Origin of the sequence: Actinomadura rudentiformis, from assembly GCF_008923185.1 — a bacterium.
GTDB classification, from domain to species: Bacteria; Actinomycetota; Actinomycetes; order Streptosporangiales; family Streptosporangiaceae; genus Spirillospora; species Spirillospora rudentiformis.
The window spans coordinates 456,516-514,186 of the sequence record NZ_WBMT01000003.1 but is presented as its reverse complement, the minus strand read 5'-3'; the positions used below and the strand labels follow the sequence as shown (position 1 = coordinate 514,186).

Sequence of the window (57,671 nt, the reverse complement as noted above, 5' to 3'; positions counted from 1 at the left end):
GAAGGCGGTGGCGCGGACCGGACGGCCGGGCGCACCCCCAGCCGCCGCGCGCGGACTGGACGGCCGGACGTGATCCCCGACCACCGGTGACGGACGGGACGGCCGGGCGCACCCCAAACGGCCTGGCGTGGGCTAGACGGCCGGGGCGTGATCCCCGATCACCGGGCGCGGACGGGACGGCGGGCGCACTCCCGACCGTCGGGCGCGGGCTGGACGGCCGGGTGCAGCCCTGATCACCGGGCACGGACGGGACGGCCGGGCGTGTTCCGAGGGGGCTGGGCGCGGATCAGTCGGAGGCGGTGGCGCGCGGCGTCCTGGGACGGTGGCGCCGCGCGCTGCGTTAAGGCCTGTGCCGTGCCTGCGGCCTACTTGGAGCGCTTGCGGAGGCGGTCGATGTCGAGGATGACGACGGCGCGGGCCTCGATGCGCAGCCAGTTGCGCTGGGCGAAGTCGGCCAGGGCCTTGTTGACGGTCTCGCGCGAGGCGCCGACCAGCTGGGCCAGCTCCTCCTGCGTGAGGTCGTGGTGAACGTGCAGTCCGTTCTCGGACGGCTGGCCGAAACGCTCCGCCAGGTCCAGCAGGGCCTTGGCCACACGGCCCGGCACGTCGGTGAAGACAAGGTCGGCCATGATGTCGTTGGTCTTGCGCAGCCGCTGGGCCAGGGCGCGCAGCAGCTGCACGCCGACCTCCGGGTGCCCGGTCAGCCAAGGCCGCAGGTCATCGTGACCCAGTCCGGCCAGGCGGCACTCGGTGACGGCGATCGCGCTGGCCGTGCGGGGGCGCGGGTCGAACAGCGAGAGCTCGCCGAACATCTCGCTCGGGCCCAGCACGCTCAGCAGGTTCTCGCGGCCGTCCGGCGCGGTCCTGGTCAGCTTGATCTTGCCCTCGAGGACGACGTACAGGCGGTCGCCCGTCTCACCCTCGTTGAAGAGCGTCTGACCGCGGGCCAGTCGCACCTCGGTCACGTTGGCGCGCAGCGCCTTGGCCCCCTGCTCGTCGAGGGCCTCGAAGAGCGGAGCTCTGCTCAGAACGTCCACGTCGCGGTCGGTCACGCTTCTCCTCCTCGAACACCTACATGACTAGTGTGACGTACGTCCCACCGCGTACGTGAAGGCGGGGGTCGCGGCGCGCCGAAACCGAGGACGTGCGCTTGCCTCGTCCTCATGCCTCGAAACGGTGATCCCGCCTCGCTCCGGCGAGCCACCAGGCCCGTACGAGACCGCGTCCGGACGAGTTCACCGGCCCCCGGGCGGGTCGCCGCCGATCCGTCCCGCGGTTTCGTTTGACCTGCTGGTCACCGAAGTTCTGCCTGACCAGTGTACGGACCATTGGGTGAAGGCCGTCACATCGGATCTCTCCGTCCCTTATCGGACGGACAGGAACCTGGTCATCGGCCTGTCCGGCCAGTGAACCGCACCTTCCCGCTCGGCGCTCTACCCTTGCGGGTATGGCGACGACTGAGGCGGGTGCGAAGAGCCCCCGGCCACGCTCCAAGGCCCCCGAATCCAGGCTCGCGCTCGTCCGCCGGGCTCGGCGGATGAACCGGATCCTGGCCGAGACCTACCCGGACGCCCACTGCGAGCTGGATTTCCAGAACGCGTTCCAGCTGCTGGTGGCGACCGTGCTGTCGGCGCAGACCACGGATGTACGGGTCAACCTGACGACTCCTGCGCTCTTCGCCAAGTACCCGGATGCTGCGGAGATGGCGGCCGCCAACCCCGAAGAGCTCGAGACGTTGATCAAGCCGACGGGGTTCTACCGCAACAAGGCCAAGTCCCTGCTGGGGCTGTCGAGCGCGCTGCGTGACAACTTCGGCGGCGAGGTCCCCCGGACCATGGACGAGCTGGTCACCCTGCCTGGCGTCGGCCGCAAGACCGCCAATGTCGTGCTGGGCAATGCCTTCGACGTTCCGGGGATCACCGTCGACACCCATTTCGGCCGCCTGGTGCGCCGGTTCGGCTGGTCGACCGAGACCGACCCGATCAAGGTCGAGCACGAGGTGGGCGAGCTCATCCCGCGCAAGGACTGGACGATCTTGTCCCACCGGCTCATCTGGCATGGCCGCCGAATGTGCCATTCGCGCCGTCCCGCCTGCGGTGTCTGCCCGCTGGCGCGGCTCTGCCCGTCCTTCGGCGAGGGCCCCGTCGACGAAGAGACCGCCCGCAAGCTGGTCAAGAACGGCCCACCCAACTGATTCTCGCCCCGCGGCGAAGGACGAGGGTCAGTCGGGTGGGCCTTGGCCGCGGGGACGAGAAGGCTCGACGACGGGAATGGGAAGGATCGAGGACGTGATCGGGTTGGGAGTGGCGTGACGGAAAAGGCGGCCTCGTGTCCCGAGTGGCTCAACGACTTCATCGCTGCGGCGCCGCAGATGACGGTTCCGCCGTTCCTGCGCCCTACGCGGAACGCGCGTCCCGCAGCCGTCCTGATCCTCTTTGGTGAGGGGCCCGACGGGCCGGACATCCTGCTGACCGAACGGGCCGCCACGCTCAACAAGCACGCCGGCCAGCCCGCCTTCCCAGGCGGCCGGATCGATCCCGAGGACGACGGGCCGGTGGGCGCGGCCCTGCGTGAGGCCTGGGAGGAGGCCGGCGTCCGGGCTACCGGATGCGACGTCCTCGCCGTACTGCCGGAGCTCTACCTGTCACGCAGCGACTACCGGGTCACGCCGGTGGCCGCCTGGTGGCGGGAACCGTCGGAGGTCTCGCCTGGGCACCCCGGCGAGGTCGCCACTGTGGCCCGCGTGCCGATCGCCGAGCTGGTGGATCCGGCCAACCGCCTGACCGTGCGGCATCCGTCCGGAATGACCCTGGGGCCGGCGTTCAAGGCCCGCGGGATGCTCGTCTGGGGGTTCACGGCGGGCCTGCTCACCCAGATCCTGGAGGCCGGCGGCTGGGACCGGCCGTGGGATCCTGATCACATCGAGGATCTGCCGCCCGAGGTCCTCAACCTCGCTGCTCGGGGCTGATCATGGCACCGCGGCGTCAGCTCTCGCGGGTATGGCGGTGGGGTGGCGTCGTTCCCCGCGCGTATGCCGGGTCGGTGAAACTGGTCCGCAGAGGGGACGTGAACATCGGCCGTGGCGCTATACGGTGAAGCCGTGCTGGGCGACCACGTTCTCGATCTGATCCTGCTTGTGCTCATTGTGCTGTTCGCAGTTTCTGGCTACAGGCAGGGCTTCATCGTGAGCCTGCTGAGCTTCGTCGGCTTCGTCGGCGGCGGCGTGGTCGGAGTTCTGGTGGCGCCGCCGATCGCAGAGGCGGTGGTGGAGGGAACGGCTCAGCAGGCGCTGCTGGCCATCGTGATCGCCTTCTTGGCGGCGACCCTCGGGCAGCTCATCGCCTCCTCCGCCGGCGCCGTGCTGCGCAACCGGGTGACCGGCATCAACGCCCGTACCGTGGACGCGGCGGGCGGTGCCGTGGTGAGCGCCCTGTCGCTGGTGCTCGTGGCCTGGTTCTTCGGCAGCCTGGTGTCCCAGTCGCCGTTCTCGCCCGTCCGAACGCAGGTCGGCAGCTCGTCGATCATCAAGGGCGTCGACACGATGATGCCGCAGCAGGCGCAGACGTGGTTCTCGTCGTTCAAGAAGTTCGTCAAGGAGGACAGCGGCTTCCCGCAGGTCTTCAACGGCCTCGGCGGCGAGGCGATCACCGACGTGCCCCCGCCCGACGACTCGCTCCTCAACACACCAGGACTGCAGAACGCCAAGCGCAGCATCGTCAAGATCGTCAGTGTCGCGCCGCAGTGCCAGCGACGCATCGAGGGCACCGGTTTCGTCTACGCGCCCGAACGCGTCATGACCAACGCGCACGTGGTGGCCGGTGCCCGTGGCGAATCGCAGGTACGGCCGCTGGGCGCTGCGAGCGCGTCGAACGCACGCGTCGTGCTGTACGACCCGCGCCGCGACATCGCCGTGCTGCACGTGCCGGGACTGGACGTCCGTCCGCTGAAGTTCTCCGGCCCCGCCCGCAACCAGGACGACGCGATCATCGCCGGCTTCCCCAAGAACCACCCGTTCACCCCCACCGCCGCCCGCATCCGTGCCCGGCAGACCGCACGCGGCCAGGACATCTACCACTCGGGCCAGGTCAGCCGTGAGATCTACGCCATCCGCGGCAAGGTCGAGCCTGGCAACTCCGGCGGCCCCCTCCTCGCCAAGGACGGCACCGTCTACGGCGTGATCTTCGCGGCCGCCCTCGACACCGAGACCCCCACCGGCTACGCCCTCACCGCGGAGGAGGTGGCCGCCGACGCCCGCGCCGGAGCCACCGCCACCCTCCCCGCCTCCACCGGCAACTGCTCCGACTAGGCGCGGGTACGGGTGAGGTTCAGGTGGATTGGATCCGTGGTGGCTTCGGGGCGCTCCGCTAGGGCGCGGGCAGTGCGAATGATGCCTGGGGCGTCGATCTCGTAGGGCGGTTGTGCGGCGTACGGTTCCAGACGGTCGGCTGCTCGGGACAGGAGAGCCTTGGCGCCGCGGGGGTTGCCGCGACGGAGATGGGTGATGCCGACCGCGACCTGGGCCAGACCGCGCCAAAGTTCGCGTTCGGGGTCTGGTGCGGCCTTCCAGACGGCTTCGAGGACTTCGTGGGCGTGGAAGGGACGATCGGCGTCCAGAAGCCGCTGAGCTTCGTCCAGAGCCTCTGGCGGAGGGAGCTCTAGATCGTCGGGCATGGTGGGCTCGCCAGGCGCTCCGTGGGGCAATGGGCGGCCGTACGCATCCCGTGGCCGTGCGTTCCGTGCCCGTCCTGTCTCATCCCGGTCCCGCATGGGCCCACGGTACGCCCCGTTCAACCTGGGTGTTCAACGGCCAGGCTGGGGGCAGCGACCGGCCTGGTGGTCAGTGGCCCGGGCGGTGATCAGTGGCCGGGCGGTCAGCCGCCAGGGCGGGGTCAGTGGGCAGGCGGGGTGAGCGGCCGGGGCGGTCAGTGGCCAAGGCGGGGTCAGCGGCCAGGCTGGGGGTTCAGCGGTCGGATGGGGGTTCAGTAGTCGGGCTGGGGGTCAGCGGTCGGGCCTGGGGTTTTAGTGGTCGGGCTGTGGGTTTAGTGGTCGGGTTCGGGGTCCTTGAGCCAGCCGAGGAGTTGGGTGTCGAACGAACGGGGGCGTTCCTGGTGCGGGAAGTGGCCCGTGCCTTCGATGAGCTTCCAGCGGTAGGGGGCGGCGACGTACCTGCCAGAGCCCTGGGCACTGCTGGGGAGCGTGCAGGGGTCCAGCGCACCGTGCAGCTGCAGGGTCGGCACCTGGATGGGCGTACGCATCCGGCGTGTGTAGCGGATCCCGTCGGGGCGGGGGAGGGAGCGGACGAGCCACCGGTGGTATTCCAGGGCGCAGTGGGCCACCCCAGGGATCTGCACTGCCCGCCGTACGAGCCGTTCTGTACGTTCGTCGGGCCACCCTGGCCGGGACCAGTCGTGCAGGAGGCGGCCTACGAGAGCGGCGTTGTCGCGTACGAGACGACGTTCCGGCCACATGGGGACTTGGAATCCGAGCGTGTGCCGGGTCGCCCAGGCCTGTCCACGGACGTCCGCCCGTATGGCTTGCCGCAGCCGCAGGGGATGCGGGGCGCTGACAATTGCCAGGCGCTGTACGACCTTGGGGTGGTAGACCGCCATTGTCCACGCCAACAGGCCGCCCAGGTCATGGCCGACGATGATCGCGTTGGCCTCTCCAAGCGCGCGCACGAGACCGGCGGCGTCCCCGGCGAGGGTGACCAGGTCGTAGCCACGCGGTGGTTTGTCGCTGCCGCCGTACCCGCGCAGGTCTACGGCGGCCGCGCGGTAGCCAGCGGCTGACAGCGACACCAGTTGGTTGTGCCACGACCACCAGAACTCGGGGAAGCCGTGGAGGAGGAGCACCAGCGGCCCCTCTCCCATCTCCGCCACGTGGAAGCGGGTGCCGCCGGCGCTGACCGCCCGGTGGGTCCAGGGTCCCTCGATCTCGATGACCGAGTCGTCGCGCGCGGCCATGCGCGGTCAGTCCGTCAGGGCGGGAGTCTCCGCGCCCTTTTGGCCGAGTTCCCGGTCATCACCGCGCTTGCGCAACATCGTCAGATCGTCCTTCAGCGTGCGGCGGGTGCGCTTGGCGCCATCGATCTTCTTCATCCGCAGGTAGCCGATGCCGATCAGGACCGCCGCCAGCACTGCGTACACCGCCGCCACGATGAGGAACGCGGCCCAGTGCCAGATGCCGAGCGCGACCAGGCCGTACGCCAGCGCGATCGACAGCAGGATCACGATCATGCCGCCACAGAGCCCGGCGATGGCGAACATCACACTGCCCAGCGCGGCCTTCTTGGCATCGCCCTTGAGCTCCATCTTGGCCAGGTCCATCTCCGCCCTGACCAGATTGGAGACGTTGCTCGACGCCAGTGCGACCAGCTCACCGAGGGATTTTTCCTCGATGCGCTCGCCCGGCAGTGCCTCGGTCATGTCGCTCTCTCCTTCCAGGCCCCGGTGCGGGCCTCCGGTTGCGGGGGCCCACAGTCTCATGGGGCCACCGATCCTGCCGGGGCCACCGGTCGTGGGGGCGGCCACAGCCTGACAGCCGGGCGTTCCGACATGCAGGCCGGGGGTCGTCCACCCTTGGCCAGGTGGGCCCACCCCTGGCCCGAGGCGGGTCCGCCCCGGCCCGAGGCGGGATGCGCACCTGGCCTGAGGCGGGGTCCGCCCCTAGCCTGAGGCGGGGTCCGCCCTGGCCCGGCGGTCGTCCGCCGTGGTCTGGGCTGGTCCGCCCCGGCCTGACGGTCGGTCCGCCGTGCCGCGGCTGGTCCGCCCTGGCCCTGCGGTCGGTCCGCCAAGCCGGGGCTGGTCCGCCCTCGCCGAGGTCGGCCCGCCCTAACCGGGTGGGCTCTCCCCCGCCGGGGTCGGTCCGCCTGCCCAGAGGCCGGTCCGCCTTGGCCTGGGATCGCTCCGCCCCTGCCGGGGTGGGCCGCCCTGCCCGGGTGGGTTCACCCTGGTCGAGGTCGGTCCGCCCTGCCCGGATCGGTCCGCCCTGGCCGGGGGTCATCCGCCCTCGTCGGAGACCACCGAACGCGCGCGCTGCCGGACCCGGTGCCGGAAAACCAAGCTGGCGGCCGCTGACGCGAGCAGGCTCGCGATCAGGACCGCTGTTGTCACTCTCTCGAATTGTGCCGGGTCGGGATAGGCCAAACCGCCGATCAGCAGTGAAACGGTGAAGCCGACACCGGCCAACAGGGCCACTCCCGCGATCTCCCGCCAGTACAGCGAGTCCCCGAGTGTGGCGAGTCCGAGCCGTACGGCCATCCACGCCCCGCCGAAGACTCCCACGAACTTACCGATCACCAGCCCGGCGATTACACCGAGGGCCACCCGATCCCCGAAAACGTCCCCCAGCGCGGAGCCGCCCAGTGCGACGCCGGCCGACAGGAACGCGAACACCGGCACGCAGAACCCGGCCGAAAACGGCCGCAGCACGTGATCCGCTCGCTCGGCGTTGGTGGGCTGGCCGTCCGGGGTCTCGCGGCTGCTGGTAAGCATGCCGAGGGCCACTCCGGCCACGGTGGCGTGGACACCGCTCCGCTGCATGAAGTACCAGGCGAGAACGGCGATCGGCACGTACATCCAGGGTGAGCGGAGCCCCTTCGCCTGCGCCGCCCCGTACACCGCGATCAGCAGCGCGCTGGTCACCAGCGGCGCCAACGCGAGCCTGTCGGTGTAGAAGACCGCGATGATCGTGATCGCGATGAGGTCGTCCACGACCGCGAGCGTCAGCAGGAACGCGCGCAACGGTGCCGGGCATTGCGTGAACGTCACCGCCAGCACGGCCAGCGCGAACGCGATGTCGGTGGCCGTCGGCACGGCCCACCCGCGCCCCGCACCCGGCTCACCCGCACTGATCGCCAGGAAGACCAACGCAGGCACCGCTACTCCGCCGACCGCCGCGATCACCGGCAGCGCGGCGTCTCGCGGATCGCGCAGTTCGCCGTGGGTGAGCTCCTCGCGCAGTTCGAGGCCCGCGATGAAGAAGAAGATCGCCAAAAGGCCGCTGGACGCCCAATGCTGGAGGTCCATGTGGTCGAGGCCGAGCCAGGACGGGCTGATCTCGTACGTCCGCAGATCGTCGTAGAAGCGAGACCATGGCGTGTTGGCCAAGACGAGTGCGACGATCGTGGCCGCCAGCATGATGACGCCACCGATGGTCTCGGTACGTAGTGCCTCGGCGAGATTGCGACTGTATCTGGCGGTCGGTTGGAACGGCCATCGGGCAGCGACACGACGCGGCATGGGTCTCCTGGGAAGCGGCAGTGGACGGTTCGTACGAGGCGGCCCGACCCGTTGCGAAACGGGACGGAACGACCCACTGCCGACCAGACTTCCCGGCACACCTGCGAGGGAGCCTACCCGCGGCGATCGTCGATCAGGCCACACGAAAGCGGCGGTATGCGGCGTGACTCTGCCCTATCGAGGTAGCCCTCAGCGCCCAGCAGCCCCACATTCAACGGCTCGCAAGCGCGCACCAACGTTCCGCAGGGCCCACTTTCATGATTCCGCAAGTTCGCGCTCAGGCCCCCGTCAGCTCGCTCTCGGAACTCCGCGCAGACCCGCGCTCGGCAGTCCGCAAGCTTGCTCACAGCACCCGACAGGCTCAGCCTCGGGCCACGCAAGCTCACCCAACATCCGCAAGCTCCCCTCATGCCCGAAAGGGGTCCCCTCAGCCCGGCGAAAGATCCACTCAGCATGGCGAAACATCTGGTCAGCACGCCGAAAGTCCCCGGCGCACCGAAAGCCCTCAGCGCGCCGAAAACTCCTGCAGCGCGCCGCATGCTCGGCCTCAGCGCCCCGTCCCACGCATGCTCGCCCTCAGCGTCCAGCAAGCCCACACTCCAGCTGCGACTCGACCCGGGCTCGCAGCGCCTACTAGGGACGGGTCCCAGAAGTGTGGGTGGGACGGGAGGGCAGCACGACGCCCCGGGCCCTTGGGGAGGGCGTCCGGGGCGTCAATGGTGCGGTGATCAGTCTTCGGACTTTGCGGCGATCATTCGTCGCTCTTGGCGCTGGGGAGTTTTTCGGAGATGAGGTCCATCACCGTGCTGTCCGCCAGCGTGGTGACGTCGCCGATGCTGCGGTTCTCGGCGACGTCGCGGAGGAGACGACGCATGATCTTGCCGGAACGGGTCTTGGGCAGCTCCGGAACGATCATGATCTGGCGGGGCTTGGCGATCGGGCCCAGCGTCTTGGAGACGTGGTCGCGCAACTCCTTGATGAAGTCCTCGCCCTCGACCTCCTCACCGGCGCTCCCGCGCGGGATGACGAACGCGACGATGGCCTGTCCCGTGACCGGGTCGGTGGCGCCGACGACCGCCGACTCGGCCACCTTCGGGTGCGAGACCAGCGCCGATTCGACCTCCGTGGTGGAGATGTTGTGCCCGGACACGAGCATGACGTCGTCGACCCGGCCGAGCAGCCACAGGTCGCCGTCCTCGTCCTTCTTGGCGCCGTCACCGGCGAAGTAGAGCCCGTCGAAGCGCGACCAGTACGTCTTCACGTACCGCTCGTCATCGCCCCAGATCGTCCGCAGCATCGACGGCCACGGCTCCTTGACCACCAGGAACCCGCCGCCGCCGTTCGGCACGGCCTGCGCCTGGTCGTCCACCACGTCCGCCACGATGCCCGGCAGCGGCTTCATGGCCGCTCCGGGCTTGCCGGCCGTCACTCCCGGCAGCGGGCTGATCATGATGGCGCCGGTCTCGGTCTGCCACCAGGTGTCGACGACCGGGGTCTTGTTCGCGCCGATGTGCTCGCGGTACCAGACATACGCCTCGGGGTTGATCGGCTCGCCGACGCTGCCCAGGACGCGCAGCGACGACAGGTCGAACTGCGCCGGGATGTCGTCGCCCCACTTCATGAACGTGCGGATCGCGGTCGGCGCGGTGTAGAAGATCGAGACCTTGTACTTCTGGATGATCTCCCACCAGCGACCGCGGTGCGGGGTGTCGGGGGTGCCCTCGTACATCACGCTGGTCGCTCCGTTGGCGAGCGGGCCGTACACGATGTAGGAGTGGCCGGTCACCCAGCCGATGTCGGCCGAGCACCAGTAGACGTCGGTCTCCGGCTTGAGGTCGAAGACCGCGTGGTGGGTGTAGGCGACCTGGGTCAGGTAGCCGCCGGTGGTGTGCAGGATGCCCTTCGGCTTACCCGTCGTACCGGACGTGTAGAGGATGTAGAGCGGATGCTCGGCATCATGCGGCTCGGCGGTGTGCTGGTCGGTCTGGCGGTCGACGATGTCGTGCCACCAGACGTCCCGCTCGTGCTCCGCGACCTCTTCGCCCGTTCGCCGTACGACCAGTACGTGCTCGACGCAGTCGGCCGCGGCGGCCGCCTCGTCCACGGTCGGCTTGAGCGAGGACGGCTTGCCGCGCCGGTAGCCGCCGTCAGCAGTGATCACGAGCTTCGCCTGGGCGTCCTCGATGCGGGTCTTGAGCGCGTCCGCCGAGAACCCGCCGAACACCACCGAGTGCGTGGCGCCGATACGCGCGCACGCGAGCATCGAGATCGGCAGCTCCGGGATCATCGGCATGTAGATGGCGACGCGGTCGCCCTTCTGCACACCGAGCTCCAGCAGCGCGTTCGCGGCCTTGTTGACCTCGCGCTGCAGGTCGGCATAGGTCAGCGTGCGGGTGTCACCCTCCGGCTCGCCTTCCCAGTGGAACGCGATCTTGGCGCCCTTGCCCGCCTCGACATGGCGGTCGACGCAGTTGTACGCGACGTTCAGCTCGCCGCCGACGAACCACTTGGCGAACGGGGGGTTGTTCCAGTCGAGCACTGTGTCCCAGCGCTTGGCCCATGTCAGCCGGTCGGCCTGCCGTTCCCAGAAGCCGAGCCGGTCGGTAGCCGCCTCGTCGTACGCATCCGCCTTCACATTGGCGGCTTCGGCGAGCTCGGCGGGCGGGTCGAAGCGCCGCGTCTCCTGCAGCAGGTTCGAAAGTGTCTCTTGACTCTGGCTCAACGCGTACTCCTTGCTAGCGAAAGAGGAAGGCGCCCGGGAGCCCACTTCACCAGGGATGGGACCTGAGTCACAAGCCCTCTCCGGCCTGGACTTGTCACATCCAGCGCTGGTGGCTCCGCAAGGATGGTATGTGATGCTCGACACAGCCGGACCTGCACGTTCCTCATTGTCTCCGCCAGCCCATCACCCGCCCTTGCCGCCAGGCGTATGTGGCTGTGTGTGGGAACGTCCGGTCGGGTTGTTCGGGGAACGTACGGTCCGGACGTACGGCCAGTCTTAGGGCTTGCCTGGCAGTGCTCTGCGGGGCTGGGGTGGCGATGAGGGCGATACCTGGGACCGCATAAAGTCAGGCGCGTGACCGATGCCTTTGCCCAAGTAGCCGCCCTCCCTGGAGTGGACGCGGCAGTCACCGATGCACGCAAGGCGGTGGACCGGCTGCTGGGCCATCGCATTCTGCGTCGTCGCAGTGCGGAAGTCTCCACTGAATCCGCGCTTCGAGGTGCCAGGGCTTCGGCGGCTCTGGAGGGCGTCCCGGTGACCTTGGACGACTTGCGTGGCGGGGACAGCCCTACCGATCCAGTGGTTCAGGGAGCTCTGCGAGTTTCCGCCGAACTGGGTTCTTTGGCGGAGACGTGGCGTCAGGCCCCTCGCCAGGTATTGGCGCGTCTCCACGTACTGGTTGCGGCTGATGCAGTGGATGATGCGGAACTCGGCCGTCCACGGGGTGAGGGCCAAGGCGTTAAGGACGTTCTCGACCTGGGCGAGCCGCCGTCTCCCGAAGAAGTGGCGAGCCGTCTCGACATGCTCAGCGGCCTGCTGACCGGCCCCACGAAGGCGCCTGCCATCATCGTGGCCGCGGTCGTCCATGGCGAGCTGCTCACGTTGCGCCCGTTCGGCTGGGGTGACGGAATCGTGGCGCGCGCAGCTCAGCGCCTGACCTTGGTCGCACGGGGCCTCGACCCGAAGTCGCTGACGGCACCGGAAGTCGGCCACGCCGAACTCGCCGACCAGTACGCCGATTCCGTCCGGGCTTATGCGACCGGGACGCCGGAGGGCGTCGCCACGTGGGTCCGCCACTGCGCCGAGGCCACGGCGGCTGCGGCGCGCGACTCCCAGGCGATCTGCGAAGCCTTCATGCGGGGCTGATCGTTCATGGCCGGCCGCTAAGGAAGGCCGGCCGGCGCCGCCCACCGCCACGACGATCCGGTCAGAAGCCCTCAGATGGCGGCCTCCGAGTAACGGGCCACATTGCGGGGGCACACATGGCCGCCTCACAGAACAGCCCCCGCATAGCGAACGGCGCCCCACCTAAGGGCGCCGCCGCCAGTCACGTCACACCGGGTTACCAAGCGTGCACCTCATATTCGTCGGACGGGTCAAGCCCGTCTCGACGCGCCTCCCGCGGCTGGTCGCGCGTGGGTGCCCGGCTGCCGTGCTCGGACACTTGGTCCGTAGCACCCTGTCTACGCCTCATTCGCCCAGTTGACAAGCCCCTATTCGTAAAGCGACGCCTCGGAGCGGGGAAGCGCCCCCGGAACGGCAAGGCGCGTTCCATGGCGCCGCGCCATTGTTGGACGTAGTCGATCACCGTCCATGCGGTCCCCGGATTCGATCACACAGTGTGATCGATTCTTTTTAGCCACTGATCTCGGACCCGGCAGAACGATCATTAGATCTGCTGTACGCTCCGACTTCCAGGCTGGGTGCTTACGGGTGGGAAACCTCGATGGGAGCGCGCATCCGTGCCCCTGCGGAGCCGCTCGGCTCCTCCGGGTAGGGATCATCTCAACCAGGAAGAAAAAACGACACCCGAGGGCGACTTTGCCGCTCGACGTAAGTCTCGACGATCGGGCAGCATATGTTGTATCTGCCTAGACTGGAGACGGCGACATTGCTTCTCCTATAGATCAAACTGGCGTACTGCCTTAGTGCGATCTCGCCCGAGGCTTTCTTGGGAAAACGGGCCGGCTCTACCCCCCCGGAGCCGGACCGTTGGGCGACCCCCGCTCTCCCCCCCGGCGGGGGTCGCCCTATACGTGGGGCCGCCGCGCGCCTCCACCGCGCGCCTCCACCGCGCGCCTCCACCGCGCGCCTCCACCGCGCGCCTCCACCGCGCGCCTCCACCGCGCGCCTCCACCGCGCGCCTCCACCGCGCGCCTCCACCGCGCGCCTCCACCGCGCGCCTGCTCTGCGCGCCTGCTCTGCGCGCCTGCTCTGCGCGCCTGCTCTGCGCGCCTGCTCTGCGCGCCTGCTCTGCGCGCCTGCTCTGCGCGCCTGCTCTGCGCGCCTGCTCTGCGCGCCTGCGCCGGCGCTTCCACCGGCGTTCCCGCTGCCCGCCCGCGCTGGGCGGGGAGGTTGCTGATCGGAGGTCGGCCGCCGAGCGGTTATCCACAAGTTGGGGAAGGTCTTCCGATCATTGGGCTCGGGGCCGCATGGTGATGGTCTTCGCGAGACGAGGAGCCCCCCATGGCCAGTCCGGCAATGATCGTTTCAGCCGATCCAGCGATCGTCGATGACCTGCTACGACTCGCCGCCGCTGCGGCAGCCCCGGTCGAGGTCGCCCGTGAGGTCGACCATGCCCGGCCGACCTGGCACACCACATCGTTGGTGCTGGTCGGCACCGACTTGGCGAAGGACCTTGCGGAGACACCGCTCCAGCGGCGTTCCGGCGTCGTCCTTGTGGCGCCCTGCACGGACACCGAGGAGGTCTACAAACTGGCCGTACAGATCGGTGCCCAGGACCTCGCGGAGCTGCCGCGTGACGAAGCGTGGCTGATCGACGCGCTGGCCACTGCGGCGGAGCCAACCAACGGCTATGGCACGACGATCTGCGTGACGGGCTCGGTCGGTGGTGCGGGAGTCAGCGTCCTGTCCGCTGGTCTCGGCCTGAACGCCGCGCGCCAGGGCCTACGGACGCTACTCATCGACGGCGATCCACTCGGAGGCGGCCTCGACCTGGTGCTGGGGCTGGAACATCACGACGGCGCCCGCTGGCCGGACTTCGCCGACCGCCGCGGCAGACTGAGCGTGGCCACCCTCCGCGAGGCGCTTCCCAGTCTCGGTGATCTGTCCGTTCTCTCCTGGCAGCGCAAGGAACCGGTGCCGGTTTCCGAGGAAGCGGTCGGCTCCCTGATCGACGCGGCGGTACGCGGCTACGACCTGGTCGTCGTCGACGTTCCGCGGTATGTGGGCGAGCTCGGCCGGACGGCCCTTCGCGCCGCCGACGCCACCTTTCTCCTCGTACCCGCCGAAGTACGGGCCACGATGGCCGCCGAGCTGTTCGCGTCCATGCTGCGCAAGGACACCGCCGACCTACGCCTGATCGTCCGCAGCCCAGCCCCGGGCGGGCTCACGCCCGGAGTGATCGCAGAAGCGCTGGACCTGCCGCTGGCGGGTCTGCTCGAACGTGACCGCCGCCTACCCGCCGCCCTGGACCAGGGCGATTTCGTACGGGCCACCCGCCGCGGCCCCTTATCCGAATTCTGCTCCGGCCTCGTCTACGACCTGGGCCTCCAACCAAGCGAGCGGACAACCGAAGAGGCCGCATGACCCAGCGTCCATGACCATTGACGAAAGCGGGGTAGCGGTGTGCGAAGGCTTTCTGACGCCGTACGAGATCGGCTTGCGGATGCGGGTGGGGAGCCCACTGCCGGGCAGGTCGCGGCGGCCTTGCGCGCGGAGGAACGGTTGCTAGGCGATCGTGAGGTTTTGGCGTTATCGGATGAGTTGCGTGCGGAGTTCGTCGGAGCCGGCCCTCTCGAACCCCTACTGCGTGATCCAGAGATCACCGACGTTCTCGTGAACGGGCCCGACGAGGTTTGGGTTGACGCCGGCGAGGGGCTGGTCCGCACGTCGATGCGCTTTCCGGACGAGGCCACGCTTCGTCGGCTTGCCCAGCGGCTCACGGCCGCCGCAGGACGACGACTCGACGACGCCTCCCCGTACGCGGACGCTCGTTTACCGGGCGGCGTGCGCCTGCACGCCGTTCTGCCACCCGTTTCCGCCAATGGCACCTGCCTGTCGCTGCGTCTACCACGCCGGCGTGCCTTCACCTTGGACGAGCTTGTCGCCGCAGGGGCCTTCCCGCCTGAGGGCGCCCAGTTGCTGGCCGCGTTGATCGCCGCCCGCGCCGCGTTCCTCGTCACAGGTGGAACGGGTACCGGCAAGACGACACTCCTCAGCTGCCTGCTCTCCAGGGCAGGCCCTGGTGAACGGCTGCTCCTGGTCGAGGACTCCGCCGAGCTGAGGCCCGACCACCCTCATGTCGTACGGCTGGAAGCGCGCCCTCCGAACGTCGAAGGGGCCGGAGGCGTCACGCTCCACGAGCTCGTCCGCCAGGCCCTGCGCATGCGTCCCGACAGGCTCGTGGTCGGAGAGGTTCGAGGCGCCGAAGTAGTGGATCTTCTGGCTGCGTTGAACACCGGACATGAGGGTGGTTGCGGGACCCTGCATGCCAATGCGGCTGCGGACGTCCCGGCCCGCCTTGAAGCTCTCGGCTGTGCGGCCGGCCTGAGCCGCGAAGCACTGCATAGTCAGCTCGCGGCGGCGCTGGACGTCGTCGTGCATCTCGTACGCGAGCCGGGGCGTCGCCGTCGAGTGGCCGAGATCTGCCTCCTGCGCCGACGCGCCGAGGGCCTGGTCGGTGTCGTCCCCGCGGTGTCGTTCACCCCGCAAGGTGCTCTCGTGGCGGCGACGGGTGCCGCCGCCCTCGCCACCCGCCTTGATCACCGCTGGACGCCCGATCCCGTTCGAACGGAGAGATCATGATCGGAGCGGCCGAGGCAGCGGCCCTCTTGGCTGCCGCTGCCGTCTGGATCCTGACCGGGCCGCCTCTGGCGGTCCTAAGGCTCGGGCTAGCCCGAAGGACACAAGGCGATTCCCTGCCGAGGCACAGCCTTGCGGGCGCCGCCAAGACCTGGGCAGCCGACATCAGAGCGCGCCGCCGGCTAGAACAGCTCTGGCGAACGAGTGTCATCGAGCTGTGCGACGGAATGGCCGCCGAACTCGCGGCGGGCCGTACGCCAGGAGAAGCGTTCACAGCGTCCGCCGCTGTTTTGGATCGTCGAGTCGCGGCCGAGCTGCTTTCGCCCGACTCAGGTGTCACGACTGCCAAGAGATTCCACGACAGCCCAGCCGACGAGCCATCCACCACCGATCGACTCGAACGCCTGGCCACAAGGCCAGGGGCAGGGGGCTTACGACTGCTTGCCGCCTGCTGGAGGATCGGCGCCGAGCGCGGAGGCACGCTCGCGACGGTTCTTGATGGGCTGGCGTCGGCCTTGCGCGATGAGGAAGCACAGCGCCAAGACGTGACCGCCCAACTGGCCGGTCCGCGAGCGACCGCACGTCTACTTGCCGGCCTTCCGCTGCTCGGCCTTGGAATGGCAGCCGCGCTGGGTGCCAATCCTCTGGCCTTCCTCTTTGGGACGCTCCCGGGCGCATGCTGTCTCGCCGTAGGCGTCGGCCTCGATGCGACAGGCCTCTGGTGGACCCAGCGCCTGGCTAAGGCCGCGGAGACATCCCGATGAAACAGCCAACCCAAACCCTGCGAGTGCCCGCGTGCTGATGCTCGCCGCAGCGCTGTGCATGGCTGCCTGCGGCTTCCTCCTTCCACGTCCGCCCCGACCGGCAGCCCGCAGGCTCAGCAGCCTGGTGCAGACATCCAGGCCCCACCCGGCGAACGAAGGCGCAGCACGCGCAACCAGCCACGACCTGAGAACCCGCCGGGTCGCAGCCGCCCTAGCCGGAATCGTCTGCGCGATCACCTTCGGCGGACCGGTGGGCCTGGTCGCCGGGATCCTCGTTGCCCTTATGGTCGACCGTTCGTTCGGCCGTTCGGAACGAAGCGAGCGCCGCCGCAGAACAGCCAGGATGGTCGTGGACCTCCCAGTGGCGGTCGATCTTCTGGCCGCGTGCCTGCGCGGTGGCTCGCCTTGGGGAGAAGCCGTAGAAGCTGTGGGGACGACCGTCGGCGGCCCCCTCGGCGAAGAGCTTCTAAGCGTCGTAGTCCAGATCAGATTGGGAGTGGACCCAGCTGTCGCATGGCTGGCCCTTGCCAAGGAACCCGCACTGGCCCCCTTGGCCCGTACCGCCGTTCGCGCAGCCAGCAGCGGCACCGCACTGGCACCCTCTCTGGCACGACTGGCAAGCGATCAGAGACGTGTGGCCCGGACCGCGGCGGCAGCCCGAGCCAGAGCGGCAGGTGTACGCGCCGTCGCCCCTCTGGGCCTGTGCTTCCTACCCGCCTTCATGCTGCTGGGCGTGGTGCCCGCCATAGCCGGGATCGCCTCCACGATCCTCCTGCCTTGGTGAAGCGCACGTCCGCGAAACACTCGACATCTCACGTCGCCCAAGTTGTCCACAGAAAAACGCTCACCTAGGCGAGGCGGTTACGTTGCATGCTCGGGCCAGGCGCGGAAGTCGCCGTCCGTACGCGGACGCGCTTTCACCTGGTCTCGCGGCAACGGATCTTCGAAGACGCGCGTCTCACCTGCATGGGAAAAAGTAGACGGGGGCGCACGGCGCAAATCATCGGGTACCTTCTCGGTGCTGTACTGCTCGGGGTCCTGGCCTTAGTCAACTTCGCGAGCGAGTTCGGCCTGCAACGGAGCGGGATCGATGTTTCCGCCAAGGTCATCAGCGTCGACCGCAGCAAGTACGGCCACCTCGAAGTCCAATTCACCACCCGGACCGAACGGACCATACGCGCGAAGATCAGCAACAATCAGTGGAACGGTCGACTCCCCGGCGCCGGTGAGACCATCAAGGTCCGCTACAGCCCCGCCGACCCCGGCGGCTCCGTACTCCAGGCCAACCGCAATGCGTTCGACAGGTACTGGTTGGTCGTCATATTCGGTGGCGGCAGCCTCGTCTTCTTTTACGTCGCGAGTCGCTCCATCCGCCGCACACGGCCCATTGCGATCCCTGCCGAGTTCGCCGTTCTGCCGGACGGGGACGCCACTGCCACCTGGCCGGACGGCCGCAAGGGCTCGGCTGGCCTCTGAGCTGGCGCAGCGTCCCTATGACCTGCGGCACGGCAACGCCTCCCTCCTGCTCAACAGCGGAGTCCCGGCCACCGAGGTAGCCCCGGCGGCTCGGTCACTCCGTCGCGATGCTCCACACCACCTATGCGCACTGGTTCGAGGGGCTCGAAGCACTCGGCAACCAACGCGTAGACGCTGGCCTGTCCGAACACCGGGCCGCTGACCAGCCAAAACCCAAACGGTGGGCCAGCCGCGGGCCAAAACGGCGACCAGCAAAGCGCCTGACCGTGTTCGCCCTGGTCACAGCGCCAGACAGGCGGGGCGAACGTTATCCACAGAATCACGTTCACTTGTTGGTCCGAAGCGAGTTGCCGCAGCCTGGAGATGGGCGCGATCGAGCGCCCTCACCAACGAAGGAAGGACCTCAGATGGGCGCGATGAAGACAGTGGTGCGGCGATGGCGACGCAGCGCGCGAGACCTGGGGATGTCGACGGCGGAGTACGCCGTCGGCACGGTGGCCGCAGCTGCGTTCGCCGGGCTGCTGTTCAAGATCGTAACGAGTCCGGACGTCAGAACCCTTCTGTTAGGGATCATCAAGCGGGCCCTGCAACTCGGATGACCGGGTCACACCGTGATCGCGGGTCGGTCACGGCGGAGATCGCAGTCGCGCTGCCAGGGCTGGTGCTGATCACGGTGGCCGCTCTCTGGGGCGTCTCGGTCGCCTCCGTTCAGCTCGCGTGCACCGATGCCGCGCGCAGCGGAGCACGGGCAGCCGCTCGCGGGGAACCACCACCGGCCGTACGCCAGTTCGTCGCCCGTGCACTGCCCACAGGAGCGGCAGTCGAGGTGACCCGAAAGGGTGACCAAACCCAGGTCGACGTGACGGTCCAGGTCCGGGCGCCAGCGCCCACTGGCCTTGCCCCGCTCACAGTTCGCGCACGCGCCACCGCCGTAACAGAACCCGGCGTAGTCACCCCATAAACAAGCCGGTCCCACTCAATCAGGGGGCTGGGGCTGAGAGGAGTGTTGAGGTGGCGGAGGGACAGAGGGCGTGGGGGTGGAGCGGGTGGAGGGCAGATCGTGGATCGGGGGTGGTGTGGGTTGTGGGCTTCATGGCGGTGGTCTGGGTGGTTGCCGTTACCGCCATGACGGTGGGGAGCGTGCGGGTGGCTCGGCACCGGGCGGATGCTGCTGCTGATCTCGCGGCGTTAGCGGGTGCGGCCCGGGTGGCGGAGGGGAGCGGCGCCGCGTGCCGGGCGGCGGACGCCGTTGCGGCGAAGTCGGGAGCCCGGCTGTCGGGCTGTCGAGTCCGGGGCAGAGTTGTCGAGATATCGGTGACGGTGGTGCTCAGGGTGCCTATTGGGACTGATGTTCTGCGGGTGTCCTCCCGGGCCAGGGCTGGTCCTGTGGGGCCGGAAGACGTACTCTGATTATTGAACGGGTTGCCAATAGATGGCCTGCTCCCTCTTTGTCACCTTTCCGTTACGTTCGCTACCGGGTAGTACGTTACGCTGCCGTAAGCCCAGAGGTATCACGAGACACGGCGGCTGCACTCGCCCCCCGAGGCCGGCCAGGCTCCTCGGGCACGGCGAAAGCGCGCCGTTCGATGGAGGGATTTGCTCCGTGACCAGGATTCGCAGGGTCGGTGCGGTCGTTCTCGCGACTGGATCTGCCGTCCTGGGCCTGCCCTTGTCCGTGGAGGCCGCGACGACCAGCGTGCTGTCGCCGAGCAACGGCTCGGTGATCCGGAGCGGTTCGTCGGTGACCGCCAGGGCTCACTTCGACTTCGCGATCTCGATGGAGCTCCGCGTCAAGACGCCCGGTGGGGGCGACACGTTCCTCACCAAGAAGGGTGTCACGGGGGACATGTCGGCCCCTATCCATCTGGAGCGCAACGGTCGTTACACCGTCTATCTCGTGGGCCGGCCGAGCAACCACGTGTACGACTCCAACACGTTCACCGTGGCCATCCCGCCGGCGAGGCCCAGCGGAGTGTCGGCTTCGATCTCGGGCAGCAAGCTGAACGTCAGCTGGAACCTGGGTCTTGAGAACGATCTCTCTGGTTATTCGGTCAAGGCGGGCGGCGTCGGCTCCACGTCGGGGTCGGCAGGCAAGTTCTGTTCCGGGACCAGCTGCTCGACAAGCTTCACCCTGCCCAACGGGACCACCGGGAGCGTTCCGGTGAGCGTCACGGCCAAGCGGTCCAGTGGTACGGGCGGCTCGGTCTCCTCGGGTGCGGCCTCGACCAGTGCCAACGCCGGTGGTGGTGGTGGCTCGACGACGCCACCTCCGGGTTCGAGCGTTCCCACGCCTCCTCCGGGAACGGGGCCAAACCCGTCCGGCGCGCCGCTGACCCCGTTCAACAACGAGTCACCGCTCACGCTGCCCTCCGTACAGCCCTATGGGGCGACGCCAGGGTTCACCTATCCGACGCCGCAGGTGCTCGACCAGGGCAACACCAAGGCTCAGCGCGCCTCCGCCACCAGCAGCCTGCAGTGGGGCAAGAGCGTGGGGATCGCGCTGATCCTGCTGGTCATTGCCGCTCATCTCGGTACTTGGACGCGTCGCCTTCGGGTTGCGCAGGCGGGTATGAGCACTAAGGGCATGGCTGCGCGGATGGCTCGCGGTGGTACCGGACGCAAACGGGTCAGCAGGGCGCGGCAGCGGATTGCCCGTGCCGAGGCTGTGGCGAAGACCAGCACGAAGACCAGCACGAAGACCAGCACGATGCCCGTGCCCGGTGGACGTGGAGACACGGCTGTGCTCACGCCGCCAGCGCCCAACGTGGCGAGCGGCAGGTACGCGGTGAAGCGTCGTCCGGCCACGCTCAGCAAGCGGTCTGGCGGCGTCGACGTCCAGATTGCCAAGCCGTCCCCTGAGGCGGGCCCAAATGGGCGTCGCGTCGGCCGTCGGCGTAAGGGCAAGTAGGGAACAGTCTTCGGCGCTTCGCTTGCCTTGTGTGCAGGTGCGGTGAGGCCTGTGTTCCGTGTTGCGAAGAACGGGCGGTCTCGGGCTGGTGGGGTTCGCCGGCGTTCGTTCGGATCCACGATCGGTGAAGTTGTGGCGGCCTTTTTGTTGAAGGTCTAGGCTCCCTAACCAGCTGAGATCTGCCTGATCGCCCGGATTGTCGAGAGGAGATCCTCCGCATGATGTTCCTGGGTCTGGCCTTGGCGGTCGCCGCCATCGTGGTCGCCGCGGCCGTTGTCATGGACAACACCGGAGACGCCCAGATCAGTGCGTTCGGCGACACCGTGCCAGGCATCACGTCCGAATGGCAGGTCTTCTTGGCGGGTGCAGTGGTCGCCATTCTGTTCATGGCGGGCATGACCATAGCGGCGTTCGGATTCAACCGTTCCGTACGGATACGCCGCGAGCTGCGGGACCTGCGCGAGGAGCACGAAGAGTCGATCCACACCCTCGAACTGGAGAAGCGCCAACTCCAGCGCGAGCTGGCCCGGGTCCGGCAGGCCGCCGCTCCGAACGGGGCCGATCCTGGTCGTTCCGTTCCTTCATCTCGCTAGCCCACTGGGCCTTCTCAGGGTTTTGTATCGAGTCCCTGCCGAGGATGCAGCGTTCGCCACTCGTCATATGCCCAAAAGTGCAGCCCGGGGGCGTTGAAGCCTCTTGGGCTAGGAGGCGCCTGGGCAAGGAGGCGCCTGGGCAAGGAGGGGCTCGGGTTAGGAAGCGCCCTGGGCTAGCGGGCTCGGGTTAGGAAGGGGCTCGGGTTAGGAAGGGGCTCGGGTTAGGAAGGGGCTGGATTACGAGGGGGCTCGGATTAGGAGGGGGCCTGGGTTAGGAGGGGGCTTGGCGGAGGAGTTCGGCTAGGAGGATTAGGGCGCCGGTCTTGTCCAGGGGGTCGTTGCCGTTACCGCACTTGGGTGACTGGATGCACGACGGGCAGCCGGAGTCGCACTCGCAGGATTCGATCGCGTTGCGGGTGGCGCGGAGCCATTCGGTAGCGTCGGAGTAGCCGCGTTCGGCGAAGCCTGCGCCGCCCTCGTGGCCGTCGTACACGAAGACCGTCAGCAGTCCCGTGTCGGGATGGACGGCGGTGGAGACGCCGCCGATGTCCCAGCGGTCGCAGGTCGCGAACAAGGGGAGCAGGCCGATCGAGGCGTGCTCGGCCGCGTGGGCCGCGCCGGCCAGGTCCAGGTCCCCGAACGAATCGATCTGCTCCTCGGAGAGCGTCCACCACACCGCGCGTGTGCGAAGGGTGCGCGGTGGAAGATCGAGGGGCTTTTCGCCGAGCATCTCGCCGGTCTGCGTCCGGCGCATTTGGTACGCGACGACTTGGCGAGTGACGTCGACTGTGCCGAAGCAAAGTGTCGCTTCGCCCCAGGCGGTCGTACGGAGGCGTTCGACGATGGTGATGTCGGTGATGTCGCGCGCGGTGGTCGAGTAGTCCGGCTCTGCGGGTTCGACGAGGGCGACCGAATCGTCGAGGTCCAGGGTCTGGACGATGAACGATTCGCCCTGATGGATGTAGACGGCGCCCTCGTGGACCGTGGTGTGCGCCGACGCCTCGTCCACGGTGCCGAGCAGCCGCCCGGTGGCGGCCTCGACGACCTGGATGGGGGCGCCGCCGGCGCCGCGGATATCGGCCAGGTCGGCGGCCCTGTCCCGGCGCGTCCAATACCAGCCGGCCGGTCGGCGCCGCAGAAAGCCCCGGCGCACGAGGTCGGAGAGGAGATCGGCGGTGGACGGGCCGAAGAGCTCGGTGTCCGCTTCAGTGAGGGGAAGTTCGGACGCGGCCGCGCAAAGGTGCGGTTCGAGGACGTACGGGTTGTCGGGGTCGAGCACGGTGGCTTCGACCGGCGTACCGAAGATCGCCTCGGGGTGGTGGACGAGGAAGGTGTCGAGCGGATCGTCCCGGGCCACCAGGATGGCGAGCGCTGACTGGCCGGACCGCCCGGCTCGCCCGGCCTGCTGCCAGAGCGAGGCGCGTGTGCCCGGCCAACCGCAGACCAGGACCGCGTCCAGGCCGGAGACGTCCACTCCGAGTTCGAGGGCGTTGGTGCTGGCGAGCCCCACGACCGATCGTGCACGGAGGGCGGCTTCGAGCGCGCGACGTTCCTCAGGGAGATATCCGGCGCGGTAGGCCGCGACTTGGTCGGACAGTTGCGGGGCCACCTCGCCAAGCGCGCGCTTGGCACTGAGGGCGACCGATTCCGCGCCACGTCTGGACCGTACAAAGGCAAGCGTCTGAACGTCCTCAACCACCAGATCGGCGAGGAGATCAGCTGTCTCTGCGGTGGCCGTGCGCCGTACGGGAGCGCCGTGTTCGCCGCGCAGGTCGGTGAGCGGTGGTTCCCAGAGGGCGAACGTGGCGGGGCCGCGAGGCGAGGCGTCATCGGCGACGGCGACCACGTCCAGTCCGGTCAGGTGGGAAGCGGTGGTCGCGGGCTCGGAGGTGGTCGCCGAGGCGAGGATGAAAACGGGCGACGATCCGTACCGCGCGCAGATCCGCCGCAGCCGGCGCAGCACCTGCGCCACGTGCGACCCGAAGACACCCCGGTAGCCGTGCGCCTCGTCGATGATCACGTACTGCAGGCGCCGGAAGAACGCGGTCCAGCGGGAGTGGGACGGCAGCATCGAACGGTGCAGCATGTCGGGGTTGGTGAGCACGTAGTTGGCGTGCTGCCGTACCCAGGTGCGCTCGTCCGGTGGGGTGTCCCCGTCGTATGTCGCCGCACGTACGCGAGTCAGGCGCAACGCCCGCAACGCTCGCAGCTGGTCGGCGGCAAGCGCCTTTGTCGGGGAGAGATAGAGCACCGTGCCCTCGGGCGGGCGCCTTATGGCTTGGTTCCCGGATCTGGTCGCGGCACCGGAAGGTGCGTTGGCGCCTAGGCCCGCTGCTTTGCCTCCAGCGCCCGCTGGGGATCGGGAAGATGCGTCGGCGCCTTTGTCTTCTGCTTTGGCGGCTGCACCCGCTGCGGATCCGGAAGACGCGTTGGTGCCCTGGCCAGTTGCTGTGCCTGCTGCTTCCGTGTGAGCGGCTGCGTCCGCCGCTTTGGTTTCTGGGTCCGCTGGCGCGTTGGCTGGAGCGGTCGCGCCCGCTGCTGTGCTCGCTTGAGCCAGTGGGTCCGGCGTTGCGGCCCCGGAGGATTCGGAATCGGACCTGCTGTTGGGGGCGGACAGCTCTTCGCCGGACGTTGCCGGCGGGACGATTCGTTCGCCGTGCGTGGATTTGGCGCTGGTCCCAGAGCCTGTTTGTGCCGAAAGCTGTTCGCCTGTGGCTGAATGAGCGGCCGAGATATTGGCGACAGAAGCCTCTTCGCCGTAGATCGCGGCGATGGCCGGGAGCAGATAGGCCAGCGATTTTCCGGATGCGGTGCCTGTGGCGATGATCACAGAACGGCCGGCGTGGGCGTGCTCCGCCGCGGTGGCCTGGTGCTCCCAGGGAGCCTCGATGCCCGCGGCGGTCAACCTGTCGACCAGCAGTTGCGGGGCCCAGCTCGGCCATGCCGCGCGACGTCCCTGACGTGCGGGAACACGCTCGACATGGGTGATGCGATCGCGACGCGTGGGGTCGGCGAGAAGCCGTTCGAGAGCGGTGCGAGATCTTTGAGGGGACATCAGGTTTTCAGTCTGCCAGTCTGGGCAGAAACCCGGGAACGCCCCGGCGTTGGAGCTCCCCTGCCCCCCTGCCCTGAAAGGCAGACCAGCAGGTCAGATGGGATCGCGCGAACTTTCGCCCGAGTGGGCGATAACGCGCGTACGCGGCGCCGGAGCGTGATTGAAGCACGGCGGAGTCTCGTTGCCCCCGAACCGCCGGGGGATATGGGATCAGAGTTTTGCAGTGCGGCGCTGGAGGATCTGTGGACCTGAAGGTGAACGACTACACCACTGACGATGGCCTCACGGTCATCAATGTGGAGGGCGAGATCGACGTCTACACGGCGCCGAAGCTTCGCGAGAAGCTCATCGACCTGGTCAACAAGGGCAAGTTCCACCTCCTTGTGGACATGGAGAAGGTCGAGTTCCTCGACTCCACCGGCCTCGGTGTGCTCGTGGGCGGTCTCAAGCGGGTGCGCGCGCACGACGGCTCGCTGGAGTTGGTGTGCACGCAGGAGCGCATCCTCAAGATCTTCCGGATCACGGGGTTGACCAAGGTCTTCGGCATTCACGACTCGATCGCCGAAGCGCAGGAGAAGCGCAAGGGCGCCAAGTAGCGGTCGGCAGATGGCGACCGTTGAGCTCTCTTTCAGCGCGCTGCCGGTACACGTCCGGACGGCTCGGCTGATCGTCACGGCTGTGGCTCGCCGCAGCGGCGTGGCCGAGGCCCTTCTCGACGAGGTACGGCTCGCGGTAGGCGAGGCCTGCTCCCGTGCCGTTGAGGCACATCGCAGGCACTGCCCGGACGAGCCGGTGCGGTTGGAGTTGAACGGTGCGGGGAGCCGGTTCGAGGTCGTGGTGAGCGACACCGTTCCGGGTGATGACGCCGCGGGCGGCCTTCCCCCGGCCGCGGCGTCCGACGAAACCGACTTCCTTCTCGATGACGGCGCCGCGGAGCTCGGCTTGGCCGTCATCGCCGGCCTGGCCGACGATGTGGAGATCGAGTCGACCCCCAAGGGCGTTCAGATCCGGATGAGCTGGCCCGCCCAGGCAGCCGCTCCGGCCTGAGCCGGAACAGACCCGAAACCAGAGGCCCCGCCACCAGCGGGGCCTCTGCCATGTCCAGCCCTCCGCCTACCTGAGAGCAGCGACAGGCCAGCTGAACGGGCCGTCCGGCTCGGCCTGGTGGTGGTGCGGTCAGACCGGTGCCCACGTACCAGCGCATGAACGACGACCGCCCCTGGACCTGCCACGCGCCGGCCCCAGCCCCGCCTCGTCAGCTCTGCGGCCACGTCTTGTGGGTTTGCGGCCCCGCCATACGGCTTGGTGCAACACCTGGCTCCGAGGGGTGTTGCTGTGACCAAGGCGCGTAGCCCGTCTGGGAATCGTGGGCCCGCGCGGCTTGCGGACAGACGTGATCAATACCTTCGGCTCATGGCGCAGGAATGAGCAACTCTGCTGCATGCCGCGAGGTGGGATCAACCGCAGAATGCGGCACTCGCTGAAGGTATGGACGCAAGGAGGGCGACTCAACCGCAGGCGAGCGTGTCCATGCACCGATCTGAGAGCAGCACCACACCAGCGCCATCTCGGCGCGGTTCCCGTCCGAGGACGAGCGGATCGTCATCGCCGACATGCCCCGGGCGGCCTGCTGGCGCACCTGCCGCGTCGCCCGCGGGCATGCGCTCTTGATGGCTGTCCGGCCGCCCGGCGAGGAGGAGGACGCGGCCTGGCCGACGGAGGCCTGGTTGCCGCCGCTTGGGTGAGCCGCAGTGTCCGCATCGGCACAGGCGGGTGGTGGGAGCCGCTGGGGTACTCGGTCGCGCGTCCAGGCGGATGCGGCTGCCGGGGTGTTCGGTCGTGTGTCCAGGCGGGGGCGGCTGCCGGGGTGTTCGGTCGTGTGTCCAGGCGGGGGCGGCTGCCGGGGTGTTCGGTCACGTGTCCAGGCGGATGCGGCTGCCGTGGTGTTCGGTGTGTTCGGGCGGGTGCGGGGATCGATCGAGTGGGGTTGATGTGCGGCCGCGCGGGTGGAAGGAGGCTCAGCTTGTCTGGTAGGTCCCGCTGTGTTCGGCGGTTGGGCGTGGGCTCAGGGATTTCTCGCGTGGGGAGCGTGCGGTTCTTGTGGGGAGGCCGGGCGCCATTCTGTTGAACGCACTCGCGCGCCGTCCGTCAGGTGCCTTGGCAGGGATCAAGTAGGTGGCCGCGGTTGGGGCGAGGTTGGTCTGACCGCCGTTCAGCCGATCTCCCGGCGAGCGGCTCGGCCGGGCCTCATGCATCGACTCCGGCTGGCCGTTCCTCTGCGTCAGGCGGAACAGGTCGACTCCGGCTGGCCGTTCCTCTGTGTCAGGCGGAACAGGTCGACCACGGCTGGTTCTGAGGACGGCAAGTCCGAGTGCGGGTGGCAGGTCTGTGAGTCTGCCTGCCGACGTACGGCCGGTCTTGCTGCCGGGGAGCCTGGCCGCCATTTGCCGCCCGCCCTGTAAGGGGCACGGCGTGTGGGTGCGGAGCCGGGGAGTCAGAGGCGGGTTGGGGTTGGGCGTCAGGGGTTCGGGGCTGTGGCGTGGGTCGGTTACGGAGGAGCGAAGTGGGGGCGGTGTGACGATTGTGACTAAAGGGGCCCCGATGATCTATCGGGAAAGGGGTTATGGGATCGTCTTCCGAGTCGATCTTCAAACTTGATTTGGGTCAGTAGGTAATTACTGTTATCGGCTGGCTGAAACCGGGATCGGGCGGTATGCGGGGTGTGCGCCTGGTTGTGGGTGGGGCATCCGGATCATGTCAAGATCGTTGGAGATAGAGTTGGCTGCCCGTGGGTGACCTGCGGAGACTCTGTTTCTCGGCACTTTCAGGTCAAATCGCGGCGTAAAGTCGATTGCTTTTTCATTTCGGCCTCATTAAGGAACCGACAGGCTTCTAATCCAGACGTGGCGTGCGTAGACTCCCGGCACCCGCGTTGCCGTAGTGAGGCCTAAATCGCCCTCCGCGGGGTACGCGGTAGAGATCGTCTTTTCGGCGATCGAAGATCGCACACCCCTGTCGAGGAGGACGGATGTCTGGGCTTTCCCTGTCAAGCCCGGCCAGCGCAGAAGTGGATCTTGGCGGCGGCGACCTCACGTTGGTCGTCGTCGTCGGAGTGGTCGCGCTGCTGGCACTGGCCGTCGCCGGAGGTCTGGTACGAGAGGTGCTGGCCGCCGGCCAGGGCACCGAGAAGATGCAGGACATCGCTCGGGCCGTCCAAGAAGGCGCAAGCGCCTATCTGAAACGCCAGTTCCGCACCGTCGCCATCTTCGTGGTGCTGATTCCGCTCGTACTGCTCCTGCTTCCTGCCGATTCGACCGGTGAACGGATCGGACGGTCGGTCTTCTTCGTCATCGGCGCCGCGTTCTCGGCCATCACCGGGTTCGCCGGCATGTGGCTCGCCGTGCGCGGCAACGTCCGGGTCGCCGCGGCCGCCCGCGAAGAAGGCGGCGAGAAGAAGGCGATGCGCATCGCCTTCCGTACCGGCGGCGTCGCCGGGATGTTCACGGTGGGCCTCGGGCTCTTCGGTGCCGCCGTGGTCGTGCTCGCCTACAAGGGCGACGCCCCGAAGGTCCTGGAGGGCTTCGGCTTCGGTGCCGCGCTGCTTGCGATGTTCATGCGAGTCGGCGGCGGCATCTTCACCAAGGCCGCGGACGTGGGCGCCGACCTCGTGGGGAAGGTCGAGCAGGGGATCCCGGAGGACGACCCCCGCAACGCCGCGACGATCGCCGACAACGTGGGCGACAACGTCGGTGACTGCGCCGGCATGGCGGCCGACCTGTTCGAGTCGTACGCGGTCATGCTCGTCGCCGCGCTCATCCTCGGCACGGCGGCGTTCGGCACCGAGGGGCTCGTGTTCCCCCTGATCGTGCCGATGATCGGTGTGATCACCGCCGTGATCGGGATCTTCGCGGTGGCGCCCCGGGACAAGGACCGCTCGGGCATGTCGGCGATCAACCGCGGCTTCTTCATCTCCGCGATCATCTCCGCGCTGCTCGTGGCCGTGGCCGCGTTCACCTACCTGCCGTCCTCGTTCGACGAGCTGAGCGGTGTCACCGACCAGGAGATCCTCGGCCTGGACGCCAACCCGCAGGTCGTCGCGCTCGGCGCGGTGATCATCGGCATCGTGCTGGCCAGCGCCATCCAGCTGCTGACCGGCTACTTCACCGAGACCAACCGCAAGCCCGTGAAGGAGGTCACCGACAGCGCCCGCACCGGTCCCGCGACGGTGATCCTCTCCGGCATCTCGCTCGGCCTGGAGTCCGCGGTCTACACCGCGCTCGTGATCGCCGGTGCGGTGTACGGGGCGTTCCTGCTGGGCTTCGGCAACACCACGGTCGCCCTGTTCGCGGTCGCGATGGCGGGCACCGGCCTGCTGACCACGGTCGGTGTGATCGTGTCCATGGACACCTTCGGCCCGGTCTCCGACAACGCGCAGGGCATCGCCGAGATGTCCGGCGACGTGGAGGGCGAGGGCGCCGCGGTGCTCGAACGCCTCGACGCGGTCGGCAACACCACCAAGGCGATCACCAAGGGCATCGCGATCGCGACGGCCGTGCTGGCGGCGACCGCGCTGTTCGGCTCGTTCCGTACGACCGTCGTCAGCGCGCTGTCCGACGCCTCCGACGACGCCAAGGACGCGCTGGGCGACTTCGCCACGTTCAACCTCTCCATCGACAACCCGAACGTGCTGATCGGGCTGATCATCGGTGCGGCCGTGGTGTTCTTGTTCTCCGGACTGGCCATCATGGCGGTCAGCCGGGCGGCGGGCCGGGTCGTGGTCGAGGTGCGCGAGCAGTTCCGCACCAAGCCCGGGATCATGGACTACACCGAGAAGCCCGACTACGACCGCGTCGTCGACATCTGCACCCGGGACGCCCAGCGCGAGCTGGCCACGCCGGGACTGCTGGCCATCATGACCCCGATCGCGGTCGGCTTCGCCCTCGGGTACGCGCCGCTCGGCGCGTTCCTCGGCGGCGCCATCGCGTGCGGCGTGCTCATGGCCGTTTTCCTCGCGAACGCGGGCGGCGCCTGGGACAACGCCAAGAAGCTCGTCGAGGAAGGCCACCTCGGCGGCAAGGGCAGCGAGGCCCATGAGGCCACCGTGATCGGCGACACGGTCGGCGACCCGTTCAAGGACACCGCCGGCCCGGCGATCAACCCGCTGATCAAGGTCATGAACCTGGTCGCCCTGCTCATCGCCGACGCCGTCGTGACGTACGCGGGCAACATCCCGCTGCGCGTCGGCGTCGCCGGGGGCGCGGTGATCGTCGTCATCGGCGCCATCGTGCTCTCCAAGCGCCGTGCCGACCCGATCGGCTCCGGCGAGGGCCAGCCGGCGGTCGTCGGCGGGACCACGACCGGCACCCTCCCCGGAGCCGGGACCGGCGGCGAGGTCGAGGCAGGCACCCCGGAGGCGTCGGCCACCGGGGACGCCGAGGCCGCGGAGACACCGCCCAAGCCGCGTTCCGACTCCGACCGCGAGTCATCCGCCAACAAGGCCTGACCACGGCCTGATCCGCAACGCAACCCGAAAGGGGCCGGTGGCACCCAGCCACCGGCCCCTTTTGCTGCGCCTCTGAGCAGAGGACGAGGGGGTGGTGGGTGGTGTCGGGGGCATGGAGGGGTGGCCGTACGCTGTACGCGGGCCCGGTCGAGCCGATGACGGGCCGGTGAGGCGTGGGCCTCGGTTGACGTTCCAGGACGGGAGGCGTGCGGTGAGCGACGGGAAGCCGACGATGTCGGGGCCCAAGGGGTTCGCCATCGTGCTTGGCGGGATGCTTGGGATCATGCTGGTTCTCTGGATGATCGGTGTGATGGTCGCCCCCTGACGAACCGCCACGGAATGGGCGCGGGGCTAGGGTGGCGGCTATGCCGACGCTCATCGTCCTTCGCCACGCCAAGGCCGTCGCGGGCCTTGGGCTCGCCGACATCGACCGTCCGCTCAACGACCGCGGCCGGCGGGACGCCGCGGCGACCGGTGAGTGGCTCCGGAAGAACGATCTGGTTCCTGATCGGGTCCTGTGCTCCACGGCGGTGCGGACGCGGGAGACCCTTGAAGGGCTCGCGCTCCAGAGCGAGGTGAGCTTCGAGCCCCAGATCTACGACAACGAGCCCGAGACGTTGCTGTCGCTCGTTCGCGAGGCCGGTGACGTACGGACGTTGTTGCTCATCGGGCACAACCCCTCGGTGCACCAGCTCGTGCACGACCTCACCCGCGACGCGCCCGACGCGTTCCCGACCTGCGCGCTCGCCGTCATCGAGTTCACCGTGCCCTGGGCCGAGGTATGGCCCGGGACCGGAACGCTCTCCTTGACCCGTACGCCCAAGGATTGACCTATATCACAAAGGTTGACCCGTGCACCAAGGATTGACCCGTACGCCAAGGATTGACCGCTATCGCGCGGAGGGGCCGGGATGGCCGGCGGCCAGACCCGAGTCGATCAGATCGGTGACGTCGCCGCGGAGGGCGCGCAGCGTGTAGCGGGCGCCGGAGACCTGGAGCAGGGCGTGGCGTAGCGGGGTGAAGGCGTCGGTCTCCACGCCCGCTTCGACCTCCGCGCGGCGCCTGCGTGTGATCTTGGTGAGGTACGTGTCGAGGGCGGCGAACCCCTCGTCGAGGCGGCGGTCGGGTTCCGAGGCGTCCGGCGGGCCGGGTTCGGGGTCGTCCAGTGTGGCGGCGGTCTCTTCGAGCAGGTCGGCGATGCGGTCCAGGATCTCGGGTACGGGGCCGCTTTCGATCTCCTGCTCGCGGGACATGCGGGCCACGGCGATGAGGTGGTCACGCACACGGTGGGCGGCTTCCGCGGTGGTTTGGAGGCGGGCGATGCGTTCGGTGTCGGGAACGTGTTCCTTGCCGAGGCGGTTGCGGGCTTCGGTGATGGCCTCGGTGGCGAGCTCGGCGGCCATGACCTTGTCGTGAGGCAGGCGTTCGTGCTCGTCCTGCACCACGGCGGCCGCCGCCCGCGCGAGGTCGGCGTGAGTGCTGACGAGGTGCCCGAGTTGAACGGGCAGCCGCTCGGCGTACCCCGTCGGCCACAACAGGCGGGACGCCAGCACGGTCAGGAGGGCGCCCGCGATCGTCAGGCCGATCCGTTCGCCGGCCGCGGTCCAGTCCGACGGCACGGAGAAGTCCATCAGCATCATCGCCAGCGGCGTCCCGAAGAGCGCCCAGTAGGTGAAGTTCACCGAGCGCAGGGTGAACGCGAGCAGCCCGAAGACGAAGAGCACCGCCGAGGCCACGACCTGTCCCGGCGCGAGAGCCAGGAGAACGGCGGCGATCGCGGAGCCGATCGCGGTGCCGCCCACTCGCTGCAGGACCAGTTCGACCGTGTCGCCGTACGTGTCGCGCATGGTCAGCAGGACGGTGATCGTCAGCCAGTGCCCGTGCGGCAGCTGGAGCGCCGCGGCGAGCGCCATCGCGACCGCGACCGCGAGGCTGAGCCGCATGACCTGCCTGAACGAGGGGGAGCGCGTCCGTACGGCCGTTCCGGCACGGTCCCAGAGTGAGGCCGGACCCGTGGTGCCGAGTGGCCGAGGCGGGGCGAGGCCCATCCGAAGACCGCCCGCGACGATCCGGCGAGCGGATTCCATGTTCGCCGCGAGGCGGTCGATCGAACGCCGGATCTGGCCGATCAGGGCGGCGGCGACAAGGTCCTCGTCGCCGGCGAGCCCGGCTCGCCGGATCACCTCGCTCTGCCTGCCGAGCCGGCGGATCGCCGCGGATTCGACGCTGCCGAGCGGGGTCTGGCCGGTCGTCTCGGTCGCTCCGGCCAGCAGGCGCAGCCGCGCCGCCAGCGCCGCGATCGCGACGTGCACCTCCATCTCCCACTCGCGTTGGGGCGGCCGCCGCCCTGCGGCCTCCACGAGCGCCCGCAACGCCACGGTCTCGTGCAGGATCCTGGCGAGCGCCTCGATCAGCCGCTCGGGACGGGTCTGCTCCTCGCGGCCGCCGCGGTAGAGCCCGTACGTCGTGCGCGCCGCCGTCAGAGCGCGGGACGCCGCCCGGCGGCGTTGCTCCCAGTCGGGCTTGTGCACGACCGCGGCGAGGTCGGGGTTGGTCAGGTCGACGGCGTTCAGGACGCTGGCGTCCGGTGCGCCGACGTCCTGGGCGACCGCGTCGAGCGCCTCGGCCACGGCCTCGGTCGCCTCCGACAGGGCCGTACGCAGCGGGCGCAACCGGAAGGCTGGCCACGGCACGAGCAGCAGCACGCTCACCAGAACTCCGCCGAGCAACTCCAGGAAGCCGTTGAACACCACGTCCTCGGCGCGTGGCCGGATGGCCGTCAGCAGGACCGCCAACCCGGCCGTGGGGCCGATCCAGCCGACCGCGCTCCCGAGAGCCACGATCGGCGGTATGACGGCGACCGCCAGCCAGATGTGCCCGCTCAGGTGACCGCCGATGGTCGCGCCGATCGCGACCACGATCGTGGCGGCCCCGAGGTTCCGGGCGCGCGCCCCGTACGGTCCCTCCGGCGCCCTCAGCGACACGACAAAGGCCCCGAGCGCGATCATCGAGCCCTGTGCGGCGTGGTCGGTCAGCGCGCCCACGAGGAGCGGTACGGCCATGGCGAGCGACGAGGCGAGCCCGTAGAAGGGCGCCGCCCGACCCTCGATCTTGGCGTACGCCTTGCGGGCACCCCGCAGCACCACTACCACCCCCACGTGAGGTCTCCCATCCCGATCACGATGTACCCGCGTTCTCCCCTACGACCACAAAAGCCCCGCCAACACCACCTTCCCCTCAATCGACATCAACCGGACAGAGCCATCCCGAGCGCCCTGGCGGCCGCTCGACGCCAGGCGTCCACGTGCAGTTGGTGATCGCCATCGACCGTGACCACTCGCCATGCCCAAGAAAGGAGTGCAGCCGGCCGCACGGAGCATCTGCGGCCGCGTACCCGGCAGCGAGGAACGCAGCAGGCCACCTGCCCTGAGATGTGAGGTCGTGGCGGGTGTGGTGGTGTCGTGTGGGCAGGGGCCTGGGCGGCTGTTATCCACGGCACCTCGGTGGTCGCGGCTGCCGCAGCGGCGTGAGCTGCTGGATCAGCGGCTGTTGTGTGGTGCGAGCAGGGTCGGGCGGTGGGACCATCCTGCGGCAGGTGGGGAGGGTTGGTCAGGCGGGGTGGGTGGCGTCGGCGGCGTCGGCTGCTTCTACCTCGTCGCGGGAGATGCCCAGGAGGAAGAGGATCGTGTCCAGGTACGGGACGTTGACGGCGGTGTCGGCGGCCTCGCGTACGACGGGCTTGGCGTTGTAGGCGATGCCCAGCCCGGCGGCCTGGAGCATGTCGAGATCGTTGGCGCCGTCGCCGATCGCGACCGTCTGGTTGATCGGGATTCCGGCCTCGCGGGCGAACCGTTCGAGGGCCGTGGCCTTGCCGGCGCGGTCGATCACGGGGCCGACGACGCGGCCGGTGAGCTTGCCGTTCTCGATCTCAAGGGTGTTGGCGGCGGAGTAGTCGATGCCGAGGTCGGCCACGAGGGCGTCGGTGACCTGCCTGAATCCACCGCTCACGATCGCGAACTTGTAGTCGAGGCGCTTGAGCGTGCGCACCAGTGTGCGGGCTCCGGCGGCCAGTTCGACCTTGTCGCGGACGGCGTCGATCGCGCCCGCGTCGAGACCGGAGAGGAGCGCGACCCGCTCCCGGAGGGAACCCTCGAAGTCCAGCTCGCCGCGCATGGCGGCCTCGGTGACCTTGGCGACCTCTTCCAGGCAGCCCGCGTGCTCGGCGAGGAGCTCGATGACCTCGCCCTGGATGAGGGTGGAGTCGACGTCCATCACGATGAGCCGCTTGGCGCGACGGTGCAGGCCGCCGTGCTGGACGGCCACGTCGACCTGCTGCTGGGTGGCCTCAATGGCCAGCCCGGCGCGCAGTGTCTCGGGGTCGGCGCCCGAGACGTCCATCTCGATGCACGTGACGGGATAGTGCGCGAGCCGTTCGATGCGGTCGATGTTGGCGCCGTTGGCGGCGATCCGGCCCGCGATCCCGGCCATGGCGGCGGGCTTCAGCGGGGCGCCGAGCACGGTCACGTGCAGGCGGCCACGGCGGCGGGGCATGGTCTTGATCTTGCCCGTGGAGAGTTCGACCTCCATGTCGAGGTCGGTCGCGACCCGTTCGGCCGCGGTCCACACCTGGCCGATGTCCGCGCCGTCCTCGTACACGATCAGAACGCCCAGGACGAGCCGGCCGCGGATCACGACCTGCTCGACGTCGGCGACCGTCACCGGGAAGCCGGAGAGCGTGCTGAACAGCCGCGATGTCACCCCGGGGCGGTCGCGGCCGGTGAGTGTGATGAGCAGCGTGCGCTGTTCTTTCCCGTCCATGCTGGTCACCACGGTACCGGCCGAGGGTGAACGGACGCGCGCGCGGTCCAGCATCCGGACAAGCAGGCGGTGAACTCGGGGGAACGGCGAAGGCGACGGGTAGTCCGAGGGGAGTTTGCGCGGGTGGCTTGTCGTGTCGCTTGGTTGACGTCAGCTCGGCAAAAGGAGGTTGAGGTCTCCAAATTCATGCCAAAGATAGGACTCGTCCAAGGCGGCCTGATAGGTGCTCTTGAGGAGGTCGTGGCCGGCGATCGCGGTGAGCATCATCAGGTGCGACGATCTCGGCTCGTGAAGGCCGGTGAGCAGGCCGTCCACCACGCGTACTCCGCCCTCGGGAGTGATGACGTGCTCGGTCCAGCCGCTGGAGGCGTGGACGTGGCCGGTCGGGCCGGCGGCGGTCTCCAGAGCGCGGACGGCGGTGGTGCCGACCGCGATCACGTTGCCGCCGCTGGCCCGTACGTGGTTGACGAGACCGGCGGTCTGCGAGGGTACGTCGTAGCGCTCGGCGTACGGGGGTTCGTGCGCCTCGGGTGAGGCCACGCCGGTGTGCAGGGTGATCGGAGCGAGCAGGACGCCGCGCGACACCAGACGGGTCACGAGCTCCGGCGTGAACGGCCTTGCCGCGCTGGGCATCTCGGCGCTGCCGGTGCTCCGGTCGTAGGCGAACGCTGTCTGGTACGCGGCGGTGGGCCAGTCGCGGCGTACGTACCCGTACCGGATCGGCACGCCGTAGAGCCGCAGGTACGGGACCACGTCGGTGCTGAGGCGGGCCGCCCACAGCCGTTCCGTCCGCCGTGCGATCAGGGTCAGCGTCGCGCCGCCGGGCATCGGGATCCACTCGCCGGGCGAGCCGCCGGGGTACGGAACGCTCGCCTTGCCGGTCCGGCGGCGCAACTCCACCAGCCACAAACGATCATCGCCCTCCGCTGGAGCGCCTGCGGCGCTCTCGGAAGCGGATGCCGCGGCGGCGTCGATCGTCGCGCCGGTCGGGAGGGGGGTGGAGAAGTGGACGGCGATCTTGTCCAGCCGTACGGCTGCGGGAAGGGTCGCGGAGGTGTTGACCACCAGCAGGTCACCGGGACGCAACAGGTCCGGCAGGTCGGAGAACTCGTGGTGGCTGACCTCTCCGCCGGCCCGGCGTCCGACCAGGAGGCGGACGCCGTCGCGGGTTCTGCCACGGGCCTCCGGGGGTTCATGGGCTTCGAGGTCGGGCGGGAGGGTGAACTCGAGTGTCTCGATCACGGCTCGTCTCCTGGGGCAGCGAGGGTCCGGGTGTGCGAGATCAGGCCTTGTCGGCTTCCAGCCGGAAGGCGGAGACGACCGCCAGTGCGGCGATCGCGGTGAAGAGGAGACCGGCGACGATCAGGCCCTGTTCGAGGTGGTCGGTGCCGAATCCGGTGACCAGGGCGCCGGCCAGGCCGACCACGACGGAGGAGCCGAGCGTGTCGCTGATCTGGAGCGCGGAGGAGTTGACGCCCTGCTCTTCCTCGGCCGACTGGTTGAGCATGAGGACGCTGAGGGCGCTGATCGCAAATCCCATCCCGAAGCCGCCGATGGTCCATGCGGGTGCCGACCACCAGCCCGACAGCTGCAGGGTGACCGTCACCGCGACCACGCCGACGGTCGTGAACACGGCTCCCAGCAGGACGAACAGCGTCTGGGGCCGCCTGGACCGGCCTTGGATCTGCGAGGCGGCCGACCAGCCGAGGGCGGCGACGGTGAGCACGATCCCCGCCTGGGTGGCGCTGAACCCGTGCAGCGAGGTGAGGGCGAGCGGGATGAAGACGTCCGTGCCGAAGAACGCACCGGCCAGCAGGCCACGGGCCACGACGACGCTGGGCAGGCCGCGCCGCATCCGGAGCGTTCCGGCGGGGACGAGCTTCGGCAGGCCGTACGCGAGTCCGGCCAGTCCGGCGGCTGCGGCCGGGATCAGCATCAGGCCGGGGTTGTCCAGCCCGTACAGCAGAAGGCCGGCACCGGCCGCCACCGCGACGGCGGCGATGTAGCGGGTGGCGCCCGCGCGGCCTGCCGGGGCGTGCTCGGCGGGCTTCAGGTTGCGGAACGCGGGGACCAGCATGGCCGCGGCCGGGATCACCAGAGGGATCAGGCCCAGGAACACCCAGCGCCAGCCGATGTGCTCGGCCACCGCGCCGCCGATCGCCGGGCCGATCAGCGAGGGGAGCACCCAGGCGGCGGCCAGCGCGGCGAACACCCTCGGCCGCAGCGACTCGGGATACACGCGGGCGATCAGCACGTAGCTGGCGACCATCGCGACGCCCGTGCCCAGGCCCTGAACCACGCGGCCCAAGACGAAGACCACCATCGTGGGGGCCGCCCCGGCGATCGCCAGTCCGGCGACGAAGACGGCGAGCCCGATCAGAAGGGGCTTGGCGGGCCCGGAACGGTCGATCCAGCCACCTGCGAGCACTGTGGCGAGGACGCTGGCGATCAGGGTGCCGCTGAAGCCCCACGCGTACAATGACAGGCCGTTCAGATCCCGCGCCGTCACCGGCATCACCGTGGTGACCGCCATGGCCTCGAAGGCCAGCAGTGTCACGGTGAGCACGATGCCGAGCGTGGGCGTGCGGTACGGACCGCGCATCAGACTCTCAGGCCGCGTCCGAGTCCGAGTCTGCGGCCACTTTCGCTTCCGCCTTCGCCGAGCGGGTGCCGTTTGAGTGTGGTCGGGCTGCTTGCCGCCGAGGTCGACGGGCTGGGCTGTGGTTTCGTCGTTGACGGAGGGGGAGTCGGGGCCTATCGCTGTGGTCATCGTGCACCTGCCAGGTCGGCGACCTGGTAGCGGCCGCTGGGGGAACGTTCGGTGATGAGGTGCCGGAGAGCTGCGGCGGCCCTTTCCGGAGGGGGCGCCGCGTCCGCGTCCTCGCCCGCGGCGCGGAGCATCTCGGTCCGCATCTCGCCAGGGTCGACCCACCAGACGGCCACCTCGGGCTCTTCGGCGGCGAGGACGTTGGAGATCTGCTCCAGGGCCGCCTTGGTGGACCCGTAGCCGCCCCAGGTCTCATAGGGCTCGCGGGAGGCGTCCGACGTGATGTTCAAGATCGCTCCGCCGCGTTCGCGCAGCGTGGGCAACAGCGCCTGGACGAGCGCGAGCGGCGCCAGCGTGTTGATCCGGAACGCCTCGGCCAGCTCGTCGAGCGGCTGGTCGGCGAGGCGGGGCAGCGGAGTCGTGCCGAGGGTCCCGGCGTTGTTGACCAGGAGGTCGAGGCCGCCTGCCTCGTTCACCGCCTGGACGAGCCGTGCGCGGTGGTCCGGGTCGGCCACGTCGCCCGCGATCGTGGTGATCGCGACGGGGGCTTGGCCGTTCCGGGCTGCGGGGCCGTCCCCGGGAGCGAGTTCCTTGGAGGCGGCTTCGAGGATCTCGGCCGAGGCGGCATCGAGGGCCTCGGCGCCGCGTGCGTTCAGGATGAGATTCCAGCCGTCCCGGCCGAGCTCCTGGGCGAGTGCCCGCCCCAGCCCCCGGGAGGCGCCGGTGATGAGTGCCGTTTTCCGCGTCATGCTTTGACGCTAGAAATCCCAGCTCCGAAGGTCATCGGCCGACCGGTCCCGCACCTTCTCGTCTTATAGGCCTAGGACCTTCGACGCCACGTAGGACCCGGGGCTGATTTGGGATGAGGCGCCCAGAGAGTACGGTCTTCACATGTGAGCCATGACGGCTTCACATGCGAGCCACGACGGGCTCAGGCGGCGCGATCGGAAGCGGGGTGGGATGAGCGTCGACCAGCGAGGCTGCGGCGATCCCGGGGCGACCCTGCACGCCGTCAGCTCCGCCGTGCTCGCCGTGACCCGGCATCTGTCGGTGCACGAGGTGCTCCAGGTGATCGTACGGGCCGCCGCGCAGCTCCTCGACGCCCGTTATGCCGCCCTGGGAGTGCCGGACGACGAAGGATCGTTCGCCGAGTTCGTGGTCGAGGGCGTCTCGGATGCCGAGTGGGAGGCCATCGGGCCCCTGCCCCGCCAGCACGGCATGCTCGCCGCGATGTTGCGCGACAACGAGCCCAAGCGGCTGAGCGACATCCGGCGGGAGCCGGAGTTCGAGGGCTGGCCGTCGGCGCACCCCGTCCTCAAGGACTTCCTGGGCGTGCCGATCCAGGACGGCGAGGACGTGCTGGGCATCATCTTCCTCGCCAACAAGCAGAACGTCCCCAAGGGCGAGGGGTTCACCAAGTCGGACGAGGAGCTCCTCACGCTCTTCGCCGCGCATGCCGCGATCGCCATGACCAATGCCCGGCTGTACGAGCACAACCGCGAGCTCACCGTCGTGGCCGAACGCAACCGGCTCGCCCGGGAGCTGCACGACGCGGTGGCGCAGAAGCTGTTCTCCCTCCGGCTCACGGCCAAGGCCGCCGCCGCGCTCGCCGAACGCGATCCGGCCCGTACCGTCACTGAGCTCGCCCAGGTGGAACGTCTCGCGGCTGAAGCGCTCGCCGAGCTCCGCGCCGTGATCTTCGAGCTCCGGCCCGCCGACCTCGTCGACGGCCTGGCCGCCTCCCTGCGCAAGCACGCCGAGGTGCTCGACCGCGCGTACGACACCGCCGTACGGTTCGCTGGAGACGGCGCGGTCGCGCTGCCCGAGGACCAGGAGGCCGCGCTGTTCCGGATCGCCCAGGAGGCGCTCTACAACGCCCTGCGCCACTCCGGGGCGGGCGTCGTCGAGGTACGCCTCAAGGGTGACGGCGAGCGGGTCGTGCTGGAGGTGGCGGACGACGGCGCGGGCTTCGACCCTGCGGCGCTGAACGGCGGCCGTGGCGGCCGCAAGGACCCATGGCCCAGCGAGCCGCCTCCGGGCGGCCTCGGACTGGCGTCCATGCATGATCGGGCACGTTCGATCGGCGGTGTCCTGTCGATCGACGCCGCCCCGGGAGCGGGCACGGTCGTACGGCTGGAGGTGCCCGCATGACCTTTGAGGCTGGCGTCGCGATCATGGCGGCTGGCACCCTGGCTCCAGGGAGGACGCCATGATCAAGGTGCTGATCGCCGACGACCATCCGGTCGTACGGCAGGGCTTGCGGACCTTCCTCGGGATCCAGGAGGACATCGAGGTGGTCGGTGAGGCGGAGGACGGCGTGTCCGCCGTGACGCTGGCCGAATCGCTGGAGCCCGATATCGTTCTGATGGACCTCAAGATGCCCGGTGCCGACGGCCTGGCCGCGCTGACGGAGCTGCGGGCTCGAGGGGTGGCGGCGCGCGTTCTGGTCCTGACGAGCGTGACAGAACGTGGACACGTGCTGCCGGCTGTACAGGCAGGAGCGGCTGGGTACCTATACAAGGATGTCGATCCGCAGGCGCTGGTCCAGGCGATCAGGGCGGTGCACGACGGGCATGTCCTGTTCGCGCCCGACGCCGCCGAGGCAGTGGTGCGTGTGGACTCGGCGGCCGGAGACGACCGCGGCCTCGCCGCGCTGACCGAACGTGAACGGGAGGTGCTCGTGCAGATAGCACTGGGCAGATCCAACCGGGAGATCGGGCGTGCTCTCATGGTCTCCGAGAAGACCGTCAAGACACACGTCAGTAATCTGCTCATGAAGCTGGGAGTCCAGGATCGGACGCAGGCGGCGTTGTACGCCGTCCGACACGGCCTGGCCGGCGACTGATACAACTCCCACGACAGGATCGTCATCGAAATCGGTATGAACGTAACAATCAGGTACGCAGCAGGCAGTGACATCGGGTGCAGCCGAGAGAACAACGAGGACTCGGGCTACGCCGGTGCACGGTTGATCGCGGTCGCCGACGGCATGGGCGGCTACGCGGGCGGCGAGGTCGCCAGTTCCACCGTCATCGGCTCGCTGCGCTCGCTGGACACCGATGCCCACAATGACGACCTTGTCGAGAGCCTGGGCCGGGCCGTGGCCGAGGCCAACGAGAAGTTGCGGATCGTGCGCGAGGAACGTCCCGACCTGAGCCGCATGGGCACCACGCTCACCGCGATGTTCTGGTCCGGCGCCCGCGTCGCCCTCGCCCACATCGGCGACTCCCGCGGCTACCTCCTGCGTGACGGCGAGCTCTTCCAGATCACGCAGGACCACACGATGGACCAGCTGCTGAACGCCGAGGCGAGCGAGGCCGGTCAGGTCCCCGACCCTGCCGAGACCTCCCGCCTGTCCCACGTTCTCTACCGCGTCCTGGACGGCCGCGACGACCGCGAGCCCGACCTACGCCTCCGCGAGGCGCGCCTGGGCGACCGCTACCTCCTGTGTTCCGACGGCCTCAGCGGGCCCGTCGACGCCCAGACCATCTACGAGGTTCTCACCGCGGAAGCCGAGCCCTCCTGGGCCATCCAGCGCCTCATCCAACTGGCCCGCGACGCCGGCGGCCCCGACAACATCACCGCCGTGATCGCCGACGTCGTGGAATCCGAGCAGGTCACCGAGACCACGCCGCCCCAAACGGTAGGCGCCGCCGCCCAAGCCTGACCCCGGCGCCGACCCGCAGAGCCACGCCAATATCCGGCCCCGCCTGAGCAGTCCCGGTTCCGCCGCGCTGGCCGCTCCCGCAGCGGCCTCGCCACCACTGCGCAGCCCCGCCCGTGCAGCAACCCCTAACTCCCGGCGCGCAGCCACGCCGAACTCGCATCCTCGGCGCCGGCGCGGGCAAAGCCCCGCCCACGCAGCCATCCCAGCTTCCAGCGCGCAGGGCTTTATCCCAGCTCTGGCGCGTGGGCCTGCTGGCGGAGTAGTTCCGGTCGCGCGCATGCCGCGTAGATACAAAGCCCACTCACGCAGCGGCCCTGGCTCGCCGCGCAAGGCTCGTCCACGGAGCGACCCGGGGTTGGCAACGCGCGGGAGCTGCCAAGCGGTGCCCCAGGTCTGGCGCGTGGGCCGTCGATTGTTGGAGTGGGACGCATTCATTTTGGATTGGGGCGGCGTTCAGGTTGGTTGCAGGGAGTGTTCAGTCATTCCTCAGGGTGGTCGGGGCGGTGGGGTGAAAGTTGGAGCCCGGTTGGTAATGAATTGCTCCGCCATGAGGGGGATGGGGCGCTGAAGTGCGCTGTTACACGTCGCTCATCGACGAAAACGAGGCCCATTCACTTGGTGGTTTGTCCTAGTCTTGCCATCGAGGTGGTGTCATGGCCGTTCAGGTAACGGTCCGATCGCGGATGGTCGCCGGGGCTTGACCTACCTGGGGGTGAACCCGATATACGGGTCACTCGGATTTAAGTCATCGAGGCGGAGGATTCGTTGGGGGGAGCGCCCGGGGCGACCGTCGCCGGGGCACCGCAGGGTGCGCCGGGGACCATGGTCAGCCGGACCCTCACCGCTGCGCGGCACGGCCCTGTGGGTGTGATGCTGCGCGTCGCGGCCATGGCCACCGCGGCCATCGGCGCGGCGTGGATCCACCGTGTCAACGACCCCGGTGTGCTCTGTCCCCTCCGGGCAGTCACCGGCGTCCCCTGTCCGCTGTGCGGTGGTACGACCGTGTTCATCGAGCTGGGTTCGGGCCAACCGGTCCGTGCCGTGCTGGCGAATCCGGTGGCCTTCGCCGGTGCGATCGCGATCGCGTTCGCACCGCTGGGACTGGGAAGCCGGTGGTGGGCACTCCGACCGGGCACTCGTGCGTGGGTGCTCGGTACCGCCCTCGTGGGGTCGGAGCTGTGGCAGCTTGTCCGGCTCGGTCTCCTGCGGGTTTGAGGCCGTCCTCCCTCGTCGGCCAGACTTGCGGAGCCCTCCGGGTCCGGCGGGCGTCACAAAACCACAGGGTCAATCAATAAGGAGCAAGTGTGGGTAACCCCTACGACCCGTACGGGCAGCAGCAGCCGGGCTACGGCGGGCAGCAGCAGCCTGGTTACGGTCAGCCCCCCGCGCAGCCCGGCTACGGCCAGCCCCCGGCGCAGCCTGGCTACGGCCAGCAGCCGCCTGCCCAGCCCGGTTACGGTCAGCCGCCTGCGCAGCCTGGTTACGGCCAGCCGCCCGCGCAGCCCGGCTACGGCCAGCCCCCGGCGCAGCCTGGCTACGGCCAGCAGCCCGCCGCGCAGCCCGCGTACGGCCAGCAGCCCGCCTACCAGGAGGTGCACCACCACCACTACGGCTCGACCGGCCAGCTGGCCGAGTGGGGCTCGCGTGCGGGTGCGCTCATCATCGACTGGCTCGTGGTCGGCGCACTGCCGGGCATCATCTACTTCATCGGCTACATCATGCTGCTGAACGGGTCGGGCGTCGGCGCCCTGCTGGCGTTCATCGGCTTCATCGGCATCATCGCCGGTGGTCTGTGGCTGACCTACCAGGAGGGCACGACCGGTCAGACGATCGGCAAGCGCCAGATGGGCATCCGCCTGGTGGGCGCCCAGAGCGGGCAGCCGATCGGGTTCGGCATGGCGTTCCTCCGCCGTCTCGCCCACGCCGCCGACAGCTTCGCCTGCTACATCGGCTACCTGTGGCCGCTGTGGGACGAGCGCAAGCAGACCTTCGCTGACAAGATCTGCAACACGTACGTCGTCCGAGGCTGACAGGACACGCAGGCCGTCGCCCTGAACGACGGGCTCTGCGTCTCCGCCTCTGAACGGGGCGTTCCCTTCCATGGGAACGCCCCGTTCGCCGTCTCTCGGCTCTTGCGGGAAGCCGGGCGGAGGCGGGAGGGGGTAGTTGCGCGCCAGTCGATGCTGCGCATGGATGTGCTGCGCGGGGTGGCAGATGAACGAGTGAGCGCCCCGATGTGGCGTCTGGGCTCTGCCAGTGTCAGGGAACGGGGTCGAAGGCGCTGTTGCAGGCGGCCACCAGGGCGCGGCGTATGGCGCCGTCCAGGAGGCGGAGGGCGTCGCCGCGGCGGTGCATCTGGTCGGCAGTGAGGCCGTGGGCGTCGAGGCGGCGGGCCAGCTCGACGACGACCGCGAGGCGGCCGGCGAGGGCGGCGACGCGGTGGGCGCGCTGCGGGTAGCCGGGGGCCAGCGGGTGGTCGTTGCGGCCGGGGTCACGGAGGTCCGCCAAGGCGTCGGCGATCTCGGGCGGGATGCCGGAGACGTCGTCCACGGTCAGCAACGCCTCGGTGGCGTCGCGCATGGCGAGGGTCAGCTGCCGGTCGGCCTCGGCCAGGGTGGGAACGTCAGGCAGGCCAGGGGCGGCGTCTTGCGAGTTCCAACGGACGCCGACGTACGACGAGCCGCGCCGGTCCTCGACCGGCACCAGGCCGAGAGCGCGGTCAGGCAGTGAGACGATCACGGCGGCGCCCGCGTCGAGAGCGGCACGGTTGAAGGCGGGCGGACCGGACAGCCCGAGCGGATCACCAGGGGCTGGCAGCGCCAGCCGGAACGCGGTCATGCCAGCCACCCGGAGGTCACCGAGCCCGCGTCGCAGCGTCACCTCGTCCAGGAGTGCCGCGCTCGGCGGCTCGTCGGCAGTGGTCGGCGCCGCTCCGAGGATCTGCGGTCCCGAGGCCTTCTCGACGGCGTCCACGGCCTCGTCCAGACCGACGTGACCCGCCAGCCAGGCGTTGCCCCAGGCGACCAGTGCGGTCGCTGTGTCCGCGCCGTTGTAGCTCATCCCACCCTCCGAACAGCGGCGTGCATGCAGACCACCATAAGCGTTGAGAATCGCACAGGCGGTCTTCGAGCTCGCGGCCACGCGGGCGACGGCGGCGTCTCGCGGCGTACGGCCGGCTCCATGGTGGGAACCGTACGGCCAGGTCACGACATTCCCAGGGGTCACCGGCGAGACACACATCCCGCACTGATTCCGTTCCAGGCCACGGAACCGGCGCTTCCCACTGGAAGTAGGCTGTGGATGGATCATTCGGCACGGCTGGTTGGGGACATGTACGTGATGGCCGGCGATGTACTTGAGCTCCGCGGAGTCGGAGTCAAGCGCGAGGGCGCGACCCTGCTGCGCGACGTTTCGTGGACGGTGAACGAGGACGAGCGCTGGGTGATCGTGGGCCCCAACGGGGCGGGGAAGACCACGCTCCTGCAGATCGCCGCCGCCCTGCTGCATCCGACCGAGGGGACGGTGGAGATCCTCGGCGAGAGGCTCGGCCGGACCGACGTGTTCGAGCTCCGGCCGCGCATCGGCATCGCGAGCGCAGCGGTCGCCGAGCGTGTGCCGACCGGCGAGAAGGTCATCGACCTGGTGCTCACCGCCTCGTATGCGATCTTGGGGCGGTGGCAGGAGGAGTACGACTCGACCGACGTCACCCGCGCCGTGGAGCTGCTGGACGCCCTTGGCTGCGCCGACCTCATCCGGCGCCGGTTCGCCACCCTTTCCGAGGGCGAACGCAAGAGGGTGCAGATCGCCCGGGCGCTCATGCCCGACCCCGAACTGCTTCTCCTGGACGAGCCGGCGGCCGGTCTCGACCTGGGCGGCCGCGAGGATCTCGTCCGGCGGATCTCACGGCTGGCGGACGACCCGGCCGCGCCCACGACGGTCATGGTCACCCACCACGTGGAAGAGGTCCCCGAGGGCTTCACGCACGCGCTGCTGCTGCGCGGCGGCGGCGTGGTCGCGCAGGGCAAGGTGGACGAGGTGTTCACGAACGAGCATCTGTCCGAGTGCTTCGGTGTTCCCCTCGGCGTGGAGCGCCACAACGGACGCTGGTACGCGCGCCCACTCGGTTGAAAATTGACATCTGTCCCTAAAAGGGAAGCCGACTTACGATCCAGGAGTGACCCCCACGCTGATCCTGACCGTCGTCGTCATCGCGGTCGGTGCGCTGGTCCTCTACCGCGCCGTGCGGATCGTGCCCCAGGCGACGGCCGACATCATCGAGCGCTTCGGCCGTTACCACCGGACGCTCAACGCCGGGCTCAGCCTCGTGGTGCCGTTCGTCGATCAAGTCCGCAACCGCGTCGACCTGCGCGAACAGGTCGTCCCGTTCGCCCCCCAGCCGGTGATCACGGCGGAGAACCTCGTGGTCAGCATCGACACGGTCATCTACTACCAGGTCACCGACACCAAGGCCGCCACGTACGAGGTCGCCAACTTCCTCACCGCGATCGAGCAGCTGACCGTCACGACCCTGCGCAACATCATCGGCGGCATGGACCTCGAACGCACCCTGACCTCCCGCGAAGAGATCAACACCGAGCTGCGCGGCGTCCTCGACGAGGCCACCGGCCGATGGGGGATCCGGGTCAACCGGGTCGAGCTCAAGGCCGTGGATCCGCCGGACTCCATCAAAGAGGCGATGGAAAAGCAGATGCGCGCGGACCGTGACAAGCGCGCCTCCATCCTCACCGCCGAAGGCCAGAAGCAGTCGGCCATCCTGACCGCCGAGGGCGAACGCACCTCCGCCGTCCTCCGCGCCCGTGGCCAGGCCGAGGCCGCGGTGCTGGCCGCCGAGGCCGACGCCAAGGCCCAGGCCGCCCGGGCCCGAGGCCAGGCCCAAGCCATCGCCACCGTGTTCAAGGCCATCCACGAGGGCAATCCAGACGAACGGCTGCTCGCCTATCAATACCTCCAAACCCTCCCCCGCATCGCCGAAGGCGACTCCAACAAGCTGTGGATCGTCCCCAGCGAGATGGGCAAAGCTCTGGAGGGCCTAGGCGGCTTCTTCGGCGCGGTCAAGGCCAACAACGACGGCACCGCCCCCGTCCCCGCCCCGCGGCCCGAACCCTCGGCCCCGATTTCCGCCGAACCGACCGACCTCGACGGGCCACCCCGCCCCCGCGACGAAGACGACTACCGCCCCTATTCCCCCTAACCCCGCCCCCGCCCGCGCGCCGCACCGGCCGCGGGTTTGGCTGCGCGGGGGTTGCCTTGATTGATTACGGCGCGTGAGTTGACGTGTCGGCGCGGTAGCATCTCGCACCCGGTGGTGGGTGTGAGCTGGGCCCCTCCCTACGATCGGGAAGCCGTAATGAACTCGCACAGGTGGGTGGGTCGGATTGAACGTGCTGGACGGGGCGGCCATCCTCGCGGCGGGTGTCGCCGCAGGAGGCATCAATACGATCGTCGGCTCCGGGTCCCTGATCACGTTCCCGACCCTGGTGGCGCTCGGCTATCCGCCGGTGGTGGCCAACATCTCCAACAACATCGGGCTGGTGCCCGGGGCGATCACTGGGGCCTACGGGTATCGGCAGGAGCTCAAGGGCCAGCGGGAACGGTTGCTGCGGCTCGGCAGCGCCTCGTTCGCCGGGGCGCTGATCGGCGCGGCCCTGTTGCTGGGACTGCCCGACGAGGCGTTCAAGATCATTGTTCCGGCGCTGATCGGGATCGCGCTGGTGCTGGTGGTGGTCCAGCCGCGGCTGCAGGCCTGGTTGCTCGCGCGGAGGGAGAACCACCATCCGCACGGTGGGCCGTGGTTGTGGGTGGGGGTTCTCGCCACGGGCGTCTACGGCGGGTACTTCGGGGCGGCGCAGGGGATCGTGCTGATCGCGATGCTCGGGATCGCGCTTGATGACGGTCTTCAGCGGGCGAACGCCGCGAAGAACGTGTTGTCGGGGGTGGTCAACGGGTCTGCGGCGCTGCTGTTCATCGGGTTGTCGATCGTTGGAGAGGCCAGGATCGACTGGCCGGCGGTGCTGCTGATCGCCCTTGGCGCGACGGTGGGCGGTGTGCTGGGAGCCAAGGTGGGACGCCGGATTCCGCCCCTGGTGCTGCGCGGTGTCATCGTGGTCGTCGGGGTTGTGGCGATCGTCAATTTGCTCCGCTGACCAGCGGTTTCGAGGGTTCGAGTCACCTTTGTCGGGGTATAAGTCGAATATATGTTCGATAAGGTGAGGGGCCACCAGGAATGAAGGGTGACAGGGTCGAGATCGTGATCGACGCCGGCGGTGAGGGCACGCGGACGTACGAGGTCGTCGCCACCCGGGCGGGCCGCCGCGTCGAGGTGAGCAACCGGCGCGGGGTGGTGGAGGTCAGCGAGGTGACCCGGACCGGGACCGCGGTACGGACGGCGAGGTTCATGGCCAGCCGGGTCCTGGCTCTCGTGGAGCAGCCGATCTCCGACGGAGAGCCGGAGTCCTAGGGAACGAGCCGGAGCCTCAGGGAACGAGCCAGGGCCCTGGGAACGGGCCGGAGTCCTCGGAATGGGCCGGAGTCCTAGGGAACGGGGCGGACCTGGACGGTGCCGTCGTCCAGGACGCGGGATTCGAAGGCGGGCTGGCGGCCGGTGGCGGGTCCGTGGACCACCGAGCCGTCACGCACGCGGAACGTGCTGCCGTGCCAGGGGCACACCACGCAGGGATCCGCGTTGTCGTCGGTGATGATGCGCCCCTGGTGGAGCGGGCCCGCCAGGTGGCTGCATCTGTCGGCGAGGACGTGGATGTCGTCGCCGCTGCGCATCACGAAGAGGCTGATGTAGCCGAGCCGGCGGTGGACCGGCCAGCCGTCGGGCAGGTCGGACGCCGAGCACAGATCATGCCAGCCGAGGGGGACCAGGTGGGCCACCTGGTCCGCGTGGTTGGCGCCCGCGCCGAGCCTGAACGCCAGGTGCCCGCCCAGGAAGCCACCCGCGAGCAGGGCCGTCAGCCCCGCGTAGCCGAACGCGCGGCCGGCCGTGTCGCGGCCCTGGTGACGCGCGAGGAGGGAGGCCGTGTAGAGCAGGCTCGCGCTGGCCGTTCCCATCGCGTGAACGAGGCCGACACGCTGCTGTTCCTTGTGGAGGGCGGACCAGTCGGCCAAGCCGGTGAGCGCCGTCGGCACCGCGCCCGCGAGGCCGGCGGCGATCAGCGTCTGGGACGCGCGCTGCGTGCCGGGCAGCAGGTCCAGGACCGCCGCAGAGATCCAGCAGCCCATGGGAAGGTCGGTCAGCGGAGGGTGGGCGGGGTGGCCGCCGGGCACCCCGTGCAGCGCGTCCTTGGCGGGCCCCGGATGCAGCACGCGCTGGACGGTGCCCGAGATCGCCCGGATGGCACGGTCCAGGCCATGGGCGTGCTCCAGGCTCTCGGCCAGGTCGACAGGACGTGGCCTGGTCGGCTGCCGGGCGCCGCGCCGGAAGAGCTTGCTCGCCCGTCGGTTCATGTCCCTCCTCGGGTCGCATTCCGGTGTCGATTGAGACGGCCGTAATGGGACGCGTAACGCGACATTAGTCTCCGCCTGTAACCTCGGGCCACCCGGGAATGGCCGACGGCCCTGAGGGGAACCACGAACACCCACGTAGTGGGGTACCTACCAATGGGTAAGAAGGCCTAAACCAGGGGTTCCGCCTAACTGCCCGAGCGGTGCGGAGCCCGGTGTCCCAGTGCCTTCAACGGGTCGAAGTAATCGCTTACAGTGAAAAGCGAATGCACCGCGACCTGGGCGAGGCCGAGCCTCATGGACGTCCCTCCGCCGTCGGAAACCGCAGAAGCGGTGACCCCGGAGTACGCGCAGACCGAAGACCCCTTCCGGGCTCTCATCGAAGGCATCGAGCTACAGTTCCCCGGCTGGGGCGCCTGGCGCAGCGACACCGATCGCTGGTGGGCGTTCCGTACCGCCGCCAACCCACTCACCATCGAGGAGCTCCGTGCGGGCCGCCGCCTGATCGTTCAGGCGGACACCGTTGACGAGCTCCGCGCCGCCATCCGTGCCGAGATCGAGCTGGACACCAGCGATTCGGCGCCCGTCGGCGGCTCGTCCAGGGCGAAGTCGCACGAGCGTCCGCGCTGACGCTCAGACGGCCCGCCGGTGCTCAGACGGCCTGCCTGCGCTCAGACGGCCCGCCGGTGCTCAGACGGCCTCAAGGGTGACGGGGACGCCGTTGAACACCGCCGTGCCCGAGAGCGGGTCGATCTCCTGGTCGTCGGTGACCGCGTTGACGTTGACCCCCGCGTTCCGGCTGGCGACGCCCGTACGCGTGCCGGGCCTGTCGTGGCCCCAGCCATGGGGCAGGCTCACCACGCCCGCCATGACGGTGGCGGTCGGCTCGGCGACCGCCTCGATGGTGCCGGAACGGGAAGTCACGCGGACGAGGTCGCCACCCTGCACGCCCAGGCGCTCAGCGTCGGCGGGGTTGAGCTGGAGCGTGCAGGTGTTGGAGCCGCGCACCAGCTCGGGGAGGTTGTGCAGCCAGCTGTTGTTGGAACGCAGATGGCGGCGCCCGATCAGGAGGAGCTCGCCGGAGCCGTTCGGTCCGCCTGCGTCGAGACCTGCGTCGAGGCCGGCGTGGAGCCGGTCGGCGTCGGCGGCGAACGACGGCGGGCACAGCTCGATCCGGCCGGACGAGGTGCACAGGACCTCGTCGAGACGCGGTTTGAGGGCGCCGAGGTCCAGCCCGTGCGGGTGCTCGTCGCGCAGGCGGGTGAGAGTGAGGCCGTCGGGGTCGGCGCCGAAGCCGTCGCCGTACGGGCCGAGGCGCAACATCATGTCGAGGCGCTGCTCGGTGGTCGTGGTGTTGGTGTCGAGCATCTTGCGCAGCTCGTCGGGCTCCCGCCCCTCGACCGGTGAGCCCTCCAGCGCGGCCGCCTTCTTCAGGGTGCTCATGATGATCATCTCGTCGAGCGCGGCCGTGGTGGCGTCCATGCCGGACGCGATGACGGCGAGGCGGCCGAGGATCTCGGCCTCGCTGGGGCGGCCGTCCGGGAGGGGGAGCGCGGGCGGCGAGTAGCGGACGTAGTCGCGGACCGTGAAGCCGAGCAGCGCCAGGTCGTAGTGCGGTGTCTGCGTCGGCCTGGGCGGCGGGAGGATGACGTCGGCGTGCCGCGTGGTCTCGTTCAGGTACGGGTCGACGCTCACCATGAACTCGAGCCCGGCGAACGCGCGGTCGAGCCGGGCGCCGCCCGGAGCCGACAGCACCGGGTTGCCGCCGATCGTGATCAGCGCACGGATCTGGCCCTCGCCCGGGGTCTCGATCTCGTCGGCCAGCGTGGCGACCGGCAGCTCGCCGTTGACCTCGGGCAGGTTGCGGAAGCGGCTGCGCCACCGGCCGGTGTTGAACGGCCGCTTGCGCCGGTAGGCCGGGGAGTGCGCGGAACGCGGGAACATCGCGCCGCCCTCCCGGTCCAGGTTGCCGGTGAGCACGTTGAGGGCGTCGACGAGCCAGCTGTTGAGCGTTCCGAACGCCTGGGTGCAGGTGCCGATGCGCCCGTAGACGGCGGCGCGGTCGGCCGCGGCGAGCTCGCGGGCCATCCGGCGGATGCCGGCCGCGGGGATGCCCGTGATCGCGGCGACCCGTTCCGGCGCGAAGTCGACGGCGAGCGCGCGCAGGTCGTCCAGCCCGTTGATCCGCTCCGCGAGGCCGTCCACCCGCGTGAGGTCCTCTGCGAACAACGTGTGGACGAGCGCGATGAGCAGGTACGCGTCGGTGCCCGGCCGGATGAACACGTGCTCGTCCGCGAGCGAGGCCGTACGGGTCTGCCGCGGATCGACGACGGTCACCTTGCCGCCGCGCTTGGAGATGGCCTTCAGCCGTCCGGGGAAGTCCGGTGCCGAGCACAGGCTGCCGTTCGACTCCAGGGGGTTGGCGCCCAGCATGAGCAGGTGGTCGGTGCGGTCCAGGTCGGGCACCGGGATGGCCAGCGGGTCACCGAAGATGTGGCCGCTGCTGACGTGCTTGGGCATCTGGTCGGCCGTGCTGGCGGTGTAGACGTTGCGGGTGCCGAGCGCCTTGATGATGGCCGCGCCGTACAGGGGGCCCGCGATCGAGTGCGCCGTCGGGTTGCCGATGTAGATGGCGACCGCGTCCTTGCCGTGGCGGTCGACGACCTTGGCGATCTCCCGGCGTACGGTCTCGAACGCGTCGTCCCAGCCGCCGCTCACGTGCCGGTCGTGGTCGCGGAGCATCGGCTCGGCCAGCCGGTCCGGGTCACCGTCGAGGCGGCCCAGCGTCGCACCCTTGGGGCAGATGAACCCTTTGCTGAGGGGGTCGCGCTTGTCGCCCCTCACTCCGGTGACCTGGCCGCCGTCGTCCAGGGTCAACTCCAGGCCGCACAGGGCCTCGCAGAGTGGACAGGTGCGATAGGCCGTGCTGCTCATCGAGATGCTCCTTGTTGCCGGGAACGTACCAATCATGACGCGCGACACCTCGGCCGCGCCAATAACCTGATGGGTAAACCTGTTGGGGCATGCCTGGTCAGGACGCAGATCCCGGACCGTAACCCGGCGAGTCCCGACCAGAATCCCGCCACCGCACCGCGCACTCCCGGCTCCGCCTCGCAAGATCGCACCATGATCCTGCACGGGTTCCCTGCGGATGAACCCCGGCTCCCTGTGGATGAACCCAGGAAGGTCGGGCCGGGGCATGGTCGGGGGGACTTTCCGGAGTTAACTTGACAATAAGGACATCCGGCCGCCTCTAAGGAGTCGCCATGGAGGCGTGGGTCGCCTGGCTGATCGTGGCCGCCCTGCTCGGGATCGCCGAACTGCTGACCCTCACGCTCGCACTCGGCCTGCTCGCCGTCGCCGCGTTGCTGGCCGGGCTGGCTGGCGCTGCCGGACTGCCGGTCGGCTTGCAGATCGTGGTGTTCGCGGCGTCCTCGGTCGCCGGGCTGGCGCTCGTCCGGCCGATCGCGCAGCGGCACATCAAGCAGCCGCCGCCGTTGCGTTCGGGGACCGCCGCGCTCGTCGGCCGCGAGGCGGTCACCCTCACCGAGGTCAGCCGTGCGGGCGGGCGCGCCCGGATCGGCGGCGAGGAGTGGACCGCCCGGCCGTACGACCCGGATCTGGTCATCCCGGCGGGACGCGTCGCCGACGTGCTGGCCATCGAGGGCGCCACCGCACTGCTGTACCCGGCTGAGCCGACGCCGGACTGAGACCGGCGCCGGGCCGAGGCCCGACACCGGATGGAGGCCGCCACCGGATTGAGGAGGTCCACATGACCGAGCTCGCCCTCGCCATCCTCATCGCGCTCATCTGCGGGTTGACCGTGCTGGCCATCACGGTGATGCGGTCGGTATGGATCATCCCGCAGGCCCGTGCCCGCAACGTCGAACGGCTCGGGCGCTACAGCCGGACACTCCAGCCCGGGATCAGCTTCATCGTCCCGTTCGTGGACCGGGTCAAGCCGCTGATCGACCTCCGCGAGCAGGTGGTCGCGTTCAAGGCGCAGCCCGTCATCACCGAGGACAACGTGGTCGTCCACATCGACACCGTGCTGTTCTTCCAGGTGACCGACCCCCGGGCCGCCGACTACGAGATCGTCGACTACATCCAGGCGATCGAGCAGCTCACCGCGACGACGCTGCGGAATGTGATCGGCACCCTCGACCTGGAGGCCACGCTCACCTCGCGAGACCGCATCAACACGGCGCTGCGCGGGGTCCTGGACGACGCCTCCGGCAAGTGGGGGATCCGTGTCACCCGGGTCGAGATCAAGGCGATCGAGCCGCCGCCGTCCATCAAGGACGCCATGGAGAAGCAGATGCGCGCCGAACGGGAGAAGCGCGCGGCCATCCTCACCGCCGAGGGCGTCCGGCAGTCGAAGATCCTCACGGCGGAGGGGGAGAAGCAGTCGGCCATCCTCCAGGCGGAGGGTGCCAAACGGGCCGCGGTCCTGGAGGCAGAAGGTCAGGCCATGGCGATCGAACGGGTCTTCACGTCGATCCACGACCACGACGCCGACCCCAAGCTCCTGGCTTACCAGTACCTCCAGACTCTGCCGAAGCTCGCCCAGTCCAAGGGCAGCACGTTCTGGGTGATCCCAAGCGAGATGACCTCCGCGCTGCAGGCGGTCTCTCAGGCCTTTGGGGGCTCGGCCGAGCCGCAGGCACGTTCCGTCCAGAATGACATCCGGACCGGACCGCAGGCTAATGACATCCGGAACGGGACTCAGGCTGAACGTTCGGCTGCGGTGGAAACCGGTCAGCTCCAGTCGGCCATCGCGGCGACTCCTCCATACGAGCTGGCGCCAGGGGAAGAATGGCCGGCCGGGCATCCTGCCGCCGTCGGCCGGAATGACGACGCGTCCACCTGATTATTGGAATGGCCCCCAATAGTCACTTGTTGATATCGGCTGACAACGGCACATGGTGACTGGCCGTCCGCACCCGCTCACTTTTGTCACCAGAGGCATAATTTCCGGCTGCCATTTATGTCGCGCCGAGCACTGTCGCAGAGATGATCTTCTTCGCTAGCGTCTCGGGGGACCCGCGCGGGACAGGCGCTCGCCTGCCGGGGATTCGCGTTGCGCGCCGAACGTGGGAAGCGCGGCGATCCTCACCGCACAGTCGGGCCGGCACTGACATCGGAGAAGACCTATGGCGAGTGAACGCCGCCGTTTGCGCATGGCTGCCTTGGCGACGACCGTCACCGGAACGATTGTGGCGGGCGCACTTCTAGCACCGGCCGAAGCGGGCGCCGCAGCGCTCAGGAAGGCGGACACCGGAGCCGCCATCACGGCCCAGAAGCGGATCGACGCACGCACCTTCGACGCCACCGTGCGTTCTCCCGCACTGCGCACGTCGGTAAAGGTCCGCGTCATCACGCCTAAGGGATGGTCCCGCACGTCGAAGAAGCGCTGGCCCGTCCTCTACGCCTACCACGGCGGCAATGACAGTTACATCTCCTGGACCCGCAGCACCGACATCGAAAAGCTCGCGGCCCGCTACAACGTGATGGTCGTGATGCCAGAAGGCGGCGTGAACGGCTCGTACACGGACTGGTACAACTACGGCAAGGGCGGGACGCCCATGTGGGAGACCTTCCACACCAAGGAGGTCATCCAGCTCATGGAGCGGAATTACCGCGCGGGTACGGCGCGGGCCGCCATGGGGCTGTCGTCCGGCGGCCAAGGTGCCATCACGTACGCCGCGCGTCATCGGGGGCTGTTCAGGTACGCCGCTTCCTACAGCGGCATCGTGCACCTCACCAAGCCGGGAATCCCGGCGATCATCATGGCGGAGGGATTTGTCTTCAACCCCGGTCAGGATCCGTTCAGGATCTGGGGTAAGCCTGACAAGCACGCGCGCAATTGGCAGCAGCACGACCCTTACGTTCTGGCCAAGAACCTGCGCGGCACCGGGATCTACCTCTCCTCCGGAACGACCGGCAACCCCGGCAAGCTCGACCCGCCCTTCGTGGGCTGGGAGTTCGTCAAGGCTCGGCTGGTCGGCGGCATCAGCGAGGCGGTCGCCGGAGCGACCAACGTCTCCCTTGCCGCCCGTCTCCGGCAGCTCAAGATCCCGGTGACCACCCACATCTACAAGGACGGGTGGCACCAGTGGGGTTACTGGATCGTCGAGATGAACCGTTCCTGGCCGCTGATGATGAAGGCCATCGGGGCCAAGCGAACGTCCTGACCCCGCAGACGACCACCTCCCTTTGCATGGACTTCGCCTCCTTCGCCGACTTCGCCCGATTCCGGCCAGAACTCGGGCCCCCGCCGCGGCATCCAACAGGGGACGACGGCGCAGATGGGGAGGTCGCGATGCCGACCAGACGTGGGATTGGGCGGTTCGCCGTAGCCGGGGCGTTGCTGACGCTGGGCGCGGCGCTGAGCGGCTGCTCGCTGCTGGGCGCGTCCGCCGAGGGGAATAGAGGCGGCGACAAGCGCCCGCTGACCATCGCCTTCGGCGGGGACGTGCACTTCGAGGGGGAGCTCGCGACCAGGCTGTCCTCCTCGCCGGACACCGCGTTCGGGCCGATCGCGGCGCAGTTCCGCCAGGCCGACCTGGCCATGGTCAACCTGGAGACGGCGATCACCACCGCCGGGACGCCCGCACCCAAGGACTACACCTTCCGCGCTCCGCCGACCGTCTTCCGGGCGCTCAAGGCGGCGGGCTTGGACGTGGTGACGATGGCCAACAACCACGGCATGGACTACGGCGACACCGGGCTCCAGGACTCCCTGGCGGCGAGCGGTCAGGCCGGGTTCCCGATCATCGGCATCGGGCGGAACGCGGCCGAGGCGTACCGGCCGTACACGATTACCGTCAAGGGCACCCGGGTCGCGATCATCGGGGCCACCCAGGTGCTCGACGACCACCTGATCGAGGTCTGGACCGCCACCGACGCCAAGGCCGGGCTCGCGTCGGCCAAGAACGCGCCGCGCCTCGTCCAAGCCGTACAGCAGGCACGCAAGGACGCGGACGTCGTCATCGTCAACCTGCACTGGGGACAGGAACGTAACTCCTGCGCCACCCCGGTGCAGCGCGAGCTCGCCGCCCAGCTGGCCGACGCGGGCGCGGACGCCATCGTGGGCAGCCACGCGCACGTGCTGCAGGCCGGCGGTTACCTGAAAGGCAAGTACGTCCACTACGGACTCGGTAACTTCGTCTTCTACAACTCCAACGGACTGACGGCCCAGAGTGGCGTTCTCACCCTCACGCTCGACCCCAAGGCGAAGGCCACCCGGGTCACCAAGGCGGACTGGGCGCCCGCGGTGATCTCGGGAGGCATCCCGCAGCCGCTCACCGGAACGCTCGCCCAGCAGGCCCGGACGCGGTGGGAGGGGCTCCGCAGCTGCGCCGACGTCAAGGCCCAGCCCGCCTGATCACCCGTAAGCCGAACGTGACCGGCGATGTTTCACGTGGATCTTGTCCCTCCGCCCGGCGGCGGACTCGGGTCGTTGGGGCGGTCGGTGCCACATGGCATGCTTGGCGAGTCGATCAAGGAGACGAGGGTCCGATGCGCAGGAACGCGATGGCGATGACCGCCGTGACCGGGGTGCTGGCCCTGGCAGCGGGTGCCTGCAGCAGTGGCTCCGGGAGTTCGGAGGCCGAGGGCGGAACGGGCCCGGCGAAGTCCGGGACACCCGCCGCCACCCGTTCGCCGGCACCCAACACGGTCGCCGCGGCCAAGCAGCCGATCATCGTCGCGTTCGGCGGGGACGTGCACTTCGAGGACTACCTCCGTGCCCGGCTGGCCAAGCCCGCCACGGCCCTCGGCCCCATCGCCAAGACGCTCCGCGCCGCCGACCTCGCCATGGTCAACCTGGAGACCGCCATCACGACCGGTGGTACGCCCGCGCCCGGCAAGGAGTTCACGTTCCGCGCGCCCGCGTCGGCGTTCACGGCGCTGCGCGCGGCCGGGGTGGATGTGACCTCGATGGCCAACAACCACGGCATGGACTTCATGGACTCCGGGCTGCGCGACTCCCTCAAGGCGATCCGCAGGACCGGCTTCCCGACGGTGGGCATCGGCAAGAACGCCGCCGAGGCCTACCGGGCCCACCGAGTGACCGTCAAGGGCAACCGGCTCGCGATCGTCGGCGCGACGCAGGTGCTGGACGATCACCTGATCCCGGCCTGGACCGCAACCGACGCCAAGGGCGGCCTCGCCTCGGCCAAGGACGTCCCGCGCATGGTGAAGGCGGTACGGGAGGCGCGCCAAGGCTCCGACTACGTGATCGTTCACCTGCACTGGGGGCAGGAGCTCAAGACATGCCCGCTGCCCCGCCAGCAGGACCTCGCCAAGCAGCTCATCGCGGCCGGTGCCGACGTCGTCGTCGGCGGCCACGCGCACGTCCCGCAAGGCGGTGGTTACCTCAAGGGCAAGTACGTGCACTATGGGCTGGGCAACTTCGTGTTCTCCTCGGCCACAGGCCAGACCGCCAGCTCCGGCGTCCTGCAGCTCAAGCTCCAGGACGGCAAGGTTTCAGCTGCCAGATGGAAGCCCGCCCGCATCTCCGCCGGCCTCCCCCTACCCCTGAGCGGCGCCGCTGCGAAGGCCGAGGTCAAGCGCTGGAACGCCCTACGCTCCTGCACCGGACTAACCGCCACACCGTAGACCTCCGCGAAACGCCCTGAACGCGGCGGGGCTGGACTTTCCCATCGTGGGAGGGCCCAAGCTTGACGTGTGAGCGAAGATCTCCTTCCGATCGGGCGGTTCGCCCGCCTGTGCCGTCTGAGCGTCAAGCAGTTGCGGCACTACGACGACGTGGGCCTGCTGGCCCCTGCGTGGGTCGATCCTGCCTCTGGCTACCGCTACTACCGGCCGGACCAGGCCGGGGAGGCCTTGTCCATCGGTCTCCTGCGTTCGCTGGATGTGCCGTTGCCGGACATCGGCACCGTGCTGTCATCCGGGACCGG

General features: G+C 69.2%; 48 protein-coding genes and 2 pseudogenes (1 of these 50 only partly in view). 34 read left to right on the top strand and 16 right to left on the bottom strand.

Annotated elements, in window-relative coordinates:
* Window positions 1-365: 365 nt before the first annotated feature.
* Entirely contained in the window at window positions 366-1,052 is a 687-nt protein-coding gene (locus F8566_RS08885) for a Crp/Fnr family transcriptional regulator (RefSeq protein ID WP_151559439.1), read from the bottom strand.
* 395 nt (window positions 1,053-1,447) lie between these two features.
* On the opposite strand from F8566_RS08885, the gene nth reads away from it, so the two are divergent.
* From nth to F8566_RS08870, 3 genes are all read left to right on the top strand, one after another.
* A complete protein-coding gene (gene nth, locus F8566_RS08880; RefSeq protein ID WP_151559438.1) occupies window positions 1,448-2,194 on the top strand; it encodes an endonuclease III in 747 nt (248 codons plus the stop codon).
* Window positions 2,195-2,371: 177 nt separating this feature from the next.
* Window positions 2,372-2,968 carry an NUDIX hydrolase gene (locus F8566_RS08875; RefSeq protein WP_151559540.1) on the top strand — a complete coding sequence of 199 codons (597 nt, stop codon included), beginning with the start codon at window positions 2,372-2,374 and terminating at the stop codon, window positions 2,966-2,968.
* Between the two features lie 132 nt (window positions 2,969-3,100).
* Window positions 3,101-4,306: a MarP family serine protease gene (locus tag F8566_RS08870; RefSeq protein WP_192809583.1), complete on the top strand. Its 1,206-nt coding sequence runs from the start codon at window positions 3,101-3,103 to the stop codon at window positions 4,304-4,306.
* Here the strand turns inward: F8566_RS08870 and F8566_RS08865 are convergent.
* From F8566_RS08865 to acs, 5 genes are all read right to left on the bottom strand, one after another.
* Entirely contained in the window at window positions 4,303-4,671 is a 369-nt protein-coding gene (locus F8566_RS08865) for a DUF309 domain-containing protein (protein ID WP_225992974.1), read from the bottom strand. The genes F8566_RS08870 and F8566_RS08865 overlap by 4 nt on opposite strands.
* A 368-nt stretch (window positions 4,672-5,039) precedes the next feature.
* The gene (locus F8566_RS08860; RefSeq protein WP_151559436.1) at window positions 5,040-5,963 is read right to left on the bottom strand and encodes an alpha/beta fold hydrolase; all 924 of its coding nucleotides are present in this window, start codon (window positions 5,961-5,963) and stop codon (window positions 5,040-5,042) included.
* A gap of 6 nt (window positions 5,964-5,969) precedes the next feature.
* Entirely contained in the window at window positions 5,970-6,425 is a 456-nt protein-coding gene (locus F8566_RS08855) for a phage holin family protein (protein WP_151559435.1), read from the bottom strand.
* Between the two features lie 573 nt (window positions 6,426-6,998).
* Window positions 6,999-8,240 carry a Na+/H+ antiporter NhaA gene (gene nhaA, locus F8566_RS08850; RefSeq protein ID WP_151559434.1) on the bottom strand — a complete coding sequence of 414 codons (1,242 nt, stop codon included), beginning with the start codon at window positions 8,238-8,240 and terminating at the stop codon, window positions 6,999-7,001.
* 751 nt (window positions 8,241-8,991) lie between these two features.
* The gene (gene acs, locus F8566_RS08845) at window positions 8,992-10,962 is read right to left on the bottom strand and encodes an acetate--CoA ligase (RefSeq protein ID WP_151559433.1); all 1,971 of its coding nucleotides are present in this window, start codon (window positions 10,960-10,962) and stop codon (window positions 8,992-8,994) included.
* Between the two features lie 354 nt (window positions 10,963-11,316).
* On the opposite strand from acs, the gene F8566_RS08840 reads away from it, so the two are divergent.
* The 11 genes from F8566_RS08840 to F8566_RS08790 all read left to right on the top strand — a co-directional run bounded on the left by F8566_RS08840 (window position 11,317) and on the right by F8566_RS08790 (window position 21,467).
* Complete coding sequence (locus tag F8566_RS08840) at window positions 11,317-12,108, top strand: Fic family protein (RefSeq protein WP_151559432.1); 792 nt, start codon at window positions 11,317-11,319, stop codon at window positions 12,106-12,108.
* A gap of 1,320 nt (window positions 12,109-13,428) precedes the next feature.
* Window positions 13,429-14,511, top strand: a complete 1,083-nt coding sequence (gene ssd, locus F8566_RS08835) for a septum site-determining protein Ssd (protein ID WP_151559431.1) — start codon at window positions 13,429-13,431, stop codon at window positions 14,509-14,511.
* Window positions 14,512-14,550: 39 nt separating this feature from the next.
* A complete protein-coding gene (locus F8566_RS08830; RefSeq protein WP_151559430.1) occupies window positions 14,551-15,729 on the top strand; it encodes a TadA family conjugal transfer-associated ATPase in 1,179 nt (392 codons plus the stop codon).
* On the top strand, window positions 15,726-16,490 hold the full coding sequence (locus F8566_RS08825) for a type II secretion system F family protein (protein ID WP_225992973.1): 765 nt from the start codon (window positions 15,726-15,728) through the stop codon (window positions 16,488-16,490). The genes F8566_RS08830 and F8566_RS08825 overlap by 4 nt, the downstream gene beginning before the upstream one ends.
* Window positions 16,432-17,274, top strand: a complete 843-nt coding sequence (locus F8566_RS52610; RefSeq protein ID WP_318836396.1) for a type II secretion system F family protein — start codon at window positions 16,432-16,434, stop codon at window positions 17,272-17,274. The genes F8566_RS08825 and F8566_RS52610 overlap by 59 nt, the downstream gene beginning before the upstream one ends.
* Window positions 17,275-17,360: 86 nt before the next feature.
* Entirely contained in the window at window positions 17,361-17,966 is a 606-nt protein-coding gene (locus tag F8566_RS08815; RefSeq protein WP_151559429.1) for a DUF3592 domain-containing protein, read from the top strand.
* A gap of 407 nt (window positions 17,967-18,373) precedes the next feature.
* The gene (locus F8566_RS08810; protein WP_404800278.1) at window positions 18,374-18,565 is read left to right on the top strand and encodes a DUF4244 domain-containing protein; all 192 of its coding nucleotides are present in this window, start codon (window positions 18,374-18,376) and stop codon (window positions 18,563-18,565) included.
* Window positions 18,562-18,927, top strand: coding sequence for a TadE family type IV pilus minor pilin (locus F8566_RS52605; protein ID WP_151559428.1), 366 nt, complete (start codon window positions 18,562-18,564; stop codon window positions 18,925-18,927). The genes F8566_RS08810 and F8566_RS52605 overlap by 4 nt, the downstream gene beginning before the upstream one ends.
* A gap of 50 nt (window positions 18,928-18,977) precedes the next feature.
* Window positions 18,978-19,376, top strand: coding sequence for an Rv3654c family TadE-like protein (locus tag F8566_RS08800; RefSeq protein WP_225992972.1), 399 nt, complete (start codon window positions 18,978-18,980; stop codon window positions 19,374-19,376).
* 193 nt (window positions 19,377-19,569) lie between these two features.
* Window positions 19,570-20,874, top strand: a complete 1,305-nt coding sequence (locus tag F8566_RS08795; protein WP_151559427.1) for a hypothetical protein — start codon at window positions 19,570-19,572, stop codon at window positions 20,872-20,874.
* Window positions 20,875-21,092: 218 nt separating this feature from the next.
* Complete coding sequence (locus F8566_RS08790) at window positions 21,093-21,467, top strand: hypothetical protein (protein WP_151559426.1); 375 nt, start codon at window positions 21,093-21,095, stop codon at window positions 21,465-21,467.
* A gap of 271 nt (window positions 21,468-21,738) precedes the next feature.
* Here F8566_RS08790 and F8566_RS08785 read toward each other — a convergent pair.
* Both F8566_RS08785 and F8566_RS52835 read right to left on the bottom strand, forming a co-directional pair.
* Window positions 21,739-23,847, bottom strand: a pseudogene (locus tag F8566_RS08785) (Zn-binding domain-containing protein); the annotation flags it as partial.
* 387 nt (window positions 23,848-24,234) lie between these two features.
* A pseudogene (locus tag F8566_RS52835) lies at window positions 24,235-24,522 on the bottom strand (DEAD/DEAH box helicase); the annotation flags it as partial.
* 242 nt (window positions 24,523-24,764) lie between these two features.
* On the opposite strand from F8566_RS52835, the gene F8566_RS08780 reads away from it, so the two are divergent.
* From F8566_RS08780 to F8566_RS08765, 4 genes are all read left to right on the top strand, one after another.
* The gene (locus F8566_RS08780; RefSeq protein ID WP_151559424.1) at window positions 24,765-25,118 is read left to right on the top strand and encodes an STAS domain-containing protein; all 354 of its coding nucleotides are present in this window, start codon (window positions 24,765-24,767) and stop codon (window positions 25,116-25,118) included.
* 10 nt (window positions 25,119-25,128) lie between these two features.
* On the top strand, window positions 25,129-25,569 hold the full coding sequence (locus F8566_RS08775) for an ATP-binding protein (RefSeq protein ID WP_151559423.1): 441 nt from the start codon (window positions 25,129-25,131) through the stop codon (window positions 25,567-25,569).
* Window positions 25,570-27,550: 1,981 nt separating this feature from the next.
* A complete protein-coding gene (locus F8566_RS08770; protein WP_225992971.1) occupies window positions 27,551-30,025 on the top strand; it encodes a sodium-translocating pyrophosphatase in 2,475 nt (824 codons plus the stop codon).
* A 365-nt stretch (window positions 30,026-30,390) separates the two neighbouring features.
* Window positions 30,391-30,855: a SixA phosphatase family protein gene (locus tag F8566_RS08765; RefSeq protein ID WP_151559422.1), complete on the top strand. Its 465-nt coding sequence runs from the start codon at window positions 30,391-30,393 to the stop codon at window positions 30,853-30,855.
* Between the two features lie 60 nt (window positions 30,856-30,915).
* On the opposite strand, the gene F8566_RS08760 is transcribed toward F8566_RS08765, so the two are convergent.
* The 5 genes from F8566_RS08760 to F8566_RS08740 all read right to left on the bottom strand — a co-directional run bounded on the left by F8566_RS08760 (window position 30,916) and on the right by F8566_RS08740 (window position 38,359).
* Window positions 30,916-33,183 (bottom strand): FUSC family protein, encoded by a 2,268-nt coding sequence (locus F8566_RS08760; protein ID WP_151559421.1) that lies wholly within the window; start codon window positions 33,181-33,183, stop codon window positions 30,916-30,918.
* Between the two features lie 451 nt (window positions 33,184-33,634).
* Entirely contained in the window at window positions 33,635-34,843 is a 1,209-nt protein-coding gene (gene serB / locus F8566_RS08755; protein WP_151559420.1) for a phosphoserine phosphatase SerB, read from the bottom strand.
* A 150-nt stretch (window positions 34,844-34,993) separates the two neighbouring features.
* Complete coding sequence (locus F8566_RS08750; RefSeq protein WP_151559419.1) at window positions 34,994-36,085, bottom strand: S-adenosylmethionine:tRNA ribosyltransferase-isomerase; 1,092 nt, start codon at window positions 36,083-36,085, stop codon at window positions 34,994-34,996.
* Window positions 36,086-36,125: 40 nt separating this feature from the next.
* Entirely contained in the window at window positions 36,126-37,445 is a 1,320-nt protein-coding gene (locus F8566_RS08745; RefSeq protein ID WP_151559418.1) for an MFS transporter, read from the bottom strand.
* A gap of 164 nt (window positions 37,446-37,609) precedes the next feature.
* Window positions 37,610-38,359, bottom strand: a complete 750-nt coding sequence (locus tag F8566_RS08740) for an SDR family NAD(P)-dependent oxidoreductase (RefSeq protein WP_151559417.1) — start codon at window positions 38,357-38,359, stop codon at window positions 37,610-37,612.
* Between the two features lie 211 nt (window positions 38,360-38,570).
* Between F8566_RS08740 and F8566_RS08735 the strand changes: the two genes are divergently transcribed.
* The 5 genes from F8566_RS08735 (at window position 38,571) to F8566_RS08715 (ending at window position 43,307) form a co-directional block, all read left to right on the top strand.
* A complete protein-coding gene (locus F8566_RS08735) occupies window positions 38,571-39,761 on the top strand; it encodes a GAF domain-containing sensor histidine kinase (RefSeq protein ID WP_151559416.1) in 1,191 nt (396 codons plus the stop codon).
* A 58-nt stretch (window positions 39,762-39,819) separates the two neighbouring features.
* Window positions 39,820-40,455 carry a response regulator gene (locus F8566_RS08730; RefSeq protein ID WP_151559415.1) on the top strand — a complete coding sequence of 212 codons (636 nt, stop codon included), beginning with the start codon at window positions 39,820-39,822 and terminating at the stop codon, window positions 40,453-40,455.
* A gap of 36 nt (window positions 40,456-40,491) precedes the next feature.
* Window positions 40,492-41,277 carry a PP2C family protein-serine/threonine phosphatase gene (locus tag F8566_RS08725; RefSeq protein ID WP_151559414.1) on the top strand — a complete coding sequence of 262 codons (786 nt, stop codon included), beginning with the start codon at window positions 40,492-40,494 and terminating at the stop codon, window positions 41,275-41,277.
* 765 nt (window positions 41,278-42,042) lie between these two features.
* A complete protein-coding gene (locus F8566_RS08720; protein ID WP_225992970.1) occupies window positions 42,043-42,492 on the top strand; it encodes a DUF2752 domain-containing protein in 450 nt (149 codons plus the stop codon).
* Between the two features lie 89 nt (window positions 42,493-42,581).
* Complete coding sequence (locus F8566_RS08715; RefSeq protein WP_151559413.1) at window positions 42,582-43,307, top strand: RDD family protein; 726 nt, start codon at window positions 42,582-42,584, stop codon at window positions 43,305-43,307.
* 229 nt (window positions 43,308-43,536) lie between these two features.
* Here F8566_RS08715 and F8566_RS08710 read toward each other — a convergent pair whose 3' ends face one another.
* Window positions 43,537-44,337, bottom strand: coding sequence for a hypothetical protein (locus F8566_RS08710; protein WP_151559412.1), 801 nt, complete (start codon window positions 44,335-44,337; stop codon window positions 43,537-43,539).
* A gap of 279 nt (window positions 44,338-44,616) precedes the next feature.
* On the opposite strand from F8566_RS08710, the gene F8566_RS08705 reads away from it, so the two are divergent.
* The 4 genes from F8566_RS08705 to F8566_RS08690 all read left to right on the top strand — a co-directional run bounded on the left by F8566_RS08705 (window position 44,617) and on the right by F8566_RS08690 (window position 47,755).
* Window positions 44,617-45,405, top strand: a complete 789-nt coding sequence (locus tag F8566_RS08705; RefSeq protein ID WP_151559533.1) for an ABC transporter ATP-binding protein — start codon at window positions 44,617-44,619, stop codon at window positions 45,403-45,405.
* Window positions 45,406-45,451: 46 nt separating this feature from the next.
* Window positions 45,452-46,489 (top strand): SPFH domain-containing protein, encoded by a 1,038-nt coding sequence (locus tag F8566_RS08700; RefSeq protein WP_151559411.1) that lies wholly within the window; start codon window positions 45,452-45,454, stop codon window positions 46,487-46,489.
* A gap of 184 nt (window positions 46,490-46,673) precedes the next feature.
* Window positions 46,674-47,441: a sulfite exporter TauE/SafE family protein gene (locus F8566_RS08695; RefSeq protein WP_151559410.1), complete on the top strand. Its 768-nt coding sequence runs from the start codon at window positions 46,674-46,676 to the stop codon at window positions 47,439-47,441.
* An 80-nt stretch (window positions 47,442-47,521) separates the two neighbouring features.
* A complete protein-coding gene (locus F8566_RS08690; protein WP_151559409.1) occupies window positions 47,522-47,755 on the top strand; it encodes a hypothetical protein in 234 nt (77 codons plus the stop codon).
* Between the two features lie 74 nt (window positions 47,756-47,829).
* Here the strand turns inward: F8566_RS08690 and F8566_RS08685 are convergent, their stop codons facing one another.
* Window positions 47,830-48,750 (bottom strand): Rieske 2Fe-2S domain-containing protein, encoded by a 921-nt coding sequence (locus F8566_RS08685; RefSeq protein ID WP_151559408.1) that lies wholly within the window; start codon window positions 48,748-48,750, stop codon window positions 47,830-47,832.
* Window positions 48,751-49,044: 294 nt separating this feature from the next.
* On the opposite strand from F8566_RS08685, the gene F8566_RS08680 reads away from it, so the two are divergent.
* Entirely contained in the window at window positions 49,045-49,377 is a 333-nt protein-coding gene (locus tag F8566_RS08680; protein WP_151559407.1) for a hypothetical protein, read from the top strand.
* A 60-nt stretch (window positions 49,378-49,437) separates the two neighbouring features.
* Here F8566_RS08680 and F8566_RS08675 read toward each other — a convergent pair whose 3' ends face one another.
* Entirely contained in the window at window positions 49,438-51,681 is a 2,244-nt protein-coding gene (locus F8566_RS08675; RefSeq protein WP_151559406.1) for a molybdopterin oxidoreductase family protein, read from the bottom strand.
* 332 nt (window positions 51,682-52,013) lie between these two features.
* Between F8566_RS08675 and F8566_RS08670 the strand changes: the two genes are divergently transcribed.
* The 6 genes from F8566_RS08670 to F8566_RS08645 form a co-directional block, all read left to right on the top strand.
* Window positions 52,014-52,457: an NfeD family protein gene (locus F8566_RS08670; protein WP_151559405.1), complete on the top strand. Its 444-nt coding sequence runs from the start codon at window positions 52,014-52,016 to the stop codon at window positions 52,455-52,457.
* A gap of 62 nt (window positions 52,458-52,519) precedes the next feature.
* A complete protein-coding gene (locus tag F8566_RS08665; protein ID WP_151559404.1) occupies window positions 52,520-53,617 on the top strand; it encodes an SPFH domain-containing protein in 1,098 nt (365 codons plus the stop codon).
* A gap of 310 nt (window positions 53,618-53,927) precedes the next feature.
* Entirely contained in the window at window positions 53,928-54,941 is a 1,014-nt protein-coding gene (locus F8566_RS08660) for an alpha/beta hydrolase (protein ID WP_192809582.1), read from the top strand.
* A gap of 128 nt (window positions 54,942-55,069) precedes the next feature.
* Entirely contained in the window at window positions 55,070-56,134 is a 1,065-nt protein-coding gene (locus F8566_RS08655) for a CapA family protein (RefSeq protein ID WP_151559402.1), read from the top strand.
* Between the two features lie 134 nt (window positions 56,135-56,268).
* Complete coding sequence (locus F8566_RS08650) at window positions 56,269-57,369, top strand: CapA family protein (protein ID WP_225992969.1); 1,101 nt, start codon at window positions 56,269-56,271, stop codon at window positions 57,367-57,369.
* Between the two features lie 69 nt (window positions 57,370-57,438).
* Window positions 57,439-57,671 carry the 5' portion of a MerR family transcriptional regulator gene (locus F8566_RS08645; protein WP_151559401.1) on the top strand. 529 nt of this gene lie beyond the right edge of the window, so only the first 233 of its 762 coding nucleotides appear in the window; the start codon lies at window positions 57,439-57,441; its stop codon lies beyond the right edge, outside the window.

Bases quoted from the DNA above. Each gene is read 5' to 3' on its own strand.
- nth (WP_151559438.1), top strand. From the start codon at position 1,448: ATGGCGACGACTGAGGCGGGTGCGAAGAGCCCCCGGCCACGCTCCAAG.
- F8566_RS08875 (WP_151559540.1), top strand. From the start codon at position 2,372: ATGACGGTTCCGCCGTTCCTGCGCCCTACGCGGAACGCGCGTCCCGCA.
- F8566_RS08865 (WP_225992974.1), bottom strand. From the start codon at position 4,671: ATGCCCGACGATCTAGAGCTCCCTCCGCCAGAGGCTCTGGACGAAGCT.
- F8566_RS08860 (WP_151559436.1), bottom strand. From the start codon at position 5,963: ATGGCCGCGCGCGACGACTCGGTCATCGAGATCGAGGGACCCTGGACC.
- F8566_RS08855 (WP_151559435.1), bottom strand. From the start codon at position 6,425: ATGACCGAGGCACTGCCGGGCGAGCGCATCGAGGAAAAATCCCTCGGT.
- nhaA (WP_151559434.1), bottom strand. From the start codon at position 8,240: ATGCCGCGTCGTGTCGCTGCCCGATGGCCGTTCCAACCGACCGCCAGA.
- ssd (WP_151559431.1), top strand. From the start codon at position 13,429: ATGGCCAGTCCGGCAATGATCGTTTCAGCCGATCCAGCGATCGTCGAT.
- F8566_RS08825 (WP_225992973.1), top strand. From the start codon at position 15,726: ATGATCGGAGCGGCCGAGGCAGCGGCCCTCTTGGCTGCCGCTGCCGTC.
- F8566_RS52610 (WP_318836396.1), top strand. From the start codon at position 16,432: ATGCGACAGGCCTCTGGTGGACCCAGCGCCTGGCTAAGGCCGCGGAGA.
- F8566_RS08815 (WP_151559429.1), top strand. From the start codon at position 17,361: ATGCTCGGGCCAGGCGCGGAAGTCGCCGTCCGTACGCGGACGCGCTTT.
- F8566_RS08810 (WP_404800278.1), top strand. From the start codon at position 18,374: ATGGGCGCGATGAAGACAGTGGTGCGGCGATGGCGACGCAGCGCGCGA.
- F8566_RS52605 (WP_151559428.1), top strand. From the start codon at position 18,562: ATGACCGGGTCACACCGTGATCGCGGGTCGGTCACGGCGGAGATCGCA.
- F8566_RS08790 (WP_151559426.1), top strand. From the start codon at position 21,093: ATGATGTTCCTGGGTCTGGCCTTGGCGGTCGCCGCCATCGTGGTCGCC.
- F8566_RS08775 (WP_151559423.1), top strand. From the start codon at position 25,129: ATGGCGACCGTTGAGCTCTCTTTCAGCGCGCTGCCGGTACACGTCCGG.
- F8566_RS08770 (WP_225992971.1), top strand. From the start codon at position 27,551: ATGTCTGGGCTTTCCCTGTCAAGCCCGGCCAGCGCAGAAGTGGATCTT.
- F8566_RS08765 (WP_151559422.1), top strand. From the start codon at position 30,391: ATGCCGACGCTCATCGTCCTTCGCCACGCCAAGGCCGTCGCGGGCCTT.
- serB (WP_151559420.1), bottom strand. From the start codon at position 34,843: ATGGACGGGAAAGAACAGCGCACGCTGCTCATCACACTCACCGGCCGC.
- F8566_RS08745 (WP_151559418.1), bottom strand. From the start codon at position 37,445: ATGCGCGGTCCGTACCGCACGCCCACGCTCGGCATCGTGCTCACCGTG.
- F8566_RS08740 (WP_151559417.1), bottom strand. From the start codon at position 38,359: ATGACGCGGAAAACGGCACTCATCACCGGCGCCTCCCGGGGGCTGGGG.
- F8566_RS08735 (WP_151559416.1), top strand. From the start codon at position 38,571: ATGAGCGTCGACCAGCGAGGCTGCGGCGATCCCGGGGCGACCCTGCAC.
- F8566_RS08730 (WP_151559415.1), top strand. From the start codon at position 39,820: ATGATCAAGGTGCTGATCGCCGACGACCATCCGGTCGTACGGCAGGGC.
- F8566_RS08725 (WP_151559414.1), top strand. From the start codon at position 40,492: ATGAACGTAACAATCAGGTACGCAGCAGGCAGTGACATCGGGTGCAGC.
- F8566_RS08710 (WP_151559412.1), bottom strand. From the start codon at position 44,337: ATGAGCTACAACGGCGCGGACACAGCGACCGCACTGGTCGCCTGGGGC.
- F8566_RS08705 (WP_151559533.1), top strand. From the start codon at position 44,617: ATGGCCGGCGATGTACTTGAGCTCCGCGGAGTCGGAGTCAAGCGCGAG.
- F8566_RS08690 (WP_151559409.1), top strand. From the start codon at position 47,522: ATGAAGGGTGACAGGGTCGAGATCGTGATCGACGCCGGCGGTGAGGGC.
- F8566_RS08685 (WP_151559408.1), bottom strand. From the start codon at position 48,750: ATGAACCGACGGGCGAGCAAGCTCTTCCGGCGCGGCGCCCGGCAGCCG.
- F8566_RS08680 (WP_151559407.1), top strand. From the start codon at position 49,045: ATGGACGTCCCTCCGCCGTCGGAAACCGCAGAAGCGGTGACCCCGGAG.
- F8566_RS08675 (WP_151559406.1), bottom strand. From the start codon at position 51,681: ATGAGCAGCACGGCCTATCGCACCTGTCCACTCTGCGAGGCCCTGTGC.
- F8566_RS08670 (WP_151559405.1), top strand. From the start codon at position 52,014: ATGGAGGCGTGGGTCGCCTGGCTGATCGTGGCCGCCCTGCTCGGGATC.
- F8566_RS08665 (WP_151559404.1), top strand. From the start codon at position 52,520: ATGACCGAGCTCGCCCTCGCCATCCTCATCGCGCTCATCTGCGGGTTG.
- F8566_RS08660 (WP_192809582.1), top strand. From the start codon at position 53,928: ATGGCTGCCTTGGCGACGACCGTCACCGGAACGATTGTGGCGGGCGCA.
- F8566_RS08655 (WP_151559402.1), top strand. From the start codon at position 55,070: ATGCCGACCAGACGTGGGATTGGGCGGTTCGCCGTAGCCGGGGCGTTG.
- F8566_RS08650 (WP_225992969.1), top strand. From the start codon at position 56,269: ATGCGCAGGAACGCGATGGCGATGACCGCCGTGACCGGGGTGCTGGCC.